This is a genomic window from Promicromonospora sp. NPDC090134, from assembly GCF_044746965.1.
Lineage (GTDB): Bacteria > Actinomycetota > Actinomycetes > Actinomycetales > Cellulomonadaceae > Promicromonospora.
In genome coordinates, this window is the sequence record NZ_JBIVCZ010000009.1 from 1 (window position 1) to 56,821 (window position 56,821).

The 56,821-nt window shown below is 73.2% G+C and carries 52 protein-coding genes (1 of these 52 cut by a window edge); 25 read left to right on the top strand and 27 right to left on the bottom strand.

From position 1 onward, the window contains the following. Positions 1-64: 64 nt before the first annotated feature. Positions 65-1,021: a hypothetical protein gene (locus ACIPN7_RS21965; protein WP_400547247.1), complete on the bottom strand. Its 957-nt coding sequence runs from the start codon at positions 1,019-1,021 to the stop codon at positions 65-67. Between the two features lie 513 nt (positions 1,022-1,534). Between ACIPN7_RS21965 and ACIPN7_RS21970 the strand changes: the two genes are divergently transcribed. Then, a complete protein-coding gene (locus tag ACIPN7_RS21970) occupies positions 1,535-2,443 on the top strand; it encodes a DMT family transporter (RefSeq protein ID WP_400547250.1) in 909 nt (302 codons plus the stop codon). Positions 2,444-2,452: 9 nt separating this feature from the next. Here ACIPN7_RS21970 and ACIPN7_RS21975 read toward each other — a convergent pair whose 3' ends face one another. Next, positions 2,453-3,379: a hypothetical protein gene (locus ACIPN7_RS21975; protein ID WP_400547253.1), complete on the bottom strand. Its 927-nt coding sequence runs from the start codon at positions 3,377-3,379 to the stop codon at positions 2,453-2,455. Positions 3,380-3,629: 250 nt separating this feature from the next. On the opposite strand from ACIPN7_RS21975, the gene ACIPN7_RS21980 reads away from it, so the two are divergent. Both ACIPN7_RS21980 and ACIPN7_RS21985 read left to right on the top strand, forming a co-directional pair. Further along, positions 3,630-4,508, top strand: a complete 879-nt coding sequence (locus ACIPN7_RS21980; protein WP_400547256.1) for a class I SAM-dependent methyltransferase — start codon at positions 3,630-3,632, stop codon at positions 4,506-4,508. After that, on the top strand, positions 4,505-5,077 hold the full coding sequence (locus ACIPN7_RS21985) for a DinB family protein (protein WP_400547259.1): 573 nt from the start codon (positions 4,505-4,507) through the stop codon (positions 5,075-5,077). Before ACIPN7_RS21980 ends, ACIPN7_RS21985 begins: the two co-directional genes overlap by 4 nt. 95 nt (positions 5,078-5,172) lie before the next feature. Here the strand turns inward: ACIPN7_RS21985 and ACIPN7_RS21990 are convergent, their stop codons facing one another. After that, complete coding sequence (locus ACIPN7_RS21990; protein ID WP_400547262.1) at positions 5,173-5,631, bottom strand: hypothetical protein; 459 nt, start codon at positions 5,629-5,631, stop codon at positions 5,173-5,175. Positions 5,632-5,709: 78 nt separating this feature from the next. Beyond that, a complete protein-coding gene (locus ACIPN7_RS21995) occupies positions 5,710-6,630 on the bottom strand; it encodes a LysR family transcriptional regulator (protein WP_400547265.1) in 921 nt (306 codons plus the stop codon). A gap of 95 nt (positions 6,631-6,725) precedes the next feature. Here ACIPN7_RS21995 and ACIPN7_RS22000 point away from each other — a divergent pair, with 95 nt between their 5' ends. The 3 genes from ACIPN7_RS22000 to ACIPN7_RS22010 are packed head-to-tail and all read left to right on the top strand — an operon-like array spanning position 6,726 to position 9,796. Beyond that, complete coding sequence (locus ACIPN7_RS22000; protein WP_400547268.1) at positions 6,726-7,748, top strand: threonine/serine dehydratase; 1,023 nt, start codon at positions 6,726-6,728, stop codon at positions 7,746-7,748. Positions 7,749-7,758: 10 nt separating this feature from the next. Further along, positions 7,759-8,379 carry an L-threonylcarbamoyladenylate synthase gene (locus ACIPN7_RS22005; protein WP_400547271.1) on the top strand — a complete coding sequence of 207 codons (621 nt, stop codon included), beginning with the start codon at positions 7,759-7,761 and terminating at the stop codon, positions 8,377-8,379. A 10-nt stretch (positions 8,380-8,389) separates the two neighbouring features. Beyond that, positions 8,390-9,796, top strand: coding sequence for a UTP--glucose-1-phosphate uridylyltransferase (locus tag ACIPN7_RS22010; protein WP_400547274.1), 1,407 nt, complete (start codon positions 8,390-8,392; stop codon positions 9,794-9,796). Positions 9,797-9,949: 153 nt separating this feature from the next. On the opposite strand, the gene ACIPN7_RS22015 is transcribed toward ACIPN7_RS22010, so the two are convergent. The 6 genes from ACIPN7_RS22015 to ACIPN7_RS22040 form a co-directional block, all read right to left on the bottom strand. After that, positions 9,950-12,553: an alpha-N-acetylglucosaminidase TIM-barrel domain-containing protein gene (locus ACIPN7_RS22015; RefSeq protein ID WP_400547277.1), complete on the bottom strand. Its 2,604-nt coding sequence runs from the start codon at positions 12,551-12,553 to the stop codon at positions 9,950-9,952. Next, positions 12,550-14,016 (bottom strand): Gfo/Idh/MocA family protein, encoded by a 1,467-nt coding sequence (locus ACIPN7_RS22020; RefSeq protein WP_400547279.1) that lies wholly within the window; start codon positions 14,014-14,016, stop codon positions 12,550-12,552. The genes ACIPN7_RS22015 and ACIPN7_RS22020 overlap by 4 nt, the downstream gene beginning before the upstream one ends. A gap of 52 nt (positions 14,017-14,068) precedes the next feature. Further along, a complete protein-coding gene (locus ACIPN7_RS22025; RefSeq protein WP_400547282.1) occupies positions 14,069-14,917 on the bottom strand; it encodes a carbohydrate ABC transporter permease in 849 nt (282 codons plus the stop codon). Next, entirely contained in the window at positions 14,914-15,936 is a 1,023-nt protein-coding gene (locus ACIPN7_RS22030) for a carbohydrate ABC transporter permease (RefSeq protein WP_400547284.1), read from the bottom strand. The genes ACIPN7_RS22025 and ACIPN7_RS22030 overlap by 4 nt, the downstream gene beginning before the upstream one ends. Next, entirely contained in the window at positions 15,933-17,375 is a 1,443-nt protein-coding gene (locus ACIPN7_RS22035) for an ABC transporter substrate-binding protein (RefSeq protein ID WP_400547287.1), read from the bottom strand. The genes ACIPN7_RS22030 and ACIPN7_RS22035 overlap by 4 nt, the downstream gene beginning before the upstream one ends. Before the next feature lie 124 nt (positions 17,376-17,499). Further along, positions 17,500-18,177, bottom strand: coding sequence for an IMPACT family protein (locus ACIPN7_RS22040; RefSeq protein WP_400547290.1), 678 nt, complete (start codon positions 18,175-18,177; stop codon positions 17,500-17,502). Between the two features lie 112 nt (positions 18,178-18,289). Between ACIPN7_RS22040 and ACIPN7_RS22045 the strand changes: the two genes are divergently transcribed. After that, positions 18,290-18,895, top strand: coding sequence for a tyrosine-type recombinase/integrase (locus ACIPN7_RS22045; protein ID WP_400547293.1), 606 nt, complete (start codon positions 18,290-18,292; stop codon positions 18,893-18,895). A 31-nt stretch (positions 18,896-18,926) separates the two neighbouring features. On the opposite strand, the gene ACIPN7_RS22050 is transcribed toward ACIPN7_RS22045, so the two are convergent. Next, positions 18,927-19,559, bottom strand: coding sequence for a GNAT family N-acetyltransferase (locus ACIPN7_RS22050; protein ID WP_400547297.1), 633 nt, complete (start codon positions 19,557-19,559; stop codon positions 18,927-18,929). Between the two features lie 131 nt (positions 19,560-19,690). Here ACIPN7_RS22050 and ectA point away from each other — a divergent pair, with 131 nt between their 5' ends. The 3 genes from ectA (at position 19,691) to ACIPN7_RS22065 (ending at position 22,131) form a co-directional block, all read left to right on the top strand. Continuing rightward, entirely contained in the window at positions 19,691-20,209 is a 519-nt protein-coding gene (gene ectA / locus ACIPN7_RS22055) for a diaminobutyrate acetyltransferase (protein ID WP_285104833.1), read from the top strand. A 111-nt stretch (positions 20,210-20,320) separates the two neighbouring features. After that, positions 20,321-21,733 carry a diaminobutyrate--2-oxoglutarate transaminase gene (gene ectB / locus ACIPN7_RS22060; RefSeq protein ID WP_400547300.1) on the top strand — a complete coding sequence of 471 codons (1,413 nt, stop codon included), beginning with the start codon at positions 20,321-20,323 and terminating at the stop codon, positions 21,731-21,733. Continuing rightward, positions 21,730-22,131, top strand: a complete 402-nt coding sequence (locus tag ACIPN7_RS22065) for an ectoine synthase (protein WP_400547303.1) — start codon at positions 21,730-21,732, stop codon at positions 22,129-22,131. The genes ectB and ACIPN7_RS22065 overlap by 4 nt, the downstream gene beginning before the upstream one ends. 122 nt (positions 22,132-22,253) lie before the next feature. On the opposite strand, the gene ACIPN7_RS22070 is transcribed toward ACIPN7_RS22065, so the two are convergent. Genes ACIPN7_RS22070 through ACIPN7_RS22100 form a run of 7 tightly spaced genes read right to left on the bottom strand, consistent with a single transcriptional unit; the run spans position 22,254 to position 28,451 of the window. Continuing rightward, on the bottom strand, positions 22,254-22,766 hold the full coding sequence (locus ACIPN7_RS22070) for a Dps family protein (RefSeq protein WP_400547306.1): 513 nt from the start codon (positions 22,764-22,766) through the stop codon (positions 22,254-22,256). Positions 22,767-22,817: 51 nt separating this feature from the next. Next, positions 22,818-23,429, bottom strand: coding sequence for a hypothetical protein (locus ACIPN7_RS22075; protein ID WP_400547309.1), 612 nt, complete (start codon positions 23,427-23,429; stop codon positions 22,818-22,820). Beyond that, positions 23,426-24,841, bottom strand: coding sequence for a DUF58 domain-containing protein (locus ACIPN7_RS22080; protein ID WP_400547312.1), 1,416 nt, complete (start codon positions 24,839-24,841; stop codon positions 23,426-23,428). The genes ACIPN7_RS22075 and ACIPN7_RS22080 overlap by 4 nt, the downstream gene beginning before the upstream one ends. Beyond that, on the bottom strand, positions 24,838-25,860 hold the full coding sequence (locus tag ACIPN7_RS22085; RefSeq protein ID WP_400547315.1) for an AAA family ATPase: 1,023 nt from the start codon (positions 25,858-25,860) through the stop codon (positions 24,838-24,840). Before ACIPN7_RS22085 ends, ACIPN7_RS22080 begins: the two co-directional genes overlap by 4 nt. Beyond that, a complete protein-coding gene (locus tag ACIPN7_RS22090; protein WP_400547317.1) occupies positions 25,853-26,431 on the bottom strand; it encodes a hypothetical protein in 579 nt (192 codons plus the stop codon). The genes ACIPN7_RS22085 and ACIPN7_RS22090 overlap by 8 nt, the downstream gene beginning before the upstream one ends. Further along, the gene (locus ACIPN7_RS22095; RefSeq protein WP_400547320.1) at positions 26,428-27,225 is read right to left on the bottom strand and encodes a DUF4129 domain-containing protein; all 798 of its coding nucleotides are present in this window, start codon (positions 27,223-27,225) and stop codon (positions 26,428-26,430) included. The genes ACIPN7_RS22090 and ACIPN7_RS22095 overlap by 4 nt, the downstream gene beginning before the upstream one ends. Positions 27,226-27,257: 32 nt before the next feature. Next, positions 27,258-28,451, bottom strand: coding sequence for a DUF3866 family protein (locus ACIPN7_RS22100; RefSeq protein ID WP_400547323.1), 1,194 nt, complete (start codon positions 28,449-28,451; stop codon positions 27,258-27,260). 34 nt (positions 28,452-28,485) lie between these two features. On the opposite strand from ACIPN7_RS22100, the gene ACIPN7_RS22105 reads away from it, so the two are divergent. From ACIPN7_RS22105 to lnt, 8 genes are all read left to right on the top strand, one after another. Continuing rightward, positions 28,486-29,748, top strand: coding sequence for a WYL domain-containing protein (locus ACIPN7_RS22105; protein WP_400547326.1), 1,263 nt, complete (start codon positions 28,486-28,488; stop codon positions 29,746-29,748). Beyond that, entirely contained in the window at positions 29,741-30,784 is a 1,044-nt protein-coding gene (locus ACIPN7_RS22110) for a helix-turn-helix transcriptional regulator (protein ID WP_400547329.1), read from the top strand. Before ACIPN7_RS22105 ends, ACIPN7_RS22110 begins: the two co-directional genes overlap by 8 nt. An 11-nt stretch (positions 30,785-30,795) precedes the next feature. After that, entirely contained in the window at positions 30,796-31,128 is a 333-nt protein-coding gene (locus ACIPN7_RS22115; RefSeq protein WP_400547332.1) for a hypothetical protein, read from the top strand. A gap of 140 nt (positions 31,129-31,268) precedes the next feature. Then, the gene (tatA, locus tag ACIPN7_RS22120; protein WP_400547334.1) at positions 31,269-31,574 is read left to right on the top strand and encodes a Sec-independent protein translocase subunit TatA; all 306 of its coding nucleotides are present in this window, start codon (positions 31,269-31,271) and stop codon (positions 31,572-31,574) included. 36 nt (positions 31,575-31,610) lie between these two features. Continuing rightward, complete coding sequence (gene tatC, locus ACIPN7_RS22125) at positions 31,611-32,351, top strand: twin-arginine translocase subunit TatC (RefSeq protein WP_400548054.1); 741 nt, start codon at positions 31,611-31,613, stop codon at positions 32,349-32,351. Positions 32,352-32,443: 92 nt separating this feature from the next. Next, positions 32,444-35,377: a DEAD/DEAH box helicase gene (locus ACIPN7_RS22130; RefSeq protein ID WP_400547337.1), complete on the top strand. Its 2,934-nt coding sequence runs from the start codon at positions 32,444-32,446 to the stop codon at positions 35,375-35,377. An 83-nt stretch (positions 35,378-35,460) separates the two neighbouring features. Further along, a complete protein-coding gene (locus ACIPN7_RS22135) occupies positions 35,461-37,254 on the top strand; it encodes an amidohydrolase (RefSeq protein WP_400547340.1) in 1,794 nt (597 codons plus the stop codon). A 30-nt stretch (positions 37,255-37,284) separates the two neighbouring features. Beyond that, the gene (gene lnt / locus ACIPN7_RS22140) at positions 37,285-38,982 is read left to right on the top strand and encodes an apolipoprotein N-acyltransferase (RefSeq protein WP_400547343.1); all 1,698 of its coding nucleotides are present in this window, start codon (positions 37,285-37,287) and stop codon (positions 38,980-38,982) included. Positions 38,983-39,113: 131 nt separating this feature from the next. Here the strand turns inward: lnt and ACIPN7_RS22145 are convergent, their stop codons facing one another. After that, entirely contained in the window at positions 39,114-39,458 is a 345-nt protein-coding gene (locus tag ACIPN7_RS22145; protein WP_026365682.1) for an RNA polymerase-binding protein RbpA, read from the bottom strand. Positions 39,459-39,786: 328 nt separating this feature from the next. Here ACIPN7_RS22145 and ACIPN7_RS22150 point away from each other — a divergent pair, with 328 nt between their 5' ends. From ACIPN7_RS22150 to ACIPN7_RS22175, 6 genes are all read left to right on the top strand, one after another. Beyond that, positions 39,787-40,950, top strand: coding sequence for an LLM class flavin-dependent oxidoreductase (locus ACIPN7_RS22150; RefSeq protein ID WP_400548057.1), 1,164 nt, complete (start codon positions 39,787-39,789; stop codon positions 40,948-40,950). Between the two features lies 1 nt (position 40,951). Further along, complete coding sequence (locus tag ACIPN7_RS22155) at positions 40,952-41,617, top strand: FMN reductase (RefSeq protein ID WP_400547346.1); 666 nt, start codon at positions 40,952-40,954, stop codon at positions 41,615-41,617. Between the two features lie 191 nt (positions 41,618-41,808). Beyond that, positions 41,809-42,645 (top strand): hypothetical protein, encoded by an 837-nt coding sequence (locus ACIPN7_RS22160; protein WP_400547349.1) that lies wholly within the window; start codon positions 41,809-41,811, stop codon positions 42,643-42,645. A gap of 345 nt (positions 42,646-42,990) precedes the next feature. Further along, positions 42,991-43,575, top strand: a complete 585-nt coding sequence (locus ACIPN7_RS22165) for a hypothetical protein (RefSeq protein WP_400547352.1) — start codon at positions 42,991-42,993, stop codon at positions 43,573-43,575. A 101-nt stretch (positions 43,576-43,676) separates the two neighbouring features. Then, positions 43,677-44,591 (top strand): ChbG/HpnK family deacetylase, encoded by a 915-nt coding sequence (locus ACIPN7_RS22170; RefSeq protein ID WP_400547355.1) that lies wholly within the window; start codon positions 43,677-43,679, stop codon positions 44,589-44,591. Between the two features lie 14 nt (positions 44,592-44,605). Beyond that, entirely contained in the window at positions 44,606-46,015 is a 1,410-nt protein-coding gene (locus ACIPN7_RS22175) for an MFS transporter (RefSeq protein ID WP_400547358.1), read from the top strand. On the opposite strand, the gene ACIPN7_RS22180 is transcribed toward ACIPN7_RS22175, so the two are convergent. From ACIPN7_RS22180 to ACIPN7_RS22205, 6 genes are all read right to left on the bottom strand, one after another. Continuing rightward, a complete protein-coding gene (locus tag ACIPN7_RS22180; protein ID WP_400547361.1) occupies positions 46,005-47,411 on the bottom strand; it encodes a CehA/McbA family metallohydrolase in 1,407 nt (468 codons plus the stop codon). The two genes, ACIPN7_RS22175 and ACIPN7_RS22180, sit on opposite strands and share 11 nt — an antisense overlap. 76 nt (positions 47,412-47,487) lie before the next feature. After that, positions 47,488-49,428, bottom strand: a complete 1,941-nt coding sequence (locus ACIPN7_RS22185; RefSeq protein ID WP_400547364.1) for an alpha/beta fold hydrolase — start codon at positions 49,426-49,428, stop codon at positions 47,488-47,490. Positions 49,429-49,569: 141 nt separating this feature from the next. Next, positions 49,570-51,186, bottom strand: a complete 1,617-nt coding sequence (locus tag ACIPN7_RS22190; protein WP_400547367.1) for a DUF222 domain-containing protein — start codon at positions 51,184-51,186, stop codon at positions 49,570-49,572. Positions 51,187-51,395: 209 nt separating this feature from the next. Next, positions 51,396-51,821, bottom strand: a complete 426-nt coding sequence (locus tag ACIPN7_RS22195) for a VOC family protein (protein WP_400547370.1) — start codon at positions 51,819-51,821, stop codon at positions 51,396-51,398. Positions 51,822-51,928: 107 nt separating this feature from the next. Then, entirely contained in the window at positions 51,929-52,879 is a 951-nt protein-coding gene (locus tag ACIPN7_RS22200) for a DNA-binding protein (protein ID WP_400547373.1), read from the bottom strand. Positions 52,880-53,199: 320 nt separating this feature from the next. Next, complete coding sequence (locus ACIPN7_RS22205) at positions 53,200-54,429, bottom strand: erythromycin esterase family protein (protein WP_400547376.1); 1,230 nt, start codon at positions 54,427-54,429, stop codon at positions 53,200-53,202. Between the two features lie 91 nt (positions 54,430-54,520). Between ACIPN7_RS22205 and ACIPN7_RS22210 the strand changes: the two genes are divergently transcribed. Beyond that, positions 54,521-55,285 (top strand): TioE family transcriptional regulator, encoded by a 765-nt coding sequence (locus ACIPN7_RS22210; RefSeq protein ID WP_400547379.1) that lies wholly within the window; start codon positions 54,521-54,523, stop codon positions 55,283-55,285. Here the strand turns inward: ACIPN7_RS22210 and ACIPN7_RS22215 are convergent. Both ACIPN7_RS22215 and ACIPN7_RS22220 read right to left on the bottom strand, forming a co-directional pair. Then, a complete protein-coding gene (locus ACIPN7_RS22215; protein WP_400547382.1) occupies positions 55,251-56,450 on the bottom strand; it encodes an RNA polymerase sigma factor in 1,200 nt (399 codons plus the stop codon). The two genes, ACIPN7_RS22210 and ACIPN7_RS22215, sit on opposite strands and share 35 nt — an antisense overlap. 76 nt (positions 56,451-56,526) lie before the next feature. Continuing rightward, positions 56,527-56,821: the 3' portion of a YciI family protein gene (locus ACIPN7_RS22220; RefSeq protein ID WP_400547385.1), read on the bottom strand. 122 nt of this gene lie beyond the right edge of the window; 295 of the gene's 417 nt are visible here — the last part of the coding sequence; its start codon lies off the right edge, out of view; it ends in the stop codon at positions 56,527-56,529.

Genomic DNA, 56,821 nt, shown 5'->3' on the forward strand with positions numbered 1-56,821 from the left:
TCCTCGGAGTAGTTCTTCCTGGCCATAGTTCCTGATCATCTCGCTTCCCCAGCAGATGCTGGAATCAGCGTGTCCAAGAACCAGGGTCAGGCCCCTCGCGCAGCCACCGGCGGGTGCGGTCGGGGGCCTGGGGCAGGTAGAGGGTGATGGCCTGGTCGCGTTCCTCGGTCGTCAGGGGGTTGCCGCTGTGGAGCAGGATGTCGGCCTTGGTGGTGTCGATCTTGGCGTGGTGCAGGGCGTTCATGACTTGGGGGTGTTCGGCCAGGCTGGTGCCGCGGGCCATGAGTTTGTTCGCGTCGGTCTGGGGGATGTGTAGGCGGGCGCTGATCTCGGCGGCTGCCGTGTTGTGTTCGGTGGTCCAGCCGCGGCGTCGGGCGATCTCGCCGGTGGCGCGGGACTGCATGGCGGTGGCCCAGGAGATGAGGTCCTGCCAACGTGCCGCGACGTCGATCAGGTCGGCGTCATCGGTATCCGCTACCTCGACCCGGCTGAGTAACGCGACGAGGGCCGGGCCTACGGGCAGGTCGTCCATGGAGACGGCACCTGTTGGTAGCTCCACCGACTCCGTCGCGTCGGGCAGGTCCGGCATGTCGAGGGCATCGGCGGCGAGCCGGTCGGCTCGCGCGCTGCTGACACCAGGGCCGTACGAGCTTGTGGGGGTAGTCGTAGAAGTGCTCGCGGACGAGGCAGCCGAGACAGCGCTGGTGCGAGCGGTGTCGTCGGCCGGTGTGCGCCCAGCGGTGCCGTGGCCGGTCCAGGTAACGATGACCTCGGGCATGGTCCCCTTGTCGTCGAGGGGCAGCGGTGCCCAGCCCAGGGAGATCGACGTCGCGCCCAGCGACGGACCCGCGCCGGATTCAGCGTGACCGGACCCAGCCCCGCCAGAGTCAGCCCAACCAGAACCAGCCCAACCAGAACCAGCCCAAGGTGAGGCGGATGGAAGTGCCTGGTCGAGCGCGCACTGCAGGGACCGTTCGACGACGGTGAGAGGGTTCTGGCCCCTGCCCTGGATCTCGTCCACGTTCCCCTCCTCCGACCAACTTCATCCAACACAGCATCTCAAACATCACTGATGCATCGAATGTATGTTCGACGCGAACCTTGCGCATCTCCAGATCAGAATCTGTGGAAAACGTGTCGGGCCGAGCCGGTCCCGCACGGCGCACGCCACCCACTCATGGGCGAAGGTTGCCGAGAACACCGGCGAACCTACCTCCACCTACTGACACTGTTCCCGCCCGCCACCTCACGCAGCGACCCACATTCCGAGCGCGAGACACCACCTCGCCCGCCGGAGCGCCGCTGCTAGCATCCCGTCCGTGACTCCGAACCGTTCCGTCCTGCCGCCCCCGGTCGTCTGACCGGAGCGGCACCACGACCGGCCCCCGCGGGCCGGGGATGAGGCGTGCTCCGAGACGTTTCCCATCCCTCCGGACGCCTGACGGAACCCCGGGATCTCCTCGCGCGAGCTCCCGTCAGCCCTCCGGGCCCCTCGGAACACACCGGGACCTGCCGGTCCCGGTCAGGAGCACACATGTCATCATCTCGAACCGGGCTGCTTCTCGTCAGCCTCGCTGGTGTCCTCTGGGGCACCGGCGGCCTCGGCCTGGAGATCCTGCGCGACCACTCGTCGATGTCGGTCCTCACGGTCAGCGCGTACCGCATGCTCATCGCCGCCCTCGCCCTGGTCGCGGCGTCGTTCGTGCTGCGCCGGGGACCACGGCTCGCGGCCCTGGTGCGCGCGCACCCGGCGCGCGCCGTCCTCGTGGGCCTGGGGACGGGCGCCTACCAGGCGCTCTACTTCGGGTCCGTGGCGACCGCGGGCGTCACCGTCGCCACGGTCGTCAGCCTGGGCCTCGCGCCGGTCCTCCTCGCCGCGGTGGACCTTCTCCAGGCCCGACGGCGAACGGCGGTCCGCCCCTGCTCCACACTGCGCCTCGGGCTGGTCATCTCCGCCGCGCTGTCCGGCCTCGTGCTGGTCAGCGCGGCGTCCGGGGCCGACGCCGTCGGGACCCGCCCGGTGCTCGGTCTGCTGCTGGCCGTCGCCTCGGGCTCGGTCTACGCCGCGACGACGGCGCTCGGCGGCACCCTGCTGGCAGCACCGGACGTCGACCCGCTCGCGGTGACCACGGTGGCGACGACGGCGGGCGCCGTCGGTCTCGTCCCGGTGGCACTGGCCGGGGGCGGGCCGTTCGTCACGAGCGACCCGGTCGCGCTCGGCACCCTGGTCTATCTCGGCGTGTTCACGATGGCCCTCGCGTACGGGCTGTTCTACGCCGGGCTGCGCACCACCCGGAGCGGCGCGGCCGTGGTCGCGACCCTGCTGGAACCCGTGACCGCGGCGGTCGCGGCCGCGGTCGTGCTGGGCGAGCGGCTCGGCCCGGCCGGGATCGTCGGCTCGGTGCTCATCCTGGCCGCGGTGGCCGGGCTGGACGAGGCATAGCCGGCGCGCTCAGGCGTACGACCAGCGTCCGTCCTGACGCGGCTTGCGCTGCGCCGGGGCGGACGCGTCGTACTCGACGGCGGTCATCTGGCCGGTGTTGTACTGGTCCGCGATGTACTGGCTGAACTGGCCCGAGTCGAGCGTGTGCGCGTTGTCCTCGTAGTCGTACTCGTTGTAGCTGCCCTGGCTGCCGTAGCCGCCCGGCGCGGCGGGGGCGGCGGCCGGTGCCGCCACCCCCGCCGTGTGCGTCCCCGTGGGTGCGGCGTACGTGGCCTGCGCGGTGGGCGCGCCCGGGTACGAGCCCGAACCGTACGCCTGCTGGCCGGACCCGTAGTCCAGCTCGGAACCCGCCGCGTACTGCGGCTGGTACCCCGTCCCGTAGCCGGGCTGGCCGCCGGTGTGCGCCCCGGCGTCGGCGGCCGGCTGGTACGACGGGTAGGCGCCCGTGTTCACCTGCTGCGCGGCGGGCTGCCAGAGGTCGGCCGGGGGGTTCGGCGAGTCGAACGACGGCGTCGGCCCGGCAAGGCTGTGGGCCGCCTGGTTTTGGGCCGCCTGGTTTTGGGCCGCCTGGTTCTGGGCGAACTGGTTCTGCGCTGCGAACAGCGCCGACGCCCCGGCGTCCGGCTGCACGCCGTTCAGCTCGCCGTGGATCCGGCCGGCGAGGTTGGCGGCGATGGCGAACCGCAGCGGGGCGAGGGAGTTCACCGACATCGTGCCCGTCACCGCGGGCGGGGGGAGGAACGCGAAGACCTCGTCGTCGCCGAGCCGCATTCCCTGGTTGAGCGCCGTGTTGAGCGTCTCCTCGAGGAGGTACTCGGCGCGCCCGTCCTCGCCCTCCAGGTCCGCGAACATGTCGTCCATCGAGCTCCAGCGGCGTTCCAGCGTGCCCTCGACGGTGTCGAGGAACCACCACCCGTCGTGCGACTCGAGAAACATGTCGCCAAAACAGGAGGCGAAGCGTGGCGTCTTGCCACCCGTCCCTATCCACGACCAGGACGACAGCGCGAACTCGTAGGCGTCAGGTGCGAATTCTCGGATCAGGTGCACCTTGCGAATGTTGCCACGGTCACACTCCGAGCAAAAGGGGCGTACTGGATATGTAACGATTCGGCTCGGACGAATCACCCAGTATTTTCCTCCCGGAAACACTTGGTGCTCGTCCGCCGGTGATCGCTAGCGTCGGGCCATGGAGCGAACCGACAGCAGCACCAGGGAGAACGCCCAGGAGAACGCCAGGCGGGGCACCGGCAGCGATCAGCTCGCGCTCGACGCGCGGGTCCAGGAGTACTACGCGGGCCTGACCGGCTGGGACGAGCACGCCCGGCTCACTGCCCGCTCGGCGCAGGGCCCGCTGGAGCACCGCAGGACGCAGGAGCTGGTGCGGCAGCGCCTGGCACCGGGCGCGCGGGTGCTCGACGTCGGGGGCGCAACCGGCGTGCATGCCGCACCGCTCGCGGCGGACGGTTACGACGTGCTGCTCGTGGACCCCGTCGCCGAACAGGTCGCGCGGGCCGCCGAGCACGGCACCTTCGCCGCGCGCGTCGGGGACGCCCGGGACCTCGCCGCGCCGGGCCTGGCCCTGGCGGACGACGCGTTCGACGCCGTGCTGCTGCTGGGCCCGCTCTACCACCTCGCGTCGCGCGCCGACCGGCTGCGGGCGCTGCGGGAGGCCGTGCGCGTGACGCGAGGTGGCGGCACGGTGGTCGCCGCGGGGATCACGCGGCTCGCGGCGCTGGTCGGCGGCGGGTACGAGGGCTTCCGGCCGCCCACCTGGCAGGCGATCCTGGAGCACGGCGAGGCGCCGTCGGACATCGCGTTTCCCGCGGCGCACTTCCACGACGCCGCGGAGCTCGCGGGGGAGGCAGCCGAGGCGGGGCTGTCCGCCGTGGTCGTGCAGGGGGTCGAGGGACCGGCCGGCGGGGCGCTGGAACGGGTGCCGCTCGCCGACCCGGAGGCGCCCGCGCTGATCGACGCCGCGCTCACGCTCGCCCGCGCCCTGTCGACCACGCCCGGGGTCGCGGACATGAGCCAGCACGTCCTCGCGATCGGTACGGTCGCACCATGAGCACCGAGACCAGCCCGGGGATCAGCCCGGACACGAACGAGATCCCCAGGGCCGACCCGCCCCCGGCCGCCGACGAGGCCACAATGCTGCGCTCGTTCGTCGACTTCTACCGCGCCACGATCCGGCGCCAGTGCGCGGGCCTGACGGCGGAGCAGCTCCGCACGCCGCACCCGCCGTCGACCATGACGCTCGCCGGGCTGCTCAAGCATCTCGCCTACGTCGAGGACTGCTGGTTCTCCGTGCGGCTCCTGGGGAACGATCCCGCTCCGCCGTGGGACACGGTCGACTGGTCCGCCGACCGCGACTGGGACTGGAACAGCGCCCTGACGGACTCCCCAGAGAGCCTGACCGCCCTGTTCGACGCCGCCGTCGCCGCCTCCGAGCGGATCCTGGACGAGGTGGTCGGCCAGGGTCTGGACCAGGAGGTCGCGCGCCCGGCCGGACACGCCGGGCACGGCGGTCGCGTCACGCTGCGCTGGATCCTGGTGCACATGGTCGAGGAGTACAGCCGGCACGCGGGGCACGCGGACCTGCTGCGCGAGGCCCTGGACGGCGCGACCGACCTGTAGGACGGGCCGCCGGGGTTACACGGACACGGGGTACACGGTGCCGGGGTACACGGTGCCGGGGTACACGGTGCCGGGGTACGCGGAGCCGGCGAGCCTCAGAACAAGAACCACGCGTAGTCGGCGGCCTCGAGCACGATCCAGAAGCGCAGGAACCGCCCGACCAGGCCCGTGCTCAGGAACAGCCACATCCGCACGCGCAGCACGCCCGCGACCACGGACATGACCATGAACGGCGGGAGCCCGGCGAACGCCGAGGCGAAGAGCACCACGCCGAGGTACACGGGGCGGCCGTCGGTACGGTCGCGCCAGCGCGTCATCGCGGCCGCGATCTTGGGCGAGTCCAGCTTGCTGCGCAGCCACGGCAGGCGCGTGGTTCCGGCGCCGGCCCAGTACCAGAGCAGCTTGCCGGTGATCTGGCCGACGGCGGCGACGGCGGCCAGCACGACGCTCGGGTACGTCTGGTCGGCGGCGGCGACCGCGAGGTAGGCCTCCAGGGCCAGGAACGCCGCGACGGCGGCACCCGCCGAGTAGAAGAAGGTGGACAGCAGGAGCATCGGGCCGGGTCTGTCCTCAGCAGGAGGGTCGCGAGCCGGACGGCCGCGAGACGGAGGAGCTCGGCCGAGTGGCCGAGGTCACATCGTGACGGTAGCGCCTACGGCCACGAGCTGCCGAATCAGGGCCTCCGCGGGCGGCGCGGGCGGGCCGACGGTGAGCGCCATGACGCGGCGCAGCGCCCCGGGCAGGGGAGCGGTGGCGATCCCCGGGTGCCGGTGGGCCAGCAGGGTCAGCCCCGGCAGCAGGCTCACGCCCGCCCCGGCGGCGACCAGGGCCTGCACGGCCACGTAGTCGTCGGTCTCGAACGCGATGCGGGGCGCGAAGCCGACGGCGGCGCAGCGGGCGACCATGTCGGCGCGGCAGCGCTCGCAGCCGGCGATCCAGTCGGCGTCGTCCAGTGCCCGCAGGTCAGGGGTGACGCCGGGCTCGGGCGCGGCGTCGAGGTCCGCGGCCGTGACGAGGTTGACCGGCTCCTCCAGGATGATCGTCGACTCGAACCGCGACAGGTCGTCCATGGACCGGGCGTGCCGCACGTCGACGTGCTCGAACACCAGCGCGACGTCCACCGCCCCGGACTGCAGCGCGGCGACGGCGTCCGGCGGCTCGTGCTCGACCAGGCCCACGGACAGGCCGGGGTGCTCCTGCACGAGCCGGGCGACGGCGTCGGGCACGAGGGTGGCCAGCGCGGAGGGGAAGGCGGCCAGGCGTGCGCGGCCCGCGCGCAGCCCGGCCAGGGCGTCGAGCTCGCGGCGCGCGCCCTCGACGCGGCCCAGGATCTCCTCGGCGCGGTTGGCGAGCAGGCGCCCGGCCTCGGTGAGGCGGACGCCGCGGCCGTGCCGCTGCAGCAGGGGGATGCCGGCGTCCGCCTCCAGGCGGGACAGGTGGTGGCTCACCGACGGCTGGGCGTAGTGCAGCTCCTTCGCCGCGGCCGTGACGGAGCCCGTACGGGCCACCGCCGCGAGCACCCGCAGCCGGGTGAGGTCGAGCTCTGCGGTCATGTGACCAGGCTAGCGCAGAAAGATAGGTGCCATCGATCGAAAGTCGAAGTAACAAGTATTGGACCTATGGGTCATGGGAGGGTCACGCTGGATCCATGATGGTCGCGCCCGCCCCAGACGCCACCCGAGTCGACGTCTCGATCGCCGACGTGCTGGCCGCGCAGTCGCGCCTCGACGGCACCGTGGTCCGCACCCCCGTGGGCCAGTACCCCGACGTCGACCGGGCGGCCGGCACCACCGTCGTCGTCAAGCACGAGAACCAGCAGCGCACCGGAGCCTTCAAGGCCCGCGGCGCCGGCAACCTGCTCCTCTCCCTGTCCGACGCCGAACGGGACCGCGGCGTCGTCGCCTACTCCACGGGCAACCACGCGCAGGGCGTCGCCTACGCCGCCCGGCTGACCGGCACCGCCTGCACCATCGTCATGCCCGACGACCCCAACCCCGTCAAGCTCCGGGCCGTGCTCGACCAGGGCGCCGACGTGCTCCTGCACGGCGCCACGTTCGACGACGCCCGCGCGCAGGCCACGGCGCTCGCGGCCGCCTCGGGGGCCCGGCTGGTGGGCGCCGCGAACGAGCCCGCGATCATCGCCGGCGTGGGCAGCCTCTACCTCGAGCTGTTCCAGCAGGCGCCCGGCCTCGACGTGCTCGTGGTCCCCGTCGGCGGCGGGTCCGGCGCCGCCGCGGCGGGCCTGGTCGCCTCCGCCGTCGCGCCCGGCACCGAGGTGATCGGCGTGCAGTCCTCCGCGTCGCCCGCCGCGCACGACTCCTGGCACGCCGGGACGCTCCTGGAGCGCGCCAACACCACGTGCGCCGAGGGCCTCGCCGTCGGCTGCGGGTTCGAGGTCACCCAGGCCCTCATGCGCCGGCACCTGGCCGACTTCGTGCTCGTCACCGACGAGCAGATCAGCGGCGCCCAGCAGCTCTACCTCACCGGAGCCCACACGGTCGCCGAGGGCGCCGGGGCTGCGGCGCTCGCCGCCGTCCTGGCCGACCCGGAGCGGTTCGCGGGCCGCCGCGTCGGCGTCGTCTGCACAGGTGGGAATGCGAGCGGCGACGAGCTGCGGCGCGCCCTGGGTCGCGCCGACGCACCCGGTGCCGACGCCCCCGCTGCCGACTAGGCTCGGCCGCATGGCCCGCTACTTCGACGTCCACCCCGTCGACCCTCAGCCGCGCGCGGTCGCGCAGGTGGTCGCGATGCTGCGCGACGACGCCCTGATCGCCTACCCGACCGACTCCTCCTACGCGCTGGGCTGTCGCATGGAGTACCACGACGGCGCGGACCGCATCCGCGGCATCCGGCGGCTCGACGACAAGCACCACTTCACGCTGGTGTGCTCGGACTTCGCCCAGCTCGGCCAGCTCGTCAGGCTGGACAACTCCGCGTTCCGCGCCATCAAGGCCGCCACGCCCGGGCCCTACACGTTCATCCTGCCCGCCACCGCGGAGGTGCCGCGCCGGCTCGCGCACCCCAAGAAGAAGACCGTGGGCGTGCGCATCCCCGACTCCGCCGTCACCCAGGCGCTGCTCCGCGAGCTCGGCGAGCCCCTGCTGTCCTCCACCCTGATCCTGCCGGACCACGCCGAGCCCCTGACCGACGGCTGGACCATCAAGGAGGAGCTCGACCACGTGCTCGACGCGGTGGTCGACGGCGGCGACGCCGGGACCGAGCCCACCACTGTCGTCGACTGGTCCGACGGTTATCCACAGGTCGTCCGAGAAGGTGCCGGCGACCCCGCCCGTTTCGAATAGCCTGGGGGTCATGACCGACCCCACCGGGCTCGAGCAGGCCCGCACCAAGATGACCCAGGCAGGCGTGGCACCCGCCGCGATCGACACGTTCACGCGCTTCTACCACCTGCTGGAGTCCGGCGAGACCGGCCTGATCCGTGAGAACGACATCGACCCCCTGGTCGACATCCCGAACCGAGCCGAGCTCACCATCAGCGACGACGACGCGGCCGCCGCCCTGGCGCAGACCGCGATGCTCAAGCTCAACGGCGGGCTCGGCACGTCCATGGGCATGGACCAGGCCAAGTCGCTGCTGCCCGTCCGCGAGGCGCCCGACGGCGCCGGCGAGCTGCTCACCTTCCTCGACATCATCGTCGGCCAGGTCCGCGCCGCCCGGGAGGCGACCGGGGCCCGCCTCCCGCTGCTGTTCATGAACTCCTTCCGTACCCGCGACGACTCGCTCGCTGCCCTGGAGCGGTACGCCGACATCGCGGTGGACGGTCTGCCCGTCGACTTCCTGCAGAACCGCGAGCCCAAGCTCCTGGCCTCGGACCTCACCCCCGTCACCTGGGAGAAGGACCCCGACCTCGAGTGGTGCCCGCCCGGGCACGGCGACCTCTACCCGGCGCTGCACGCCTCGGGCGTCGTCACCGCCCTCCTGGACGCCGGCTTCCGGTACATGTGCGTCTCCAACTCCGACAACCTCGGCGCCACCCCCGACGCCACGATCGCCGGCTGGTTCGCCGCCTCCGGCGCCCCCTACGCCGCCGAGCTCTGCCGCAAGACCGCCGCCGACGTCAAGGGCGGCCAGCTCGTGGTCCGCAAGGCCGACGGCCGCATCGTCCAGCGCGAGACTGCGCAGACCCACCCCGACGACGTCGCCGCGTCCCTCGACGCCACCCGCCACCCGTTCTTCCACACCAACAACCTCTGGTTCGACCTCCAGGCGCTGGCGGCGGAGCTGGAGCGCACGGGCGGCGTGCTCGAGCTGCCGCTGATCCGCAACGACAAGACGGTCGACCCGTCCGACTCGTCGTCGCCCGAGGTCGTGCAGATCGAGTCCGCGATGGGCGCGGCCGTCGCCGTCTTCGAGGGCGCGACCGCCATCGAGGTGGAGCGGTCCCGGTTCCTGCCGGTCAAGACCACGAACGACCTGCTGGTGCTGCGTTCGGACGTCTACGCCCTCACGGCCGACTACCGGCTCGAGGCCCAGGCGCCCGCGCCGCTGGTGGACCTCGACAAGGCCCACTACAAGCTGATCGACGGATTCACGCAGCGGTTCGCCGCGGGCGCGCCGTCGCTGCGTGCCGCCGACTCCCTCACCGTCCGCGGCGACTGGACCTTCGGTTCGGGCGTGCGGGCCGAGGGCAAGGCCGAGCTGTCAGGCGAGGGCGGCACGGTGCCGGACGGCGCGACGATCGGCGCGGAGGGCTTCTGACGCGCGGCTGAGGCAGGCCCCGCGGCAGCGGGCCCCGCTGCCGCGGCGCGGGCGTGTGATCGGTAGTGCGTCAGGTGATCGGCATTCCGAGGTGCCGATCACCTGACGTTCTGCCGACCGTTCGGCGGGACGGCCGGGCTGGACGGCCGGGGCTCAGCCGGACGTGGCCGTGCGCCAGGTCTCCTCGATGGCGACGATGCGCTGGCGCAGCACCGTCGGGTCGGCGTCCTCCGGCACCGGGCCGTCGGCGGCGGCGGCGGCGGCCAGCCAGTCGGCCCAGGCCTGCCAGCGCGGCAGGTAGAGGTCGCGGACCAGGCCCTGCCAGTGCCGGCCGGAGTAGTCGTGCAGGCCGTTGTGCTGGCCGCCCCAGACGCTGACCAGGCTGCGCGCCTCGCGCTCCATGGTGTCGCGCTCGGCGGGGGTGTCGCCCCAGGCGCGGGCGGCGTCGATCCACGTGCTCACCCGGGACTCGGGACGGGCGGCGGCCAGGGCGTCCAGGGCCAGCAGGTCGGCGCGCAGGCGTCCCATGTGGTCGCGGACGCCGTCGGGGTCGCCGGCGCGGGCCGCCGCGAGGATGCCGCGGACGTGCACCCGCGTGCCCTGCGCCAGGACGTGCCCGGTGAGCTCCGCGATGTCGGCGGCCAGGACGTCGCGGGGCACGGCGGTCCGGGCTGCGTCGGTCCGGTCCTGGCCCATGCCGGAAGGGCTGCCGTCCGAGCCGCTGCCCGAAGGGTTGCCGCTCGAAGGGTTGCCGCTCGAAGCCCCGCCGGACAGCGACTGGTGGACCGCGGTCAGTTCCTGGACCGCCTCGGCCAGCCGGGGGAGGGCCGCTGCGGTCGCGGGGTCGTTCTCGGCGTCCACGTTGGACGACGGCGTGGGCGGCTGCGGGCCGGTGATCGCCTCGCCGGCGCTGCGCTGGGCGGGGAACGGGAGGCCCGCGCTCCAGGGTCGGGCGATGACGGGCGTCGGGACGGATCGGGTGCGTCCGGCACCGTAGAGCGTCGAATAAATAGTGTGCCAAGCGCGTAGCGCCATTTCGGCAGGTCCCGGCACCGGGTCAGGGACCTGCCGGGAGGAACTGGTCGGCCCAGACGGCTCGGAGACACCTGACGGCTCAGAGACACCTGACTGCCCGGAGGCACCTGACGACTCGGCCAGCCCGTACCGGGTCGGCACGAAGCTCTCCAGCCAGGCGTCGAGCTCCGCGGGGGAGCGCGGGGCGTCGTCCCAGGCGAGGTCCGTCGCGAGCTCGTAGAAGACCTCGTTGTTCTCGATCGCCTCGGGGGCGAGGCCGACGCCCCGGAGGTGCGGGACGCCGTCGGGCAGGGCGCGCAGGTCCCGGACGAGCCCGGCGAGGTCGCCGAACAGTGCGGGCCGGCCGCCGAAGTTGTGCAGCGCGCACCAGACCCAGGGCCGGCCGGCGAGCGGGCCGCCGTCGGCGAGCAGGGCCGCGTGCAGCGGCACGTGCTCGCCCCAGAGGTCGAGGACGAGCGTCCGGTCGGCGGGCACGTCGCGCAGGTACGCGGCCACGCGGTCCCGCGTCCAGAACGCGCCCTTGTAGTGGAACGGCCAGCCCTGGAGCACCCAGACGGGGTCGGGCTCCGCGGCGGCCCGGGCCGCCCCCGCGAGGGCGCGGTACATCCCGCGGCCGGCGGCGCGCAGGTACCCGACGTCGCCCGACGGTGGGACCGACTCGATGTACGGGTCCACCGCGTAGAAGCCCGTTCCCGGGCCGAGCAGCTCGCGCTGCACCGCCGCGAACGTCGCGTGCAGCACCTGGAAGCGCGAGGACTCGGGGTGCAGCAGGGGGATGTGCCAGCCCTGCCACTCGATCTCGTCGACGGGCCGCCCCTGCCCCTGTGCCAGACCTTGCCCCGGACCCTGTGCCAGGCCCTGCCCCGGACCCTGTGCCAGGCCCTGCCCCGGACCCTGCCCCGGCTCCTGCCCGGCGAGGGCCGGTGGCACGTGCCCGCCGAACCCGGGCAGCACCGGCGTCATGCCCAGCTCGCGCATCCGAGCCAGGATGCGCCGGGCGAGGTCCACGCGGCGCTCCGCCCAGCGAGCGGGCAGCGGCCCGCCGAACGAGTGCATCCCGCCCATGAACGTCCACGGGAAGTGCGCCCCGCCGCCGATCCACTCGGCGGCGTCGGCGTCCGGCAGGCCGGCCCGGCGGAAGGTCTCGGCGAGCACCGCCTCGTGCGCCACCAGCATGAGCGGGTGCGTGACGCCGTGCAGCGCCATCCAGTCGATCTCCCGCTCCCAGCGGTCCCAGCCCCAGAAGGGGGTCGAGTACCCGAAGGTCACCACGTTCAGGTAGTACCGCACGGCGTGCGGGGACGAGACCACGGTGCGCGGGGCGTCGGGGAGCGGCCTTCCGCCTGTCGCTGCGCCCGCCGTGGGTCCCGTGCCGGCTGCGGATCCCGTGCCGGCTGCGGATCCCGTGCCGGCTGCAGATCCCGCGCCCACCCGAGGCCGGGACCACGTCAGGCGCGTGCCCAGGTGCGTGCGCGCGTACCGGCCCAGCGCGACCGACGCCGCCACGGGGTCGGTCGCCCGGATCGTCAGGCGGCCACCCTCGGCCCGGTAGTCGGCCGCGCTCGCCGGCGGGTTGTCGGACGGGTCGATGTCCGCCGGCCCCTCAGCCGATGACGCCCCCGGACCCCGCACGGACAGCAGTTCCACCGTGACGCGAGCGGGCTCGAGCCCCGCGCGTCCGGCGACGCCGTGGACGGCGCCGGCCCACGACGGGCCCGTCATACCGGCCCTGCCGGACCCGCTGAGGCTGCCGATCCGGCCGACTCCGCCGATCCTGCCGACCCCGCCGATGCTGCCGACCCCTCCGGCCCCAGCGCCGTCCTCGCCCAAACTGGGAAGTCCACCACACCGGCCCCCGTGCGCGACTCCTCGGCCGCGAACGCCATGAGGTGGCTGTCCAGCGCGGTGGCGAACGACAGCTCGCCCGTGCCCACGGTGCCGTCCGCGACGGCCCGGCAGAACGCGTCCATCAGGCCGTCGTCGCCGCCCGCGTGCCCGCGGTGGTCCGCGGCCACGGTGTCGGCGCGGGCGGCCAGAGTCCAGGTCCGGTGCCCGAGGGGTCCGGCGACGCCGGAGGACACCACCTCGACACCCGTCCCCGGAACCAGCAGCGCCTCGGGCAGCCCGCCCGACGGCGAGAACAGGTCGACCCGGATCTCGCCCGACCCCATGTGCCCGTGGAGCTGCCCGCGCGTGCCGGTGATCGCGAGGTGCCGGGTGTTCTCTGCGGTGAACGCGCTGGCCGTGAGCGTGGCGGTCAGCCCGGAGGCGAACCGCAGGAGCGTCTGCTGGTGGTCGGCCACGTCGTTGTCGCAGCGGTAGACGCAGCGCCCGTACGGGCCGCGCCGCAGGGCCGCGAGCCGGCCGGCGGGGGAGAGGTCGTCGCCCAGCATCGCGACGGGGTGGCCCGCGTGGTCGCGCAGGGCGTCCACGTAGTAGCGCGGCGCATGGAACGGGCAGGACGTCGCCGCGGGGCAGCCGTCCGTACAGCGTTCGGGCGCGCCGGCGGGCGCGTTCTCCGGCCGGAAGTGCAGCAGCGAGCCCTCGCTGGAGACCGCCTGGGGTGCGGCGCCCGCGAGCCAGCGGATCAGGTCGAGGTCGTGGCACGTCTTGGCCAGCACCATCGGGCTCGACTCCGCGGAGCTGCGCCAGTTCCCCCGCACGAACGAGTGCGCGAAGTGCCAGAACCCGATGTTCTCGCGCACCTCGATCGTCGCGAGGTCGCCCAGCGTGCCGGACGCCACGACGGCGCGGACGGCGCGCCAGAAGGGTGCGAACCGCAACACGTGCCCGACGGCGACCCGGGCACCCGTCCTGCGCACCACCTGGGCCAGGTCGGTCAGTCCGGTCAGCGTGGGGGCGGCGGGCTTCTCCAGCAGCATCGGCAGGCCGGCGTGTGCCACCGCGATGGCAGCGGGGACATGGAGGGCGTCCGGCAGGGCGATCAGCACGGCGTCGGGGCGCAGGTGGCCGACGTCGGCGACGAGGTCGCGCCAGTCGCGGTAGCGGGCCGCCATCGTGCCCGCCAGGGCGTCCAGCCGGGCGGGCGCCGGGTCGGCGACGCCCACGATCCGGGCGCGGTCCGGGTGCGCCCGCACCCAGCGGCCGTAGGCGTCGGCGCCCCGGCCGCCCGCGCCCAGCACGGCCAGGCGCAGGGGGACGCCCTGACGCGGCGGGACGGTCATCGCTCTGCCCTCATCGCTCTGCCCTCATCGCTCTGCCCTCATCGGGATCTCCTCATCGTTCTGCCCCCTGGACCAGCCCCGACACGATGTACCGCTGGGCGAGGAAGAACACGATCACCACGGGCACCGTCACCGCGATGGACCCGGCCAGCAGCACCGTCACCGGCACCTGGAAGTCGCCGAGCTGCGCGATACCCAGCGGTGCCGTCCAGAGGTCGCGGTGCTGCACCAGGAACAGCAGGGCGTAGAAGTACTCGTTCCAGGCGATCATGAACACGTAGATGGCGGTGGCCACCACGCCCGGGACGGCGATCGGCAGCACCACCCGGACCAGGAGCTGACCGAGCGAGCACCCGTCCATGATCGCGGCCTCCTCGACGCTGGCGGGCAGCGCCAGGAAGAAGTTGCGCATCATGTACAGGGCCACGGGCACCGTGGCCGCCACGTAGACGATCAGCAGGCCCACCAGGGAGCTGGTCAGGCCCAGCCGGGACAGGATCACGAACTTCGGCACCGCGAGCACGATCCCCGGGAACAGGTAGACCGCGAGGATGATGCCGTTGGTGACGGCCCGGCCCCGGTACCGCAGGCGGGCGGCGGCGTAGGCGCCGAGCACACAGACGACGACGCTCAGCACGACGGTCCCCAGGGCGACGCCCAGGGAGTTGAGCACGAACCGGCCCAGCCCGAACCCGCCGTCGGCCTCGTCCCGCATGGCCGTGGCGAACGCGGACAGGTCCAGGGTGGTCGGCAGGCCCAGCGGGTCGCGGGTGACCTCCCCGTACGGGCGCAGGGAGAGCACGACGCCGTACGCGACCGGGCCCAGCGACCACAGCAAGGCGATCGCGACGACGACGGCCCGGCCGGCGCGTGCCGCGGGGGTGGGGCGGACGCCGTTCATGACTCCTCCGTGCGCCGGGACAGCACCACGTACCCCACCAGCAGCACGCCCAGGATCAGGCTCATGAGCAGCCCGAACGCGGCGGCGCTGCCGATGTCCGCCTTGGTCACGAGCTCGGTGTAGACCTGGATGGCCATCACCTGGGTGCTCCCGGCGCCCTCGGTCAGCAGGTAGACGTCGTCGAAGCTCTGGAACGACCAGATGAACCGCAGCAGCAGGAGCAGCAGCGCCACGGCGCGCAGCTGCGGCAGCAGGATGAAGCGCAGGTTCTGGCGGCGGTTCGCGCCGTCGAGCGCCGCGGCCTCCTCGATCTCGCCGGGCACCGACTGCAGCCGGGCGGTGAGGAACAGGAAGGCGAGCGGCGCCGACTTCCAGATGTCGAACAGCACCACGACCAGCAGCGCGACCGGCACGGGGACGCCCCAGACGTCGGCCGAGGTGGTGCTGAGGAAGCCCACCGGCGTGTCCCAGCCGAGGTAGGCCCGCCCGAACGCGTTCACGACGCCGTACTGCGGGTTCAGCATCGTCCTCCAGATGGTCGCGGCGGCCACGACGGGCAGCACGTACGGGACCAGCAGCAGCGCGCGGACCAGCCCGCGGCCGGCGAACGGCCGGTGCAGCGCCAGGGCCAGCACGAGGCCCACGGCCAGCGACCCGGCCGCCGTCAGGCCCGCGTACAGGACCGTGGTCCACAGGGCGCCCCAGAACGCCTGCGACGCCGCCGCCCGGCGGAAGTTGTCCAGCGACCACTCGACCGGCTCCGTGCCGAGGAACGGGATGTCGACCAGCCGGATCTCCGAGAAGCCGAACACCACCACCAGCGCGAACGGCAGGAGCACGACCAGGGCGACGACCGCCAGGGACGGCGAGACGAGCAGCCAGCCGGAGCGGTTCTCGCGCCGGGCGCGGCCCGTCGCGGCACCGGTCGGCGCGCCATGGGACCGACCGGCACCGGACCGACCAGCACCGGACGGGCGGGCGATCCTGGCGCGGGCCGACGGCGAGCGACCGGGCGTCACTGGTCCTGCTGCAGCGCCGTCACGTCGGCGGCCATCTGCCGGGTCACGTCGGCGGGGTCGGTGCCGCGGTACAGCGGGTCGAGCTGCTGCGCCAGGGTGCCCTGCGTGGCCACGAGGCCGGCGAGCGTCGCGTCCGGCGTGCCCTGGCCCCAGCGCGCGACGGCGGACATGCCCTCGCCCATGGCGGTGACCAGGTCGTCGCCGTACACCTCGGCGACCGACGACTCGACCTTCGGCCCGAAGCCCAGGCCGCCCCAGGCGTCCAGGTACTCGGTCGGGTTCTCGGGTGTCCCGGTCCGCAGGGGGAGGCGGCCCTCCGTCGCGACGGCGAGCGTGTCGGCGTAGCCCTCGCCCAGCACGAACTCGACATACTGCCGGGCCTCGTCGGCGTTCGCGTGCGCCGGGACCGCGTAGGCGAGGGTGGCGCCGAACTGGGCGGGCGCGGCGTCGTCCGCGGCGGAGCTGTCGGCGGACGCCGCCGAGGCGGCCGGCGGGTCCAGCACCGTGATGAAGCCGGAGTTCTTCGCGAGGAACTCCGGGTCGTCGGCGCACTGCTCGCACGACGGCGGCACCGCCTCGTCGAGGTTCGCCAGCTCGTCCAGGATGTGGGTCGAGAACAGCAGCATGGCGGCGTCGCCCGCCAGGTACGCGGCGCGTGCCGACTCGACGTCGTAGTCGCCCGCGACCGACGAGTCGCGCAGCTCCTTGAAGAGCCCGGCGGCCTCGGTGCACTCGGGCGAGTCGATGGTCACCTCGCCGTCGGACACGAGGCGGCAGCCCGCCGACTGGAAGATCGACTCGATCCCCTCCGTGCCCGACGCCGTGCCGGACTGCGTACCCAGCGCGATGCCCGTGACGTCCAGCTCCTTCTTGACGGCCGTGGCGGCCTGCGCGAGCTCGGCGACCGTGGTCGGCACCTCGACGCCCGCCTCCCGAAGCAGGTCGGTGCGGTAGGCGATGAGGTGCACCCAGCCGTCGCTGGGGACGGCGGCGATCGTGCTCTCGGCCGTGCCCTCGTCAGAGCCGGCGTCCTGCACGGTGACCGCGCCGAGCGCGTTCTCGTTGAACGTGGCGGGGTCCAGGGCGTCGAGGGCCTCCTGGACGACGTCGGTGTCCAGGAGGCCCTGCGACTGCCACGAGGTGACCTGCGAGGCGCCCGCGAGGATCACGTCGGGCACCTCGCCCGAGGCGGCGCCGGTGACGAGGGCCTGGTCCTGGTCGGCCGCGGCGAGCGGGACGACGTCGACCTCGATGCCGGTCTCCTGCGTGAACCTCGCGGCGACCGCCTCCTGGGCGGCGACCCGTTCGGGCGTGGACTGCGGTGTCCAGAAGGTGATGGACCCCGACTGCTCCTCGGCAGGCGCGCCGCACGCGGCGAGCAGGGCGGCGGTGGCGGTCAGTGCGACGACGGCGACGGACGGGCGGATGCGACGGTGCATGGTCGTTCCCTCCACGGTGCGGGCCTTGCGTGTGGGACCTTGCGTGTGCAGGCCTTGCTGGGGCGAGCCTTGCTTGCGGGCACGTGCTGGGTGCCCCAGAGACTTCACCCCGTCGTGGGACCAGTCAAGGACGACGCGCCGGGGACGCTGGGACGGGCACGTCCACGACGCGGGCGTCGCCGACGACGGGGACCAGGGTGCCCGCCGACGCGGCGGCGACGTCCGCGACCAGGGCCTCGACCTGGTGCTTCGGCACGAGCAGGCGCAGCCGGGCGACGGCGTCGTAGGCCGGCGGCTCCATGACCGAACCGTGCGCGGACGCCCAGTCGCGCAGCATGTTGTCGATCCGGCCGGCGTCGGCGTGGGGGACCGGGACCTCGGTCTCCAGGAGCAGCTCGCGGCGCAGCAGTGCGCCGGTGGTGGCGGCCTCGTCCAGGGCTGCGGCGACCGCGCCGGAGTAGGCGCGCACGAGCCCGCCCGCCCCCAGCTTCACGCCGCCGAAGTACCGCGTGACGACGGCGACCACGTCCGTGCGGCCGCGGTGCCGCAGGACCTCCAGCATCGGGACGCCGGCCGTGCCGCTGGGTTCCCCGTCGTCGGAGGAGCGGGCCTGGTCGGCGCGGGTGCCGAGCACCATGGCGACGCAGTGGTGCCGCGCGTCCCAGAGCTCCTTGCGGAGGCGCGCGATGACGGCGTCGGCCTCCGCGACGCTGCGGGCGGGCGCGAGGTGGGCCAGGAACCGGGACTTCTTGATGACCAGCTCGTGGTCGACGGGGCGGGCGATCGTGCCGGGGAGGTCCACCGTCAGAGGGTACGCACCGCGTCGTCGTCGTACGGCGACTGCCTGGCGATTCCGCTCGCGATTCCTCGCGAGCCCCCTTGATTAATAGTGTGCCAAGCGTATATTCAGACCCATGACCAGTGACGACGTCGTCCCACCACCAGCCCCGGCCGGGGAGCCCGGCCGCTACCCGCGGCCGCCGGTGACTCTCGAGGAGGCCGAGTGGGTGTGGCGCGAGCTGTCCACGGAGGCGATGCGGCCCGGGGCCAAGCCGGAGGCGGCGCGCCTGGCGGTGATCACGGGGCTGGTGCGGGCGACGGGCTCCCGGTACGGGGACCTGCTGCGCGTACGGGTCGAGGACATCGACCTGGGGCCGGCGCGCGCCAAGGCGACCGAAGGCAGCGTGCTGGTGCGGCACGGCAAGCACCGCACGCCACGCCGGCACCTGCTGCCGGCCGACCTCGTGGTGCTGCTCAAGCACTGGATGGTGGTGCGCGAGGAGCTCGCGGCCGAGCTGGAGGGCTCGGTCCCGCGGGCGCTGCTGCTCACGGTGCACCACACGCACGACAACGGGACCACCGTCGCGTCCGGCCTGCCGATCACGCGGCAGGGACTGGTGCTGTCGTGGCGCCGATTCGTGCACCGGACCAACGCCCGCTACGGCGCGCTGCGCCCGCCGCTCCCGACCCGCTTCGAGCAGGTCCGCCGAGCCTGGACGGACGCCTCCCAAGAAGGCTGAGCCGAACGAGGAGGTGCCGAACGAGGGGGGGTCAGGAGGTGGTGATGCCTACCAGCGGCGCGGTCGGGGTCGAGGAGGGGAGCGCCTGGAAGCCGTAGCGGTCGTAGAACTTCGCGGCCGCCGTGTTCTCCGACGCGTAACCCAGGTGCACGCCCGGCACGCCCCGCTCCGCGAGCGCCGCCCGGAGGGTGTCGATGAGCTGGGAGCCCAGGCCGCGGCGCTGCAGCACGGGCAGGAGGTCGATGTGCAGGTGGGCGGGGTGCGTCTCCAGCTCGCCGTGGCGCAGGCCGCGGACCATGCGCTCGGGGTCCGCGCCGTCGCGCAGGAGCTGGGCCTCGGTGTAGCCGGGGTTGTGTCCGGTGGCCGGGCCGGGTGCGGGGTGGCGTTCGACGAAGGCCGGCGTCCACTCGCGTGCCCACCACTGTGCGAAGGCGCGGGTGTCGGCGGCGGCGACGATGTATCCGGTGGCGCGGCCCTCGTGCTCGACGACCCAGGCGAGGTCGGGGGAGTGGTCCACGTAGGGCAGCGCGTAGACGTCGGGCATGATCAGGTCGGACGAGTAGAGGCCGCGTGCGTCGGTGCCGGCCGCGGCGGTGCGGACGCAGATGTCGGCGACGTCGGCGCGGTCGGCGACGTGGTACTGACGGATGAATGGCTCGCTCACCGCGACAGACTAGCGCGCCGGGGCGCGCTGCCGGCGTTACCCCGAGTTTGCCCCGGGAACATGCCAGTCACGGGATCGTCACGGGTTCGCAATGTGCAATTATCACCCAAGTTCGTTACGGTCGATTTGTCATGCAGAACCTCGAAGAGGAACTCAAGCACATCCATCCGACCGAGACCACGGTGGCGCTGAGGGAGCCCACCGTCGATGACGGAGCAGCGATGTGGCGCCTGGCGCGCGACAGCAAGACGCTGGACCTCAACTCGTCCTACGCGTACCTCCTCTGGGCACGTGACTTCGCCCGGACCTCGGTCGTCGTGACCGTCGACGGCGAACCCGCCGGGTTCGTCACGGGGTACGTCCGGCCCGACGAGCCGACCACGCTGATGGTCTGGCAGGTGGCCGTGGACCACGCCTACCGCGGACAGCGGCTGGCGTCCCGGATGCTCGCGCACCTCGCGGGGCAGCATCCCGGGTGCACCCACGTCGAGACCACCATCACCTCGGACAACACGGCGTCGATCGCGCTGTTCATGTCCTTCGCGTCGGCCCAGGGTGCGCCCGTCGACGTGCGGACCGTCTTCCCCACGGAGGCGTTCCCGGACGGCCATGACGCGGAGCTCGTGTTCCGCATCGGGCCACTCTCCTGACCTGGTCCCGGTCAGACACCCCGGCACGACCCAGCAACACCCCACACGATCAACCCCACACGATCAACCCCAGCCGAGTCCGGCCAGCAGGGCCGGACCGCAGAAGGAGCCATGCGCCCGAACACCGCCATGCCCACCGGTCCGTCGATCAGCAGCACCAGCAGCGTCACTAGTGCCAGCAGTGCCAGTAGTTCCGGCAGCACGAGCATCTTCGACGAGCTCGAGTCCCAGGTGCGCAGCTACTGCCGGAGCTGGCCCGCGACCTTCACCACGGCGTCCGGCAGCACGATCCAGGCCGAGGACGGCCGAAGTTATCTCGACTTCTTCGCCGGGGCGGGCGCCCTCAACTACGGGCACAACCACCCGGTGCTGCTGGACGCGCTGATCGACTACCTGCGCAGCGGCGGGATCGTGCACGCGCTCGACATGCACACGGTGCCCAAACGGGCGTTCCTGACGACGTTCCGGGACCGGATCCTGGCGCCCCGCGACCTGAACTACAAGGTGATGTTCCCCGGCCCGACCGGGACCAACTCGGTGGAGAGCGCCCTCAAGCTGGCCCGCAAGGTGACCGGCCGGCAGCACATCCTGTCGTTCACCAACGCGTTCCACGGCATGACGCTGGGCGCACTCTCGGTGACCGGCAACTCGATGAAGCGCAACGGCGCGGGCCTGCCGCTCACCAACAGCTCGAAGATCCCGTACGACGACTACTTCTCGGGCGCCACGGACGACTTCCTGTGGCTCGAACGGGTACTGAGCGACAGCGGTTCCGGCGTCGACAAGCCCGCGGCGATCATCGTGGAGTCCGTGCAGGGCGAGGGCGGGCTCAGCGCCGCGCGGCCCGAGTGGCTGCGCGCGCTGTCCGAGCTGTGCCGCGCCCACGGGATCCTGCTGATCCTGGACGACGTGCAGGCCGGCTGCGGCCGCACGGGCGAGTTCTTCAGCTTCGAGGAGTCGGGCATCGTGCCCGACATCGTGTGCCTGTCGAAGTCGATCTCCGGCTTCGGGCTGTCCATGGCGCTCACGCTGATCCGCCCCGAGCTGGACCAGTGGGAGCCCGGCGAGCACAACGGCACGTTCCGCGGCCAGAACACCTCGTTCGTCACGGCCACCGCAGCGCTGAACCAGTTCTGGGCGAACGACACCTTCGCCGAGGGCGTCCGGGCGCGCGCCGTCGAGCTGCGCGACGGCCTGACCCAGATCGCGAACGGGTACGACGGCGCCGTCGTCAAGGGCCGGGGGTTCCTGACCGGCATCAAGTTCACCGACCCGTCGGCGGCGTCCAAGATCGCCGCGGCATCCTACGGCCGGGGCCTGCTGGTGGAGACGTCCGGGCCCGAGGACGAGGTGCTCAAGACGATGCCCGCGCTGACCATCGGCTCGGACGAGCTGCGGTCCGGGGTGGACATCATCGCGGCAGCGACGGCCGAGGTGCTGGGCGCGCCGGCCGTTCACGACAGCGCTGTCGGCGTCGCCGGCCACGAGAACGGAACCGACCCCCGAGGAGAGGAAGACAAGTGATCGTCACGCGACTGGCCGACCTGGAGGGCACCGACCGCGACGTCCGGTCCGAGACCTGGCGGAGCCGCCGCCTGGTGCTCGCCCAGGAGGGCGTGGGCTTCTCGTTCCACGAGACCACCATGTACGCCGGCACGGAGACCGAGATGTGGTACGCCAACCACATCGAGGCCGTGTACTGCGTGGGCGGCACCGGCGAGCTGGAGAACCGGGAGACCGGCGAGCGCCATCAGATCTCGGACGGGACGATGTATCTGCTGGACGGCAACGAGAAGCACACGATGCGGCCGACGACGGACCTGCGGCTGATCTGCACGTTCAACCCGCCCGTCACGGGGCGGGAGGTGCATGACGCCGACGGTGTGTACCCGCTGGTGACGCAGGAGGAGCTCCAGTCCTGACGCTCTGCTGACACGCGCGGTGCTCACGTGCACGGTGCTGACACGCACGGTGCTCACGTGTCAGACGCCCAGGTCACTCCGGTGACCTGGGCGTCTGAGACGTCGGCGCGGAAGTGCTTCCGTCAGGACTCCGTCAGCGCACCCGACGTCGACTCGAGGTGGGCGCGGACGAACCAGTGGAACTGCTCGAGGTCGTGCAGGTGCCCGATGAGCAGGTCGTTGGTGACGTCGTCGAGCTTGGCCGTGGCGTCCGCGGCGTTGCGGTGCGCGGTGATGACGCCGGCGTACACGTCGTCGAGGGCCGCGAGGTGCTGGATGGCGGGCGCTCGGCCCAGGGCGTAGTCGTCCCAGGTGCGGGAGGCGACGAGCGCGCCGGGGGTGCCCACGGGTACGACGCCGAGGGTGGCGATGCGTTCGGCGATCTGGTCGACCATGACGCGGACGGCGTCGACCTGCGGGTCGAGCATCTCGTGGACGCCGATGAAGTGCGGACCCACCACGTTCCAGTGCACGTGCTTGAGGGTCAGGTGCAGGTCGTTCAGCGCGTGCAGCCGCTGCTGGAGGATCTCGGCGACCTCGGCCCCCTGCTCGGGGGTGAGGGACGGGACGGTGTAGCGGGGCAGCTTCGGGGACATCGGTGGTCCTCCTGTTCCGGCCGGCGGTGGGACGCGTCCATCGTCACGCGGTCAGCGGTGAGTCGCCAGCGCGAGGAACGCGATCCCGGCCACGCCGAGGGCGGCGAGGAGGACGGCGCCCGGCAGGGTGGCCCCGGAGACGAGCATCGCGAGCGCCGCGAGGAGGGTGGTGCCGCCCAGGACGGCGAGGTCGCGTCGCCAGCCGGTGAGCAGGGCGGCGATCTCGGCGCGGCCACGGAGCGGGACGTGTGCGGCCCACCAGGTGAGGCGGGCGACGAGGTAGCCCTGGAGCGCGACGAGGAGGGACCACGGGTCGAACGCCCGGCCGGCGTCGCCGCCGGGGGACAGGCCCCAGAAGAGGAGGGCGGCCAGGACGAGCGCGCCGGCCGCGGTCGCGGGGGTGGGGCGTGTCGTCAGGAGGATCGTGAAGAGGGCGGCCAGGGTCCAGACGATCGCGGGTGACAGGTCGGGGGTGCGGGAGGCTGCGGTGAGGAACAGCGCGGGGACGAGCAGGAGCAGGGCGAGGCGCAGGGTCCAGCCGCGCAGGGTGGGGCCGGTCTCGATGGTGATCTCGGGCAGGGGACGCGCGGTGGGGTCGCTGGTCAGGCGCAGGCGGGTGAGCTGCAGGAGGTGGGACCAGTCGGCGGCTCGGGTGGGGTTCATGGGGTGCCCGTCCGTCCGGGGACGTGTCGTTCGGCGGCGCGGGCGAGCGTCTCGAACCTGATGGTGGCCTGGTCTCGTTCGGAGCCGGCCCAGCGGACGACGGGTACGCCCTCCCCGGTGAGGGCGGCGAGCCGGTCCTCGCGTTCGAGGCGGGCGATGCGCCAGGCGATGCGGAGGTGGTTCTCGGTGACGGGGTGGACGTCGGGCAGGGTGTCGATGACGACGACGGGGTGGCCCTTGGTACGCCAGGTGCGCACGAGGTGCAGGGGTTCGTCGTCGAGCACGGTGGTGAAGAGGTAGACGATCGCGTCGGCGGGGACCTGGGGCGGGCGGACCCGGTGGACGGAGGCGCGGTCCTTGGGGTGGGCGAGGGCGAGGCCGTGCACGACGCGGCGCAGGTGCCGGCGGCCGGCGGCGGGCGGCAGGGGCCGGCGGCGGCGGGCGAGGTCCTCGAGGCCGACGCGGTCGCCGCCCTCGACGAGGGCGCGCGCGATGGAGGCGGCGGCGTGCCGGGCGAGGTCGAGGGAGGTGGGTTCGTCGACGCGGAGGGTGCCGTAGCCGCGCCAGGTGTGCAGGTCGGGGCCGACATCGTCGCGGGAGTCGACGACGAGCACGGCGGTGGCCTCAGCGGTGGCGTAGGTGCGGCGTACGTAGAGGGTGTCGAGGTCCGGGGAGCGGCGGGCGGTGGTGCGCCAGTCGATGCGGCGCAGGCGGTCGCCCGGGGTGAAGGGGTGGATGTCGCGCAGCTCGGCGCCGTCGCCGAGGCGGCGTGAGGAGTGGGGGCCGGTGAGGCCGCGCAGGCGCTGCGGGAGGGGCAACCTGCCGAGAGGCGCGGCGGCGGGCAGGACGAGGCGGCGGGTGCTGCCGACCTGGACGGGTTCCTGCTCCCAGGTGGCGCGGAGCGAGCCGCGCAGGTCGATGGCGAAGGTGTCCTGCGGCCCGGTGCGGACGGACGACAGGCGCAGCGGGACGTCGCGGGCGGGTGCCGGGTGCGACGGCGGGGTCGGGTGCGGGGTCGGGTGCGGCGCCGTGCGCAGGGTCACCTCGGTGGTGCGGTGCCCGGCGGCGCCGATGCGTAGGTGGACGACGTCGGCGGCGCCGGGGTCGACGCGGAGCGTGGCGGTGAGCTCACCGGCGGCGGCCGAGCCCTCGGGCTCCTGGAGGGTGCCGCGCGGCTCTGCGTCCTCAGCCGTGGCCTCAGCCGTGTCCCCGGCGAGGCCCGGGCGTCCCGACCGGGCCCAGGCAGCGGCGAGCAGGCCGGGCACGCCGATCAGGGCGAGGTCGGCTCGCCCGCCGAGCACGCCCAGGGCGAGCAGGACGACGCCGGCCACGACGGCGGCGGTGTACGCGGACGTGAGCTGCCAGCCCCGGGAGGAAGGCCCCTCGGGGCCGGTGACGCCGCCGACCGTCATCGCGACCGGACCGTGGTGGGGGTCGGCACGGCCCGCAGGAGGTCGGAGACGACGGTCTCGGGGCGGGTCGCGGAGGCCCAGGCGGTCGGGGTGAGCGTGATGCGGTGCGCGAGCACGGGCACCGCGACCCGCTTGACGTCCTCGGGCAGCACGTAGTCGCGCCCGTCCAGGACGGCGACCGCGCGGGCCAGGAGCACGAGGTTCTGCGACCCGCGGGGTGAGGCGCCGACCTCCAGGGCGGTGTGCCCGCGGGTCGAGGCGGCCAGGTCGACGCAGTAGCGCACCACGTCGGTGTCCACGGCGACCGCCTCGGTGCCGGCCTGCATGGCGAGCACCGTCGCGGGCTCGACGACCTGCCGCACCGGTGCGGCCTCCTGCCGGCGGGCGAGCCGGCGGGTCAGGACCTCGGCCTCCTGGTCGGCGTCGGGGTAGCCCACGGCGAGCCGCACCATGAACCGGTCGAGCTGCGCCTCGGGCAGCGGGTAGGTGCCCTCGTACTCGACCGGGTTGGAGGTCGCCAGCACGTGGAACGGGCGGGGCAGCGGGCGGCTGGTGCCCTCGATGGAGACCTGGCGCTCCGCCATCGCCTCCAGCAGCGCGGACTGGGTCTTCGGGGCCGTGCGGTTGATCTCGTCGGCGAGGAACAGGCCGGTGAACACCGGGCCGGGCCGGAACTCGAACGTGCGGGTGGCCGGGTCGAACACGGACGAGCCCGTGATGTCGGCCGGCAGGAGGTCCGGGGTGCACTGCAGGCGGGCGAAGTCGAGGCCCAGCGCGGCGGCCAGCGACCGGGCCGCGAGGGTCTTGCCGAGCCCGGGCACGTCCTCGAACAGCACGTGCCCGCCCGCGAGGATGGTCGCCAGCGCGATCTGGAGCGCGTCCCGCATGCCGACGACGGCCGTGCCGACCTCGGCGAGGACCCGTTCCCCGAGCGCGGCGACGTCGGCGACGGGCAGGGGGCTCGCGGTGCCGGGACCGGCGGCCGGACCCGTGTCGGGGGCTTCGTTCAGGTCAGGCACGGTTCTCCTCGTGGGTGGGCACGGTGGGGGCGGGCACAGTGGGGGTAGGCGCGATGGGGGTAGGCGCGATGGGGGTGGCGGCCGAGCGTCCTGCGGGAGCCGCCCCCAGGCGTTCGATCGCGTCGAGCCAGGACTGCAGGGTCCGGGCGGTCGGCGCCTGGCGGGACGAGAGCTGCCGCACCACCTGTGCGCCAAGCAGCCGCTCGACGTCGGGCACCGCTGCGGGGTCGGCGGGATCGACGCCGTGGGCGCGGACCCGGTCGGCAGCGAGCGCCCGGACGCGGCGGACGACGCGTTCGGTGACGCGTCCGTCACGGGTGAAGGTGGACCAGCTCAGGTCGGAGACGTCGTGCCGTCCGCCGGCGCGGGCCTCGGTGACGACGTGGGGCCACTCGGGGTCGGCGGCCTTGTCCTCGGTCCTGGACCACAGGGCGGCCAGGGCGAGGGTGACGGCCACGGCCGCGGCGGCGTGCCAGGGGTCGATGACCTGCCAGAAGGCGAGCCCGGCGGCGACGACGGCGGCGGTGACCGTGATCGCGGTGAGGCGCTGCCAGTTCCAGTTCCGGTTCATCGGGGTCCGGGCTCCTCTCCGGGGCCGGGCTCTTCGACGTCGGGCTTTCCGGCGTAGGGCTGTCCGACGTCGGACCGCTCGATGTCGGACCGCTCGATGTCGAGCGTGCGGGCGATGTCCGCGAGCGCCGTGCGGGCCTGGGCGACGGTGGTGGTGTCGATGGGGCGGTCGGTGAAGCGGGCGCGCTGGTAGAGGGTGCGCAGTCGGGTGACGGCGTCGGGTGGGGCGGGGGTGGCGGCCAGGACGGTGCTGGTGAACTCGGTGGGGGTCTGGGCGGGGTCGCGGCGGGTGCCGGCGCGGGCTGCTGCTTCTTCGAGGGCTACCCAGGCGGCGACGACGGCGTCGCGGGGGCGGGCGTGTCCTTCGAGGTGTCGCAGGGCGCGGGTGACGGCGTCCTGCAGCTCGGGGAGGTCGATGTCTTCGCCGAGGGTGGCGGTGGTGGTGCCGGCGGCGAGGTTGTCGGGGTCGGTGTCGATGGGTTCTCGGCGGATGGCGAGGAGCCGGCGGGCGGCGAGCGTGAGCAGGGCGGCGACCAGGAGTGCGACGAGGGTCACGATGGTCGCGATGATCCAGCGGGCGTCGACGGGGTCGGGTTGTTGGGCTGGTGGTGCTTCGGGGGTGCCGGAGGGTGCGGGCTGGGACTGCGGGGCCTGGGAGATCTCGACGGTGGGCAGGCGGGGTGTGCCGAGGGTCCAGGGGGTGGCGGTGGCGGCGCCGAGCACGACGACGGTGACGAGCACGCAGATCAGGGCGAGGCGAGATCGGGGCGCTGTGCGTGGTGTCGGCTGTGGCATCCGGTGCTGCTTCCCGTGCTGGTTCCTGAGGGTCATCCGGTGGTGAGCCGGTGGGCGTGGACGCCGGCGACGGCGGCCGCGACGAAGGAGGCGGGGTCGGCGTCGAGGCCGCGGCCCATGGTGCGCAGTCCGGCGGGGGAGGTGCGCAGGGTGTCGAGGAGGGTGGTGTCGGCGGGGACGTCGACGAGGGTGTGCGGTGTGGTGTCGGCGAGGGTGCGGGCCTGGTCGTGGACGCGGCCGGTCAGGGGGGCGCCCCAGGCGGGCAGGTTCTCGACGTCGGCGGTGGGGACGGGGACGGGGACGTCGGCGGGGGCGAGGGCGACGCGCCCGTAGGCGGTCAGGGAGTGGTGGGAGACGCCGAGGTGGCGGTCGCGCGGGTCGGCTCCGGAGACGCGCAGGGAGGCGACGGGGCGGCCACCGAGGGTGGCGGTGGCGTTGACGGCCTCGCCGGCGGCGACGCCGGAGTAGCCCCAGCGTGTGCCGGTGCCGAGGTTGCCGGGTCCCTGGGTGACGACGGCGACGTCGCACCCGGCGACGTGCCGGGCGGCCAGGAGGCCGGTGTGCACGGTGACGGCCTCGAGGTCGCCGCCGTAGGCCTGGCCGACGGTGACGCAGGTGGTCAGCCAGTCGGTCTCCCGCAGGGCGGCGACGGTGCGGGAGAACGCGGCGGGCAGGGCGCCGCCGTCGGTCATGACGTAGGCGACCCTGAGGTCGCCGGGTGCGCGTCCGGCCGCGGCGGCCGCGTGACGCAGCCCGGCGACGACGGCGGGCAGGGCGGAGTGCAGGTCGGCGACGACGACGGGCATGCCGTCGAGACTGTCGGCATCGGCCAGGGTGGTGTGGTGGGGCGACTCCTGCTCGTCGACGCCGAGCACCATGGTCTGCAGGGGCGTGTACCGGGCCTTGACGAGGTGGCCGGGCCCGACGGCGGGGTCGGGCGGCAGGGCGGTGCCGGGCGCGGCGGGGCCGACGACGAGGGCGTACCCGCCGGTGCCGAGGCCGCGGGCCAGCGCGGACACGTTCAGCAGCAGCGCGTCGCCGGGCGCCGGCTCGCCGACGAGGTCGGTGTACGCCAGGGCGCGGACCGTCAGCTGTCCGGACGCACCCTCGGAAACGCCATCGACTGCCCTACCGGGCAGGGGCCGGTCGAGCGTCACCTGGAGCTCGAGGGCTCCTCGCCACGACTTGCCTGTGGAAATCACGGTCCCGATCCGCCACGTCATCACACGGTGGAGGTTACCGCCCGATACCGTTGTCCTGATGTCCAGCGACCTGCCCCCCACCTCATCTCCCACGGTGCCACCCGGTGCGTCATCCGGCGCGCCGTCGGCCCCTTTGTCGAACCAGCCGTCGAACCAGCCGGCCAACCAGCCGTCGAACCAGCCCGCCAACCAGCCCGCCGGCACGGCGCTCAATCCGGCCGAACGGCTCCTGAATCTCGTCATCGCGCTCGTGAACACGAACGCGGCGATGACCAAGCAGCAGGTGCGCACCGCCGTGGCCGGCTACTCGGACGCGCCCAGCGACGAGGCGTTCGAGCGGATGTTCGAGCGGGACAAGGACATGCTGCGGGCCCTGGGCATCCCCGTGGTGACGGTCGGGACCGGCGGGCACACCGACGAGCTCGGGTACCGGATCGACCAGGACGCCTACGCGCTGCCGTCGATCGACCTGACGCCGGCCGAGCTCGGCGTGCTGTCCCTGGCAGCCCAGTTCTGGCAGGACAAGACACTGCAGACCGACATCACGCGCGCCATGGTCAAGCTGCGCGCCGCCGGGGCGGGGGACCCGTCGGCCGACGCCCTGGCCGGGCTCGCGCCGTCCGTGCGCGCCGTCGGCGACGCCTACGGGCCGCTCATGGAGGCGATCGAGGCCCGCCGCGTGGTGACGTTCAGCTACCGCGCCGCGTACAACGGGGCCGTGCTGACCCGGCACGTCGAGCCGTGGCGCATCGCCGCGCGCGACGGCGGCTGGTACCTCATGTGCTTCGACCGCGACCGGCAGGCGCCCCGCGTGTTCCGCATGTCGCGCATCGAGTCGCGCGTGCGCGTCATCGGCCCCGCGAACGCCTACGAGGTGCCCGACTTCGACACCGATGCGATGCTGGGCGGCGGGCCGCACGGCGAGATGCGGCAGGCCGTCGTCGCCGTCCGCCCGGAGCGCGCGAGCGCGCTGCGCGCCCGCGCCAAGGCCGTGCCGGACGGCGAACGCTCCGCCTACGACGCGCGCCTGGCCCGGACACCCGCAACGGTGGATGGCGGCGGTGAACCCGCCGGGTGGGACATCCTGCAGGTGCCCTACCGGTCCCTGACCGGCATGGCGTCCGAGGCCGCCGGGTACGGCGCCGCGCTCGTCGTCCTGGAACCCGAGTCCGTGCGGGAGGAGACCGTGCGCCGGCTCACCGCCGCCGCGGCGGTCGCTTCGTCCCCCGGCGCTTCGTCCACCGGCGGTTCGTCCCCGAGCGGTTCGTCCCCCGGCAGCAGTACCTTCCACGGTGTCCGGGCGGAGGTGTCCCGTGGCTGAGCGCGCCGACGACAGGCTCCTGCGCCTGCTGGGCATCGTCGCCTACCTCGACGGCGCCGGGCCCGTGTCCGTGGCCGACCTCGCCGGCCGGTTCGGCACCACCCCCGCCCAGATCCAGAAGGACGTCGACGCCCTGTGGGTCTCCGGCACCCCCGGGTACTGGCCCGACGACCTCATCGACTTCGACGCCGCGTCCATCGACCGCGGCGTCGTGCACCTGACCGAGGCGCGCGGCATGACCCGGCCCCTGCGCCTCGGCACCCGGGAGGCCGTCGCCCTGGTCGCGGCCCTGCGGGCCATGAAGGCGACCGGCGCCGTCCAGGCCGACCCCGCGCGGTCCGCCGTCGTCGAGTCTGCGCTGCGCAAGCTCACCGACGCCACCGGCGAGGCCGCGAGCGCCGTCGACGTGCGGCTCGCGCCGGGCGGTGACAAGCAGGTCGTGGCGGCGATCTCGTCGGCGCTGGCGAACCGGCACCGGCTGCGGATCCGGTACGTGACGTCGTCGGACGTGGTCAGCGAGCGGGACGTGGACCCGGTGCGGCTGCACACGCAGGACGAGTTCGCCTACCTCGCGGCCTGGTGCTATCGGGCGCAGGCGCCGCGCACGTTCCGGGTGGACCGCATCCTGGAGGCCACGGAGACGGACGTGCCGGTGCAGGCGCATCCCGGGCAGGAGCCGGAGATAGATTTCGGCGCGCTGTTCGCGGGTGGTTCCTCGCCGCTGGCGACGATCCGGTTCGCGCCGCGGGCCCGGTGGTTCGCGGAGGAGGTGCCGGTCGAGTCGGTGCGCAACCTGCCGGACGGTGACTTCGAGGTCACGCTGCGGGTCACGAACCCGGGGTGGCTGCGCAGCACGCTGATCCGGCTCGCGCCGCTGGTGCGCTCGGTCTCCCCGCAGGCCCTGGCCGCGGATGTCGCGGGTGCGGCCACGGCCGCGCTGGCCCTGTACGGGGACGGTGCTGGTGTGGGTGACGGCGTGGATGACGGCGTGGATGACGGCGCGCGCGACGCAGCCACATCGGCCGATCAGCACTAGGCTGGGCGACCATGTGGTTCTGGGTATGGACCCTCTTGATCGTGGGCACCCTCGTCGGAGCGTTCTTTCTGGCCCGTTCGCTGTGGCGTGCGGCCAAGGGGCTCCTGGAGGAGCTGGGCCGGGCCTCGCAGCGTTTCGGCGAGTCGGCCGACCGGCTGCAGGAGGCGTCCGACCGGGCGCGTGAGGCGGCGAGCACGCAGCACGCCGGGCCGAGCCTGTTCGACGACGTGACGATCCACTACCAGCGCGTCCACGCGCAGCGGGTGGCGCGCGCGGGACGCAGGGACGCCCGGCGGACACGGAACGTCGCGACCTGGCAGAAGTGGAAGCACTTCAACGAGTAGAACCGTCGGTACGGGCGTGCCGCGCCTGGGACGGCGATCGCCATTTCACGTCCATCACCCGGCTACCGTTGTGCCCCCTCGGTTCGCGTAGGATCGGGCATATCCGCACCACAATCAGCACCGCACCGTAAGGAGTCACCATGGGCGCCATGCAGCCGTGGCACTGGATCGTCCTGCTCGTCGTCGTCCTGCTGCTCTTCGGGTCCACCCGCCTGCCGGGTCTGGCCAAGAGCGTGGGCCAGTCGATGAAGATCTTCAAGAAGGAGATCAAGGACATGCGCGACGACAGGTCGGACGCCGACGGCAACGCTGCCGACAACGCGCCGGGCGCCGCGACCACCAACACGAGCACCAACACGAGCACCAACGGACCGGGTACCGGTTCAGGCACGGGGTCGACCCCCGGCCTGATCGACCACAAGGACCGCGACATCCCCAAGGCCTGATCGGTGGCACGTACGAGACGGGCGTCCGACGGTCGGATGCCGCTGCTCGAGCACCTGCTCGAGCTCCGCAAGAGGTTTGTCCTGATCGCCGTCGGCCTGGTGGTGGGTGCCATCGTCGGGTGGTTGGTCTACGACCCGCTGCTGGTCCTGCTCCAGCGTCCGCTCGTCGTGGCGGAGGAGATGCGGGGCAACGAGATGACCCTGAACTTCGCCGGGCCGATGGCGGCGCTGGACCTGAAGATCAAGTCGTCGTTGTTCCTGGCCGTGTTCCTGACCTGCCCGTGGTGGCTGTACCAGGTGTGGGCGTTCATCACGCCGGGTCTGAACCGTAACGAGAAGAAGTACGCGTACGGGTTCGTCGGCGCGGCGTTCCCGCTGTTCCTCGGCGGGGCGTACATGGCATGGCTCGTGTTCCCGCACGCGATCCAGATCCTGTCGGGGTTCCTGCCCGACGACGCGACCGCGTTCACCAACGCCCAGGAGTACCTGTCGCTGGTGATGCGGCTCCTGATCGCGTTCGGGCTCGCGTTCCTGTCGCCGGTGCTGCTGGTCGGGCTGAACTTCGCCGGCCTGCTGTCCGGCAAGGCGCTGCTGGGCGGCTGGCGGTGGGCCATCCTCGTGGCGTTCACGTTCGCGGCGATCATCACGCCGACGCCTGACGCGCTGACGATGGTCCTGGTGGCGCTGCCGATCTGCGTGCTCTACTTCGCCGCCGTCGGCGTGTCGATCCTGCACGACCGGCGCGTCGAGAAGCGGTTCGCCGACGCCGAGGTCTGAGCAGTCCGACGAGCGGTCCGACAGCCTGCGGTCCCCGTGTCGCACGCCGGTGTCATACCGGTGTGTCACACAGGGACCGTAGGCTGTGCACCATGAACGACCTGAGCCCCGCCGAGCGCTACTCGGCCTTCCGGTCCCAGAGCCGTTCGGCGGCCGAGCACCCGGAGCTGACCCTCTTCCGGGACGTCATCGGGTTCGAGCTCGACGACTTCCAGGTCGCCGCCTGCGAGGCCCTCGAACAGGGCCGGGGCGTGCTCGTCGCGGCGCCCACCGGGGCCGGGAAGACCGTCGTGGGCGAGTTCGCCGTGCACCTGGCGCTGGCCTCCGGACGCAAGGCGTTCTACACGACGCCGATCAAGGCCCTGTCCAACCAGAAGTACGCCGACCTGGTGCGCCGGCACGGCCCCGAGAACGTGGGCCTGCTGACCGGCGACTCCACGATCAACGGCGAGGCGCCCGTGGTGGTCATGACCACCGAGGTGCTGCGCAACATGCTCTACGCCGGGTCCTCGACCCTGGACGGGCTGGCGTACGTCGTCATGGACGAGGTGCACTACCTGGCCGACCGCTTCCGCGGCCCCGTCTGGGAAGAGGTCATCATCCACCTCTCCGACGACGTGCAGCTCGTCTCCCTGAGCGCCACCGTGTCCAACGCCGAGGAGTTCGGCGACTGGCTGGAGATGGTGCGCGGCGACACCGCCGTCGTCGTCTCCGAGCGGCGGCCCGTGCCCCTGTGGCAGCACGTGCTCATGTCCTCGCCCGAGCCGCGCGGCAAGCCGCGCCTCCTGGACCTGTACGCCGGGCACGTCGACCCGACCGACCCCGGCACCAGCCCGCCCATCAACCCCGACCTGTCCGCCGCGTTCCGGTCCGGGCGCGGCGGCAACCGCCCCGGCGACCATGCTGGTGGACCAGGCGGGCGCGGACGCGGGCGCGGACGGGGCGACCGCGGGTACCGCGGCGGCAACGGGCGGCGCGCCGACGACCGCCCCGGCGGCGCCGTCGGACCCGGGCGGCGCACCCCGCCGCGGTTCATCGTCATCGACGCCCTGAACGCCGACGCCCTGCTGCCCGCGATCTACTTCGTGTTCTCCCGCGCGGGCTGCGAGGCCGCCGTCGACCAGTGCCTCAAGGCCGGGCTGCGGCTGACCACCCCGCAAGAGGAGGCCACGATCCGCTCGGTCGTGGAGGAGCGCACTGCCGCCATCCCGCCCGAGGACCTCGACGTGCTCGGGTACTGGGCCTGGTCCCAGGCCCTGGCGCGCGGCATCGCCGCCCACCACGCCGGCATGCTGCCCGTGTTCAAGGAGACCGTCGAGGACCTGTTCGAGCGCGGCCTGGTCAAGGTCGTGTTCGCCACCGAGACCCTCGCGCTCGGCATCAACATGCCCGCGCGGTCCGTCGTGCTGGACAAGCTCGTCAAGTGGGACGGCTCCAGCCACGTCCCCGTCACGCCCGGCGAGTTCACGCAGCTCACCGGCCGCGCCGGGCGCCGCGGCATCGACGTCGAGGGCCACGCCGTCGTCGTCGACCACCCGGCCCTGGACCCCGTGGCCCTCGCCGGCCTCGCGTCCAAGCGCCTGTACCCGCTCAAGTCGAGCTTCCGGCCCACCTACAACATGGCCGTCAACCTCGTCGCCCAGGTAGGTCGCGACCGCGCCCGCGAGGTCCTGGAGACCTCGTTCGCGCAGTTCCAGGCTGACCGCGGCGTCGTCGGCCTGGCCAAGCAGGCCCAGGCGCACGCGGAGGCCCTGGACGGGTACGCCAAGGCCATGTCCTGCACCGAAGGCGACTTCGGCGAGTACATGGACCTGCGGCGCGCCATCAAGGACCGCGAGCGCGAGCTGTCCCGGGCGGCCTCGGGCGCGCGGCGGGCGGAGATCGTCGCGTCCCTGGAGAACCTGCGGCGCGGCGACGTCGTCGAGGTGCCGTCCGGGCGGCGGCGCGGGTACGTGCTCGTGCTCGACCCGGGGGAGCCGGGCGGGTTCGACGGGCCGCGGCCCACGGTCCTGACCCAGGAGCGGCAGGTCAAGAAGCTGACCCTGGCCGACGCGCCCGACGGCCTGGAGACCGTCACCACGGTGAAGATCCCCAAGGCGTTCAACCCGCGCAAGCCCGACGCGCGCCGCGACCTGGTCTCGACCATGCGCAACGCGCTGGGCGTGCTGGCGGACGACGTGCCGTCGGCGCACTCCACGACCTCGCCGTCGCGCAGCGCGGCGAGCCGGGCCGCGCGCGGCGGCCGGCCCGTGGTCGGCCGCCGGTCGGACGCCGCGACCGACGCCGAGCTCGCCCGGCTGCGCAAGGCGCTGAAGGCCCACCCGTGCCACGCCTGCCCCGAGCGGGACGACCACGCCCGCTGGGCCGAGCGCTGGAACAAGCTCAAGCGGGAGCACGACCAGCTCGTGCGCCGCGTCGAGGGCCGTACCGGGTCGATCGCCCGCACCTTCGACCGCACGCTCGACGTGCTGCTCACCCTCGGGTACCTGCAGCGCACCTCCGAGCAGCGGATCCGTGTGACCGACGACGGCCGGTGGCTGCGGCGCCTGTACGCGGAGAACGACCTGCTGCTGGCCGAGTGCCTGCGCCGCGGGGTGTGGGACGGTCTCGACGCCGCGGGCCTGGCCGCCGTCGTGTCCACGGTCGTCTACCAGGGGCGACGCGACGACGCCCCCGACCCGTACATCCCGGGCGGGCCGACCGGCCGGCTCGCGGGCGTCCTGGACGACACCCAGCGGGTGTGGTCCGAGGTGGACGACCTGGAGGAGGCGCACGGCATCGACGCGACCGGGCCGCTCGACCTCGGCCTGGTCGGCGCGATGTACCGCTGGGCGTCGGGCAAGGGCCTGGACAGCGTGCTGCGGGGATCCGACCTGGCCGCGGGCGACTTCGTGCGGTGGTGCAAGCAGGTCGTGGACGTGCTGGACCAGCTCGGCGGCGCGGCGCCGTCGGACAAGCTGCGCGCCACGGCACGCAAGGCGCAGGACGCCGTCCTGCGCGGGGTGGTGGCCTACTCCAGCCTGTGAAACCGGCCCCGAGCGGGTGACTGTGCGGGTCCACGCCCTGCTGACCAGGGCGTGGACCCGCCGCATCGCATACAGTTCCCACCGTGAGCCAGCCTGTCCGATCCATCCTTTACCGCAACGGCGTCGTCCACTCCGGGGCAGACCCGTTCGCCGAGGCGATCCTCGTGGACGACGGCGTGGTGGCGTGGCTCGGCGCCGACGACACCGCCGCCGGGCTGGCGGCCCGCGCCGACCGCGTGATCGACCTCGACGGCGCGCTGGTGACCCCCGGGTTCGTCGACGCGCACGCCCACGTGCTGGAGACCGGCCTGTCAGCCGACTCCGTGGACCTCACGCCCGCCGGCGGCGTGCACTCCCTGGCCGACGCGCTGGCCGCCCTGCACCAGGGCGCCCGCAAGCTGGCGGCGGCCGACCCCTCCGGCGAGCAGGTGCTGCTCGCGTTCGGCTGGGACGAGCAGGCCTGGCCCGAACGACGCGCCTTCACGCGCCAGGAGCTGGACGCCGCGTGCGCCGGCCGCCCCGTGTACGCGGCGCGCGTCGACGTGCACTCGGCGGTCATCTCGTCCGCGCTGGCCGCCCGTGCGGGCATCGAGCGCGACCCGGCCTGGACCGGTATGGGCCTGGCCGGCTCCGGCTGGTCCGACGCGCCCGCCGACACCGGCCTGGTCACCGCCGACCTGCACCACACCGTGCGCGACGTCGCGCACGCCCTGTCACCCGAGCGCCGCACCCGCCTGTACCGCGAGACCCTGGCGGCCTGGGCCGCCCGCGGCGTCGTGTCCGTGCACGAGATGAGCGGCGAGCACCTCGACACCCGCGCCGGCCTGGCCGAGCTGTACGCCCTGTCGGCCGACTCCGTCACCGCCGACGCCCTGGCCGGCCCGGACGCGCTCGCCCTGCCGCACCTGGCCGCCTACCGCGGCGAGCTGTGCGCCACCGCCGACGACGCCCGCGCGCTCCTGGCGGAGCTGCCGTTCCTGACCGGGATCGGCGGCGACCTCAACGTCGACGGGTCGATCGGGTCGCGCACCGCCGCCATGCGCAGCCCGTACTCCGACCTGCCCACCGACCCGTCGTCGGGCTCGTTCGCCGGCGCCCTGACCAACCCCGACGGCTCCCCGTGGACCGGCAACCTGTACCTGACCGCCGACCAGATCGCGAACCACCTGAGCGCCGTGCAGAGCGCCCGCGGGACCACCGGCGTGCAGGCCGCGTTCCACGTCATCGGCGACCGCGCCATGGACGAGATGGTGCTCGGGCTGCAGATCGCCGCGCAGACCAGCGGCGAGAGCGCCCTGCGCGCCGGGCACCACCGCATCGAGCACGCCCTGTTCGTGGACGCCGTCACGCTCGCCGCCCTCCTGGTGCACGGGATCGGCCTGTCGGTGCAGCCCGCGTTCGAGTCCGCTTTCGGCGGCGCCAAGGGCGTCTACGCCTCCCGGCTGGGCACCACACGCGCCGGGTCGATCATGCCGTTCGCCGACCTCGCGCAGGCGGGCGTGCCGCTCGCGTTCGGCTCCGACACCCCCGTCACCCCGGTCGACCCCTGGCAGGGCGTGCGCGCCGCGACCAGCCACGAGGACCCCGATCAGCGCATCTCCGCGGGCGCGGCGTTCCGCGCCCACACCCGCGGCGGCTGGCGCCTGGCCGGGCTCGACCACACCGGCGCCGGACAGCTCCGCGTCGGTGCGCCCGCCCACCTCGCCGTGTGGCGGGCCGAGCACCTCGGCGTGCAGGCCGCCCCCGGGCGGCTCAGCTCCTGGAGCGAGGAGGCCCGCGCGGGAACACCGCTCCTGCCCGACCTCTCGCCGGACGCCGTGCAGCCCGAGTGCCTGCACACCCTGCGCGACGGCGTGGTCCTGCACGACACGCTCTGACGGTCCCCTGCGCGCCGGTAGGCTGCGATCGTGCGCTTGCGTGAGCCGTCCCGGCTGCTGTCCTTGTTCCTCGCGGTGGCCGGTGGCCTCGTCCTCTGGTCCGCGTTTCCCGACGCCGGCGTGTGGCCCGCCGCGTTCGTCGCCGTCGCCGTCCTGTACTGGGCCCTCGGGCGCGACAACGCCTGGTGGAACCTCCTGATCGGGTTCCTGTTCGGCGTCTCGTTCTTCCTGCCGCACCTGTGGTGGGCCCACGAGTCCACCGAGACCGCGCCGTGGATCGCGCTGTCCGCGCTGGAGGCGCTGTTCATCGGCGGCTTCGGAGTGCTGTGGACCTGGGTGCGCCGGGCGCGGTTCCTGCGCCGGCGCGGCTGGCGGCTGGCCGCCGCGTTCGCCGTGCTGTTCGTCGCCGTCGAGCAGTGGCGCGCCGAGATCCCCTTCGGCGGGTTCCCCTGGGGCCGCCTCGCCTGGACCATGGCCGGCACCCCGACCGGCCGCGCCGCCTGGCTGGGCGGCACCGTCGCAGTCTCCCTCCTGGTCGCCTTCGCGGGCGCGCTGCTCGCGCTGGCCGTCGCGGGCCTGGTCCGGGCCGTCCGCACGGCTCGCGCGGCCCGGGTGTCGCCGGCGGAGCAGCCTGCCCGCGTGGCAGGGAACCGCACCGTGACCGTCCGCTCCTCGGTGGGCCGCTCCGTCGGAGCCCTCGCCCTGGGTGTCGCGGTCGCCGTCGTGCCGCTGGTGCTGCCGCTGCCCACGTCCGCGAACGCCGGTCCCGTCGAGACGCCGGAGGGTCAGCAGGTGTACGACGCCGGGAGCGACCTGGCGGAGGACGGGCAGCTGTGGGCGGGCGCCGTGCAGGGCAACGTGGGGGAGCCGGGCCTGGGGGCGTTCGCCAACCGTGCCGAGGTGCTGAACAACCACCTGGAGGGCACGTACGTGCTGGCGGAGGACTTCGCCGGCGAGCTGGACGTGGTGCTGTGGCCGGAGAACGGCAGCGACCTGGACCCGCAGACCGCGCCGGACGTGGCGCGCGGGCTGGACGCGGCGTCGACGGCCGTGGGTGCGCCGATCCTGGTGGGGGCGCAGGAGTTCCCGGAGACGGGCGGCCGGTACAACGTGTCGCTGCTGTGGCAGGCGGGTCAGGGTGTGATCGGCCGGTACGCGAAGCAGCACCCGGCGCCGTTCGGTGAGTACATCCCGCTGCGGTCGATCCTGCGGCTCTTCTCGGACCAGGTGGACCGGGTGACCACGGACATGATCCCGGGGGTCAACCCGCCCTACGTGGACGTGCCGAGCCGGCTGGGTCAGGACGCGTACCGGCTGGGCACCATCATCTGCTTCGAGGTGGCGTACGACGAGATCATCCGGGACGCGGTGCAGGAGGGCGCGCAGGTTCTGGTGATCCCGACGAACAACGCGTCGTTCGGGTTCACGGCGGAGTCGACGCAGCAGCTCGCGATGTCGCGGCTGCAGGCGATCACGACGGGGCGGGCCGCGGTGCAGATCTCCACGGTGGGCGTCTCGGGCGTCATCACGCCGGACGGGACCGTGGTGCGCGACACGGAGCTGTTCACGGCCGACCAGTTCGTGGTGGACCTGCCGCTGCGGTCCTCGATCACGCCGGCGGTGGCGGCCGGGTACTGGCCGGGCTGGATCGTCGGCGGCCTCGCGTTCGCGCTGGTCGTGGCCGGCGTCGTGGGCGGGATCGGCGCGCGGCGTCGGGCAAGGGGCTAGGGCGCGCCCGCTACGGGACCCCACGCCCGAAAGACCCTCGCGTACGAAAGAGAGACCGCCGGCCCGAACCGTGAGGTTCGGGCCGGCGGTCTCTCTTGTTTCCTGCTTGCTCGCTAGCTCGCGCTGCTTGCTCAGGCCGAGCGGCGGAGCTTGCCGGCGCGCAGCAGCTCGAGGCGCTCGTCGAGCAGGTCCTCGAGCTCCTTCACCGTGCGGCGCTCGAGCAGCATGTCCCAGTGGGTGCGCTGCGGCTTGGTCGCCTTCGGCTCGGGCTTCTCGGCGTCGCGCAGGAGCGCCTCCTCGCCGCAGCGGCACTCCCAGATCGGGGGTACGTCCGCGTCGGTGGCGAAGGGCAGGATGATGGTGTGGCCGTTGGGGCAGTCGTAGTAGGCCTGGAACCGAGGGGCGAAGTCCACGCCCTCGTCGGACTCCATGCTCTTACTACCGATGCTCATACCGCGCAGGGACCGGTCAGGCACGATGTCCTCCAGAGGGTTGTCGGGATAGGTGGCGGAAAAAGGTCCGTATAGCCAACGCAGGGACCCTCTGTGATGTTCCAGCCCATGTTTCAGCGGTCTGACGACCAGCCGTGCCAAACCAGGCTACCGATCGGACGTGCGCCCGCAAGCGCACTCCGGGCAAACTGGGTGTGGATGTGCGCGATCTCACGTACGCCGAGGCAGGTGACCGTGTTCGCGGCGGGAACAATCAGCACGGGTCGCCGGTTGACACCCATGTTCATGCAGATGCATGAACAGCGCGAGCGGCGACCCGCTCAGGAGCACCACGATCGAGGAGCGCAGCATCATGCAGTTCGGGATCTTCAGTGTCAGTGACGTGACGACGGACCCGACGACGGGGCATACCCCGGACGACACCGAGCGGGTGCGGGCGATGCTGACCATCGCGAAGCACGCGGACGAGGCGGGCCTGGACGTCTTCGCCACCGGTGAGCACCACAACCCGCCGTTCGTGGCCTCGAGCCCGACGACGATGCTCGGCTACCTCGCGGGCGTGACCAAGGACATCACCCTGTCCACGGCCACCACCCTGATCACCACCAACGACCCGGTCCGCATCGCCGAGGAGTACGCGATGCTCCAGGTCATCAGCAACGGTCGCATGGACCTCATGATGGGCCGCGGCAACACCGGTCCCGTCTACCCGTGGTTCGGGCAGGACATCCGCCAGGGCATCCCGCTGGCCATCGAGAACTACGCGCTCGTGCGGCGCCTGTGGACCGAGGACGTCGTGGACTGGGAGGGCAAGTTCCGCACCCCGCTGCAGGGCTTCACCGCCACCCCGCGCCCGCTGGACGGCGTGCCGCCGTTCGTGTGGCACGGCTCGATCCGCAGCCCCGAGATCGCCGAGCAGGCCGCGTACTACGGTGACGGGTTCCTGCACAACAACATCTTCTGGCCCATGAGCCACACCAAGCAGATGGTGGCGTTCTACCGCCAAAGGTTCGAGCACTACGGCCACGGCCGCGCGGACCAGGCGATCGTGGGCCTGGGCGGGCAGGTCTTCATGCGCAAGAACAGCCAGGACGCGATCACCGAGTTCCGGCCGTACTTCGACAACGCGCCCGTCTACGGGCACGGCCCCACCATGGAGGACTTCACGCGCGACACCCCGCTGACCGTCGGCTCCCCGCAGGAGGTCGTCGACCGGTACGGCTCGTTCATCGACGAGGTCGGCTACTACCAGCGCCAGATGTTCCTGATGGACCACGCCGGCCTGCCCCTGAAGACCGTCCTGGAACAGATCGACATCCTCGCCGCCGACGTCGTGCCGCAGCTGCGCAAGATCGCCGACGCCAAGCTCCCCAACGACGTGCCGGCCAACCCGCCCACCCACGCGCAGCGCGTCGCCGCGGCCCGCGCCAAGGGCCAGACCGGCGCCACGCACGTGGGTGACGGCGGCGACGAGTACACCGGCACGCTGGCCGAGGAAACCGAGGAGGCACTCTGACATGACAGGCATCGTCCCCACAGAGGACCGGACCCGCCGCACGATCGCGGTCGTGCACGCCGGGCTCGGCCAGCCCTCCTCCACGCGCCTGCTGGCCGACCGCCTCGCCGACGCCACGGTGCGCGAGCTGGAGGCCCTGGGCCACGAGGTGACCGTGCAGGTCGTCGAGCTGCGCGACCACGGTCACGCGATCATCGACGCGATGCTCACCGGGTTCCCCACCGGTGACCTGGCCCGGGACATCGAGACCATCACCGCGGCCGACGGCGTCATCGCCGTCACCCCGCTGTTCACCACCACCTACTCCGGGCTGTTCAAGTCGTTCGTCGACATCCTCGACAAGGACGCCCTGACGGGCATGCCCGTCCTGCTCGGCGCGACCGGCGGCACACCCCGCCACTCGCTCGCCCTGGAGTACTCGATGCGCCCCCTGTTCACCTACCTACGGGCCGACGTCGTCACCACGTCGGTCTTCGCGGCCACGGACGACTGGGCCCAGGCCGGCGACCACACCCGGCACGACGACGGCGCCAGCTCCCTCCCGGAGCGCATCGAACGTGCGGGCCGGTCGCTGGCCGCGATCGTCTCCGCACGCGGGGAGCACGCCAAGCCGGACGACCCGTTCTCCACGACGCCCAGCTTCCTGGACATGCTGGGCGGGGACTGACGGCGGGGCCCACGGGTGATCCGCCGGTGGGGTCGGCCTGCGTGTTCGCGGGCCGACCTGGGCTGATCAGGGCCTGCGTGCCAGGGCCTGCGTGCCAGGGCCGGGGCTTGCACGCCCAGGGTCTGGCAGGGAACATATGGGACAGCCACCGCAACGGGTCGTGGGCAGGTCGATGGTGAGGGAGCGCGGTCATGGCGGACGACACACAGGACCAGGTCTCGGACGACTCGAACGGCACTGACGCGCCTCAGGCGGCTGTCCCGGAGGCGGCTGCTCCCGAGGCCGTCGCAGCCGACGTCGTAACGGCCGAAGTCGTAGCAGCCGAAGTCGATGCACCGGACGACGCGTCCACGGCGGACGCCGCGGCGATCACCGACCCGACATCGACCCACGCGACATCGACGGACACGACATCGACGGAACCGACCGGCCCGCAGGCCGACACCGGACGGGTCGCGCGGATCGTCGCGGCGCTGCGGAAGGCGCACGCCGAGCAGGCAGCCCGTTCCGTCGAGCGGGCGGCTGAGCAGAGCGTCGGGCAGACCGTTGAGCTGACTGTCGAGCTGACCGCCGAGCAGACCGCCGAACCGGCGGACTCCGGCACCGAGACCATCGAACCGGAACTCCCGGCGCCCCGCCGCGCGACCAGCGGGGTGCGGTCCACCGCGCCGCGCACGCCGACCCTGCGCTGGAACCCCGGCGCCCGCTACCGCGCGTCGCAGCTCGCGAACCAGCCGGTTCCAGTGCCGCCGGCCCCCCTGCCGTCTGCACCCCTGCCGCCCGTGCCACCGCCGCCGGGACCGGTACCTCCCGTGCCCCCGCCGCCGGCGTTGGCCGGACGGCTGTTCCGCGGCCCGGCCCGGCGGACCGCCGTCTTCGAACGGGAGATCTGGTACCCCTCGGCGCGGTCCTCGCGCGTGCCGAGCGACGTGGGCGAGGCACTCGCTGCCGCGGTCGAGCGGTACCGCAAGGGCTCGATCTCGACGTCGGGCCTCGTGCGGGCGATCGGCAGCGCCCACGCCGCCTGACGACGGACTGACACCCGACACTTCAGCACCCGACACTTAGCCACCCGATACTTCAGCACCCGACAACCGGCCGTTCCTTCGTCTGTTGCCCGCCTGTTGCCCGCCCGTTGTCCGGCCGATTCCGCGGTTCTTCGCCGAGTTTCCAGATAGCGGCAAAAAAAGAGACCCGACCGCATGGGTTCGCCCTGGTGGGGCCTTGTCCGGGGTTCTTGCCACAGTGGAGCATTCGTTGCACTGCAGACGAGTGCATCAAGCAGCCGCACCACGCGTCGCGACCTGTCGCTCTCTCTCAGTAGGTGCCGACCAGGCATCCGATGACAAGTCGACGAGGGGCGGGAGCGGCTGATGCCTACGCGCATGCGGGCCAGGTTCGGTCTCCTCGCCCTGAGCGGGGTCGTCGTGAGCGGCGTCGTCGCCGGCCTGCTCAGCGGCTGCGGTCCGGACGCGAGCGTCGCCAACTTCACGGTGCCGGAGGAGTACGGGTCGGTCGAGCAGCTCGTTGCGGACGCCGACGTCGTCGTGCTGGCGCAGGCCGGCCGCTCCGGGGTCGACGTCGTGGACCGGGTGCCGTACACCCGCACCGAGCTGGACCTGCGCAAGGTGCTGCTCGGCGCGCTCGGCCACGACGCCGTCCTGGCCGTGACCCAGGTCGGCTCGGCCGCGTCACCCCCGGGGGGCGAGCTGCCGTCCATCCTGCGCAGCGGTCGCGAGTACGTGGTGGTGCTGCACCGCAACGACGCGGGTGAGTTCGAGGTGGTGGGGCCCGGCGTCTGGCGGGCGGACAGCCTGGGCACCAGCCTGACGCTGCACACGGGCAAGCCGTCCTGCGTGGCATCCGACATCCCGCACGTGACCACGCCCTGGGAGCTCGAGGTGGCGCTCGGCAAGGCGCGGGCGGCGCTCGGCACGAGCGACGTGGGAGAGACGTGAGCAGCCCGAACCGAGAACGTTCCAGGTCAGACGCCTGGGACAGGGGCTGACTCGGGGCTGACTCGGGGCTGACTCCTGGTCCGCTGGGCCAGACTGGGCGTATGACGCGCAGCCTCGTCCTCACCGCCGACGACGCCGGGACCGATCCCGACGCAGACCGTGAGATCGCCGCCCTCCTGGCCGGTTCGCCGCTGACGGCGGTGGGGGTGATCACCACGGATCCGGACGACGGGGCTCGACCGGACGACGCGGGCAGACCGGCAGGCCTGAGCCAGAGCGAGAACCAGCGTCCGAACGAGAGCCAGGCCCCGAGCGAGAGCCGGCGCCCGAACGAAAGTCAGCGCCCGAACGAAAGTCAGGGGGCGGTGCGCGCCGTCGGGCTCATCGCCCGGTCCGCGCCCGACGTCGCGCCCGGGGTGCACGTGGTGCTCCCGACGCCGGGTCCGGCGGGTGGCTTCAACGACGTCGTCGACCGCATCACGACCCAGGTCGACGCGCTGACGCGGGCCACCGCCGCCGTCGGTGCGCCGCCGCCCCGGCGGCTCGACTCGCACCAGGGCAGCCTGTACGGCCTGCTGGGCCGCTCCTACCTCGGCGAGGCGATCGGGTTCTGCGCGGGGCGCGGGCTGGCGTTCCGCCTGCCCCGCAGCCTGGACCTGTACGGCGACGGCGACCCGGTGCTGGCCACGGCCGACGTCCGGGCGCGGCACGCGAGCGCCGTGGTCGCCGCCGACGCGGCGGAGGTGCGCCTGCCCGAGGTGATCGCCACCCATCGCGGCGGTGACGCGGAGGCCGGGGACTACGGGTCGTTGCGGGACCACTACCTGCGGCTGCTGGGGCGGCTGCCCGAGGGGACGAGCGAGATCTTCCTGCACCCGGCGCCCGACACCGCGCGGCTGCGCGAGGCGTCGGCGACGTGGTGGCGCAAGCGGACGTGGGAGCTGCGACTGCTCGGCGACCCCGTTTTCATCCGGGAGATCGAGCGGGAGGGCATCGACCTGGTCAGCGGGTGGTGAGTAGGCTCACCCGCGTGGAGGCCGAGGACGCCGTGGAAGCGCCGCAGGCAGGAGCCCCGTCGCGGTCCGCCGGGCGGGACCCGGGCGCGGGCGGGACGTCGCCGCTGCGCTACGGCGCCGGCATGTTCGGCACGTCGCTGCCGATCAACCTGGTCAAGGGTTCGATGCTCTACGTGTACGTGGAGCTGCTCGGCCTGGACGCCGTCGTCTACGCGACCGTGTACGCGATCTACGGGGTGCTGGACGCGCTGGACAACCCCGTGTTCGGCTACCTGTCGGACCGGACGCGCTCGCGCTGGGGGCGGCGTCGGCCGTACCTGGTGGTGGGCGCGCTGGTGCTGACGGCCACGACGATCGCGCTGTTCTCGGTGCCGGGGGCCGTGGCGGAGTCGGCGGTGGGGCTGGCGGTGTGGTTCGCCGTCTTCGCGATCACCACCGAGATGGCCGACTCCCTGATCAACGCCAGCTACGGTGCGCTGCTGCCGGAGCTGTTCACCGACGAGCGGCGTCGCGCCACGGCGAACGCGGTGCGGCAGGGTGCCCAGCTCATCGCCCTGGTGATCGCGTTGGCGCTGACGCCGGTGCTGGCACGAAACGTGCTGGGCACGGAGGGCTCCGCCGTCGGGTACGCGCGGCTCGCGGTGATCTTCGCCGTGGTCGCGGCCGCGGTGATCCTGTGGACCGCGTTCGGCGTGCGGGAGGACCCGGCGCTCGACGCCGAGCCCAAGCCCCGGTTCTTCCGGTCGGTGGGACAGATCCTGTCGACGTCGCACTTCTGGACGGTCGGCCTGGTCAACGCCTGCTACGGCGCGGCGATGGCGCTGGTGCTGGGCGGGCTGCAGCTGTACGTGGAGCACACGCTGGGCGGCTCCGCGCTGGACGCCAGCATCCTGCAGCTCGTCGTCATCGCCGTGTCGATCGGGATGCTGAGCGTGTGGGCCGCCGTCGTCCGCCGCAGGGGTGCGGCCTGGACGTGGCGGCTCGCGCTGCCGGTCGCCGCTGTCGGATTCGTGCCGCTGTACTTCGCGACGGACCTGCTCACGGGGATCCTCGCCGGGCTCGCGGTCGCCGTCGGGTACTCGGGCGTGCTGGCGACGAACGACCTGGTGATCGCCCGCGTGCTCGACGCCGACGCCGCCCGCTACGGCACCCACCGCAGCGGTCTGTTCCTGGCGGCGTTCGGCGCGCTGGGCCGGCTCAACGGCCTGATCACGGCGGCGGCGCTGGCGTCGCTCGCGCTGTGGTTCGGCTACCGGTCGGGCGCGGACCCCGGCCCGGACCCGGGACAGGCGTTCCGCGTGTACCTGTCCGTGTACCCGTTCGCGCTCCTCGTCCTCGGCACCGCGGTGTCGCGGTTCATCCGCCTGCCGGCAGCGCCCCAGGAGGCCGGCGGGGTGTCGGGCGACGTGCCCCTCACGCGCTGATCGCGAGCAGGGTCCGGTCGGCCGCCTCCAGGCGGTAGGGACCGTGCTCGGGCGGCGCGGAGAACGTCACGCGGTCGCCCCGCACCCGGCGACGGCGGTCCGTGCCGCCGTCGGGCACACCCTCCACCAGGACGGTGCCGTCCGCGTCGACGGCGACCAGGTCGTCGCCCACGCGCACCAGGACGGGCTCGCCCGGTCCGGGGAACCTGCTGAGGGCGGTCCGCCCCTGCCGGACGGCGTCGAGGATCGCCTCGGGCGTGCGGTCCTCGGCGGCGACCCAGGTCGTGGGCGTGCCGGGCGGGTAACCCTGGTCGGGCGTGTGGAAGTCGCTGCCGCCCAGGAACACGGGGTCAGCGGGCCCGTCGAAGCCCCGCAGGTAGGCCCACGGTCCCGTCGCGGTCAGGTCGAGGAACCACGAGATGTGCCACAGCTCCAGGAACCCGGTGCGTACGGGGAACTGCCAGCCGCAGTCGTCCTGGAGCGGGTGGTTCACGGACAGCAGGCCGCCACGCTCCTCGACGTCGGACAACCACTGTGCCGCCGGACGGCGGAAGTCCACCCAGCCGATGTCGCCGAACGCGTTGGCGTGCCCCGCGTGCGTGGTGACCTCCTGCCCGGGCAGGAGGCAGAGGTCGTACGCGGCGCCGACCCCGGGCAGGTGCGGGTGGTGCGAGACGGTGTTGTGGTCGGTCACGGCGAGAAAGTCCAGCCCCCGGCCGACGGCGGCCGCCGCGAGCTGGGCGATGCTCAACGCCCCGTCCGAGTGCGTGGTGTGCGCGTGCGGGTCGCCCGCGTACCAGGTCAGGCCGTCGGGCGCGGGCAGATCCCGCCCCAGGCGGGTCCGTCCGCGGGCGCCGGCGCTGTGCGGCCGGCTCGACCCGGTCGTTGTTGAACCGGATGCCGTTGAACCGGATGCCGTTGAACCAGGCGCCGCTGAACCAGGCGCCGCTGCAAGGGCTCCGGTGCCCGACGGCGGGGCCGGCGCGGGCGGTTCGTCCTCGACCGGGCCGGCTTCGGCCCCGGTGGCGATCGTGACGGTGACGTCGATCGGTGCGGCCGGCATCCCGTGCAGGCCGAGCACCACCGCCCACCGGCCCGGGACGATCTCGCCCGGCTCGTACCCGGGCGTGGCGCTGCCCTGCCGGTCTCGCCCGGCGGGGCCGGGACCCGCGTTCGGGGTGATCGCGAACCGCGAGCGGGCACCGCCGGACCAGCCGCGCCACCGCTCGGGGTCGTAGCACCCGAGGTCGATGACGGCGGCGTCCCGGTCGTACGCGAGCGTGACCTCCAGGGCGTCGGTGCTGCGCCCCGCCGGTATCTCGAACGGCACCTCGAGGTACCGGTTCTTGATCTGGTCGTCGATCGACAGGCGCAGACGGCGCTCCTCGCGGGTCACGCACCGAGGCTAGCCCCGGTTCCGGGCGGGGCACAGGGCCGGCCTCGGTGCGTCGTGTCTCCCGGTGGCCGAGCCTCTAGCGACCCAGGATCTCCGTGAGGAACTCGATCGCGGCCGGGTAGGCGTCCTTCCGGTTCGCCCGCTTGGCCAGGCCGTGCCCCTCGTCGTGGTAGACCCGCAGCTCGTGCCGGATGCCGCGGTCCGCGAGCGCCGCGGCGATCTGCTCCGCCTCGGAGAGCGGCACGCGCGGGTCGTTGGCGCCGTGGATCACGAAGAGCGGTGCGCGGAGCTGGTCGAGGTAGGTGATCGGTGACGCGGTGACGAGGAAGTCGCGGTCGTGCTCGAGGCTGCCGTACTCGCGTTCGCGGGCGGCGCGGCGGTACTCGGAGGTGTTCTCGAGGAAGGTCACGAGCGACGACATGCCGACGATGTCGACGCCCGCGGCCCACAGGTCGGGTTGCATGGTCGTGCCGGCCAGCACCATGTAGCCGCCGTAGGAGCCGCCCCAGAGGGCGCTGCGGTCGGCGTCGAGGCCGAGCTCGGGCAGCCAGGCGCGGAGCGCGGCAAGGTCGGCCACGGAGTCCAGGCGCTTGTCGACGTCGTCGAGGCTGACCCAGCGCTTGCCGTAGCCGGCCGAGCCGCGGACGTTCGGGACCAGCACGGTGAATCCGGTGCCGGCGAGCGCCTGGATGACGGGGGAGAAGAGGCGGGTCGCCTCTCCTTCGGGTCCGCCGTGCACAAGGACCACGGAGGCGCCCGCGACGGTCGTGCCGGTCGTGCCGGTGGCGGGCCGGTACACGAAGCAGGGGATCTGCTCGCCGTCCGGGGTGGGGACGCGGTGCACCGTGGGCAGCGAGATCGGCAGGCCCTCGGGAATCTGGGCGCGGCCGTCGACCAGGGTGGTGGTGCTGCCGCTGGCGGCGTCGACGAGGTGGATCGATCCGGGGTCGCCGGAGGCGGTCAGGTGTACGGCGAACCGTGAGGAGTCCGGGGCCCAGATGACGCTGGGCACGCCGTCGTCGGGCAGCGTGACGTCGCAGCGGTAGGTGCCGTCGTGCTCGTGGACGGCCAGGGTGGTGATGCCGTCCTGGTGGTGGCCCACGACCATCGCGGAGCCGTCGGGGGACAGGATCACCGCGAGGTCGTGGTCGTCGGCCTCGACCAGGATCTCCCAGACGGTCCCGTCGGCTCCGTCGGGCGCACCGTCGCGGACGGTGTCTTGGGCAGAGTCTTGGGCAGAGTCGCCGACGTGCACCCGCACGATGGCGGCGAACTCCCGCTCGTGGTCCGATGACATGACGAGCGCGTCGTCGCCGGCCGCCCAGGCGACGTGGGTGTGGTGGGCGTGCTCGTCGGCCGCAGTGACAGCGACGGGTCGGGCCGCCCCGGTCCCGCTCCCCGCTGAGCCCACCCTCGCACCCGCACCCGCGCCTGCACCCGCGCTGCCACCCGCGGCGCCACCGGCGATGAGGACCTGCGTGGAGCGCGGCTGGCTGCTCAGCGTCGTGATCGCCACGGAGCGCCGGTCGTGGGAGGCGACGGCGTCGATGAGGTACCCGCCACCGTCGTACAGCGTGGTCTCGGAGCCGGTCGCCAGGTCGTGCACCACGACATCGAAGTCGACTCCGTCGCGCCGGTTGGTCAGGAACACCACGGACTCGGCGGAGACGTCGGCCAGGTCGTGCTTGTACGCGGGGTCGTGGACCAGCGGAGCCAGGTCGGCGAGCGTGGCGGGGACGTCGGTGCGCTCGATGTCCAGGAGGCTGAGCTGCATCTGCTCGTCGCCGCCGTTGTCGTGCTGCACCACCACGCGGCGTGCGCCCGGCACGTAGCGGCCGGAGCAGCGCGAGGGCAGTGCCGTGAGCTGGGTCCGGGTGCCGTCGGGCGCGATCTCGACGAGCTGCATGCTGCCGGACTCGTCGTTCCCCGCGAGGATCCGGCCCTCCGGGTCGACGTCGAAGACGGCCCAGGCCGTGAGGTCGAGCAGGGCACTGATGATCTCTGGCGCCGAGGGCACGGGTAGGGAGGGCACGGGTGCGGAAGCCAAGGGCACGTCTGTCGAAGGCACGTCTGTCGAAGGCACGGAGGGCACAGGTACGGAGGGCACAGGTACGGAAGTCACTGACGCAACCTAGCCCGGGACAGCATGTGGCCGTCCTCAAGCAGCCCGATCCCGGGCCCATGGCAGCCCGATCCTGCGACCGTGGCGGTTGGCGAAGCTCCAGTGCCCCGGCTGGTCCGGTGTCGGACCCGGCTCCCACGCCATGGTGATCCCGGTGGTGTCCACGAGCGTGTGGTGGTGCCAGCACAAGAGGGCGGAGTTCGCGACGGACGTCTCGCCGCCGTCGGCCCAGTGCCGCAACGCATGGTGCACCTCGCACCGGCTGGGTGGCTGATCGCAGCCGGGATAGACGCAGTGCTGGTCACGGGCGATCACTGCCTTGCGCATCTGCCCGGTCACCGTGCGCTGGGCGCGTCCGACGTCGATCGCGGTAGCGTCTGCGCCGAACACGACGCGCGTGACCTCGGCGTCGCACAGAAGCCGGCGCAGGAGGTCGCGGGGAACGACGCTTCCCTTCGCGGACGCCCCCGTGAACGTCGCGGGCTGAGCCGTCAGCGCCGTCAGGTCGCCGGGACGGAGCGCGCCGCCATTCGTCGATCCGACGTTCGTCTGTCCGGCTCCGGTCCGTCCGCCGTGGCTGTTCGTCCGCCCGCTCCGGAGCAGCTCCGTCAGGGAGACGGTGACGTGGACGTGCGGACGCACCGCGGCCCCCGATCCGACGCGGCCGTTGTCCAGGACGTCCCGCGCCAGGTCGGCGAGCGCCTGCGCCCGGCGCTGGGTGGGTGTGCGGTCGTCGCCGGCGGCCGGGGAGCCCATCATCGAGCCGAGCGCCGTCGACAGCAGGTGCCCGTGCTCGTCGGTGAGGAAGCCGTTGACGTGCCAGCCCCCGAACGTCGGCGAGACCTCCAGGTGCTCACGTTCGGTCGCCTCCCGGTAGCCGCGGTCGTCCGCGTCGGGGTCCGCGACCTGGCCGAACCGCTTCAGCACCCGACGAAAGCGCGCCGGGTCGCAAGCACCGGCCAGCCCCGTCAGGTACCCCTCGCCGGTGATGGCCGGGGGAGCCGGACGGGTGTCGCCCACCGTTTCCGGGTCACCGTCCGTGGTGCCCGGCTCGGCAGAAGCCTCGTCATCGACCGCACCGTCGCCGACCGCATCGCCATCGACCGCATCGCCGCACAGGTCAGCAGCAGCGCCACCCTCGGAGCCGTCCAGCTCGATCGGCGCGGCCAGTGCCGCCTTGCGTGCCTCGCTGGTGGGCGCGACGTCCACCAGGGCACGGACGTGGTCGACGCCGATGCCGCCCGCGAGCGCCGCCGCGCGGGCCGTGGGCAGGTGGTCACGCAGCACCCGGCCGGTTCGGGCCTCCCGGTTGGCGGTGGTGGTGCTGACGTTCTCCGTCCTGGCGAGCCAGGCCGAGAACGTCCGCGCACCCGTGGCCTGCCAGGGATGCCGAGCCTCGATCACGGGCAGCCACGTCAGCCGGACCGTGTCCAGGCGGGCACTGAGCGCACGCAGCCGCGGTGCGGCGACGACGAGCCGAGGGACCGCGACGCCACCGGTACCGGCGGACTCGCCGCCGCCGGCGACCGCGTCCGGTCCCGCTGAGGCCACCAGCTCGTCGGCGAGCACGTCCAGCTCGCTCAGGACGGTCTCGAGGGCGCGAGGCCCGCACGCCTGACGGGGCTCGGGTGGAGTCGCTGGTGTGCCGTCCATCTCGTGTCACCCCCGTCCCGATCTGTTGCTGTGCCGACTCTCCAAGGTTATCGAACATACATTCGACCTGCTGGGCCGAGATGAAATCTGTGGATAACCGTTGAACCACGGAGCCGTTGCGCGTGGAGGCGCACCGCATCGAGATGTCGCGCACCGGGACCCCGGCCAGCAGCCGATCTGCCTGCGGTCACGCAGCGGTCACTCCACGCCTACTCCGCCCCGGCGGTCGCTCCGAACTGCTCGACGTAGTGCGGGTTGTACATGACGCCAAGCACGTTGCCGAAGGGGTCTACGACCGCGGCGGTGACGAAGTCGTGGCCGCGCTCGGTGACGGGCTGGTACTCGGTGGCACCCAGGTCGAGCAGTCGGGCCACGGTGCCCCGCAGGTCGTCGACGTGCCAGTACATGAGCGCGCCCCCGGGCTGGTCGGGCAGGCCCGGGGGCGCGTAGGCCCGGCTGACGAGGCCGAGCTCGGCCTCGTGGTCCCCGATCCGGAACTCGGCGTAGGCGGGCGTGCCGTCCGGTCCGGACCGCTGGAAGTAGGGCTCGACGCCGAGCACCTCGGTGTACCAGGCGGAGGCCGCGGCGACGTCGTCGGCCCAGTAGTTGATGGTGGAGAATCCTCGAAGGCTCATGCCGCCATCTCAGCACCGGACACTGACACTCGCCGGAGCCCGCGGGTGTTTTTCGTGCTCAGGGGCGGTTTTCACTCGCCCTTTCGCCCGTGTCTCACCCCGCTGCCTCACCCCGCCTGCGCCACAGGAGCGGACTCGGTCCCGGACGGGTCGACCCGCTGAACGGCCGCGCTCAGCGCCTCCCGCAGCCCCGCGGCGGTGCCCTCGGCCTGGGCCTGGCCGGCGATCGCCACGACGCGCGCCTCCTCGGCGTCCGCTGCCTGCCTGCGCGCGGACTCCAGCGCGTCCCGGGACGCGGAGAGCTCGCCCTCCAGCCGGGCCACGGAGGCCTCGGCGGCGGCGCGCGCGGCATCGGCGGCAGCCCGGTCACGGTTCGCCTGCGCGACGTCGCCCCGTGCGGCCTCGAGCGCGCCGCGCACGTCCGTCAGGGACTCCCGCAGGCCCACGGCAGCACCGTCCGCCTGCGCGCGCGCCGACTCCGCCTCGGACCGCGCTCGCTCGGCGGCCGCGGCCCCCGCCCGGGCCTCGGCGAGCTCGTCGCGCACGGACTCCAGTGCCCGCCGCGCGCCGTCGAGCTCACCCCCCAGCCTGGCTGCCGACGACGCCGCGTCGCCCCGGGCCTCCTCGGCCGCGTCGCGCTCGTCCTGGACCGACCGCGCGTGCTCACGTGCGGTCTCCAACAGGGCACGGAACTGCGCGAGCTCGGCGTCGGCCTCGTCCACGCGCGCCGCCAGGGCGTCCGCCTCACTGACGACGGCGCTCAGCGCCTCCTCCGACGCCGCCACCGTTGCCTCGTGCTCCGCCCGTGCCGCCTCGACCGCCGCACCCCACAGGGCCTCCAGACCGCGCTCCGCCAGCGCGCTCACCGCGGCGGGCAGGTCAGGGAGCGCGCTGCGCGCGTCGTCCTCGGCGGTCTTCGCGTCGCGCCACTCCCGCAGGTACTTCGTGGCCGTGGCATTGGAGCAGCCGGCGCGCTCGCGCACGTTCGTCACGGTCAGCGCCGCGCCCTCGGCCGCCAGTGCGTCCGCCGCCTGGAAGACCCGTTCCTTGTCCCGCACGTCGTTCCCCGCTCACGTCGTCGTCTCGACCGTCCCTGTTTCGACAGTCGTTCTTTCCACCCGCATTGTTTCCACTCGTAGTAGTACGAGTAGTAGCGCAATCCTACTCCTACTTTCGCTCCACACACTGCGCACCCGCTTTCCTGAAGCGGGTGCGCAGTAGATGCAGGATCGGCCAGATAGCAGGGTTCAGCGGGACTTGTCAGGGCACTACTCGGCCTGCGGGGAGCAGATAGTGAGCATCGAATCCGCGGGAGATCGGTCGGAGATCCGCGGCACCTGGGCCGACGATCGGACCGGACCGACACGCGGACGCAGGATCAGTCCTCAGGAACGTCCTGGAGAAACACGATCCCGTCCAGGTCGGCGAGCTGAGCCGGGTCGAGCGGTGCGTAACCGAACCAGGGAGACACCCGCGCCACCGAGCCCCCGAGCAGCGCGGCCAGCCCCGGGGCGTCGACGACGGACCGGTCGGCACCGAGCGCGGACAGGAGCCCCTCGACGCTGTCCGACGGCGCGTCGTCGACGCCGTGGTGCCGGATGGTGCCGACCGCTGAGGCCAGGAACCCGTACCGCTCGCCCAGCCGGGCGCTCACCAGGGCGCCGGCGCCCCACCACTCCAGCCGCGGGTGGTCCCACATGCGCATCGTGCTCATGCCGCGCCGCAGATGGCTGTTGTGGGCATTGACCAGCACGGGGCTGCTTTCCGCGAGGGCGAGCAGGTTGTCGGCCATCATGGCGTCACGGACCGCGAGCAGCCGCGTCATCCGGGCGGGCGACGGGTCGGCCATCCAGAAGTGGTAGCGCAGCAGGCCGGTCGCGGTGCGTCCGTACAGGCGCGCCCGGTCCCACTCCTGCGCCGTGGAGGTGGCGACGAGCTGCGGTGCGTGCGTGTCGAGGAGCGTCGCCAGGTCGTAGGCGAGCAGGCGCAGCTCCCTGGCCTCGGCGGACTGACCCACGGACCGGGCCGGGTCCATCATGGCGGCAGGTTCGGTCCACCGGACGTCCGCGCCGATCATCCGGTCGAGCACGTCCGCGGTGCAGGGCAGCAGCTCCGCCTCGACGCGCGCGGACAGGTACCCGTACAGGGACGTGAGCGCGGCCCGGGGACTCGCGGCCGCCTGGATCTCCAGCGGCCCGTCGAAGCCCGCGAAGCGGAGCCGGCCGGCGTCGGGCCGGCCCGCCTCGTCAGTGCGAACGTTGCCGGCACGCTCGTTCCAGGCGCGCATCCAGCGCACCAGCTCGCGGTTGGCCGGGAAGGCACCCCACTCGTGGCTGAACCCACGCCTCATGACGTCGTCGAGATGGCCCTCACCGGTGGCGACGTAGTCGTCCACGACCCGCCCCGCGAGGCAGTCGGTCTCCAGGGCGATCGTGCGGTAGCCCGCCTGCTCGACGAGCTCCCAGAACAGCTCGTTCCGCAGCCTCAGCAGGGCGCCCGCGCCATGAGTGGGCTCGCCCAGTGCGAGGATCCGCGGCCGGCCCGGGAGCAGGTGCAGGACGGCGGCGGCGTCAAGGGGATGAACGGTGTGCTGGAGGTCTCTCACCATTCCCTCAACGGTATCGTTGACGTCCCGGTGGAGACCTGGGCCCGAACAGCGCCCTGGAAGAGCAGGCAGCGCATGCAGAACAGGCGGGTGGATGGCGACGAACCCTCAAAGGACCGTTCGGCTGCGTCCGGTCGATCTCGCGCGGGAGCACGGTCTGTCCACGCAGGCGGTCCGCAACTACGAGGACGCCGGCATCCTCCCGGCCGCCGTCCGCACGCCGTCCGGATACCGCGCCTACACACCGCGGCACGCGCGCGCCCTGCGCGCGTTCCTCGCCCTGGTCCCGGGGCACGGGCACCGGACGGCGGCAGCGATCATGCGGGCCGTGCACGACGGCGCGGTCGGCGAGGCGTTCCGTCTGATCGACGAGAGCCACGCCCAGCTCCTGGAGGACCGCAGGATGCTCCGCGCCGTCGAGGACGCGCTGCGGGATCTCGACTCCGCGAAGACGAACGCGCACGCGGACCGGGGGCACGGCGCCGCCGCGGTCACCACCAACACCTTCATCGGTCCGCTCGCCGCCGCGCTCCGGATCCGGCCCGCGACCCTGCGCACCTGGGAGCGAGCCGGCCTGGTGCGCCCGCGGCGCGATCCGCAGACCGGGTACCGGGTCTACGACGAGGCCGCGCAACGGGACGCCCGGCTGACCCACCAGCTCCGGCGCGGCGGGTACCTCCTGGAGCAGATCGCCCCGCTGATCGGCCAGGTACGCACGGCCGGCGGGCTGGAACCCCTGGAAGCGACGCTGCACGAGTGGCACGGGCGCCTGACCGACCGGGGGCGGGCCATGCTCGCGGGGGCAGCCGCGCTGGACGCCTACCTCAGTGAGCAGCCCGCAGCCGCGCCGCCTGCTTGATGAGGTGCGTGCGCTCGGCCGAGCTCGCCGCCCGGTCTGCCGCGGCCGTGTAGTGGTCGATCGCGGCGGCGGCGTCGTCGGCGCGCTCGTACAGGTGGGCCGCCACGGCGTCCCACCGGGACAACCCCGGGTCGATCTCGGCCAGGGCCGCCAGGCCCGCCCGCGGGCCGTCGACCTGCCCGACGGCGACGGCCCGGTTCAGGGCGACGACCGGGTTGTCGGTGAGACCGGCCAGCTCGTCGTACCACTCGAGGATCTGCGGCCAGTCGGTCTCCTCCGCGGTGGGGGCGTCGTCGTGCAGGGCGGCGATGGCGGCCTGCACCTGGTACTGCCCGAGCGGATCCTGCCCGGCCGAGCGCTGCCCCCGCCGCCCTCGCGCCAGGGCGTCCTGCAGCACCTCCACTCCCTCGCCGATCATCGCGGTGTCCCACCGGGAGCGGTCCTGCTCGTCGAGCGGCACCAGCTCGCCCGAGCCGGTGTACCGGGCCTCGCGGCGGGCGTGGTGCAGCAGCATGAGGGCCAGCAGGCCGGAGATCTCGGGATCGGCCCCCTCGGGACGTGCCGCCGAGGCGACCGCGAGCTGACGGGTCAGCCGGATCGCCTCGTCCGCCAGCGAGATCTCGCCGGTGAACCCCTCGTTGAAGATCAGGTACAGCACGTGCAGCACCGCACGGACGTCCCCGGGCCGGTCGAACCGCTGGCCGCCGAGGGCGCGCTTGGCGCGCGAGATCCGCTGCGCCATCGTCGCCTCGGGGACCAGGAAGGCCCGCGCGATCTGGGCCGTGGTCAGGCCGCCGACGGCCCGGAGCGTCAGCGCGATCGCCGACGCCGGGCTCAGCGCCGGGTGACAGCAGCGGCTCAGGAGCAGCAGCGTGTCGTCGGACTGCTCGGTGGGCCCGGGCGACGGCTCGTCGTGGACCCGCTCCTCCCGCCGGCGGCGAGCGGCCTCGGACCGCTGGGCGTCGATGAGCTTGCGGCCGGCCACGCGCAGGAGCCAGGCCTTCGGGTCGTCCGGCGGGTCGTCGGGCCAGTGGCGGACGGCCTCGATGAGGGCTTCCTGGACGGCGTCCTCGGCCGTCGCGAAGTCTGCTCCGCGACGGACGAGGACGCCGAGGACCTGCGGCGCCAGCGTCCGCATCTGATCGTTCACCGCGTCGTGGTCCACACCAGGCCTCCCGTCGAGCTGCGTCTCCTCGAGCTGCGTCTCCTCGAGCTGCGTCTCCTCGGACTGCGCCGTCAGATCACTCGCTGATCGTCAGGTCCTCGCCGAGGAACGGCCGCACCTCGAGCCACTCGTAGATGGGCCGACCGCCCTGGCCGGGCGCCGCGGACAGCTCGGCCGCCGCCTCGTAGGCCCGGTCCTGGGACTCGACGTCGATGATCATCCAGCCGGCGATGAGGTCCTTCGTCTCCGCGAACGGTCCGTCGGTGACGGGCGGGCGACCCTCGCCGTCGTACCGGACGAACGTGCCCTCCGGGGACAGCGCGCCCTCGCTGACGAACTCGCCGGACTCGGTGAGCTTGTCGGCGAACCGG

Coding starts and splice junctions, on each gene's coding strand:
- ACIPN7_RS21970 (WP_400547250.1), top strand. CDS start 1,535: ATGTCATCATCTCGAACCGGGCTGCTTCTCGTCAGCCTCGCTGGTGTC.
- ACIPN7_RS21975 (WP_400547253.1), bottom strand. CDS start 3,379: ATGTTTCTCGAGTCGCACGACGGGTGGTGGTTCCTCGACACCGTCGAG.
- ACIPN7_RS21980 (WP_400547256.1), top strand. CDS start 3,630: ATGGAGCGAACCGACAGCAGCACCAGGGAGAACGCCCAGGAGAACGCC.
- ACIPN7_RS21985 (WP_400547259.1), top strand. CDS start 4,505: ATGAGCACCGAGACCAGCCCGGGGATCAGCCCGGACACGAACGAGATC.
- ACIPN7_RS21990 (WP_400547262.1), bottom strand. CDS start 5,631: ATGCTCCTGCTGTCCACCTTCTTCTACTCGGCGGGTGCCGCCGTCGCG.
- ACIPN7_RS21995 (WP_400547265.1), bottom strand. CDS start 6,630: ATGACCGCAGAGCTCGACCTCACCCGGCTGCGGGTGCTCGCGGCGGTG.
- ACIPN7_RS22000 (WP_400547268.1), top strand. CDS start 6,726: ATGATGGTCGCGCCCGCCCCAGACGCCACCCGAGTCGACGTCTCGATC.
- ACIPN7_RS22005 (WP_400547271.1), top strand. CDS start 7,759: ATGGCCCGCTACTTCGACGTCCACCCCGTCGACCCTCAGCCGCGCGCG.
- ACIPN7_RS22010 (WP_400547274.1), top strand. CDS start 8,390: ATGACCGACCCCACCGGGCTCGAGCAGGCCCGCACCAAGATGACCCAG.
- ACIPN7_RS22015 (WP_400547277.1), bottom strand. CDS start 12,553: ATGACGGGCCCGTCGTGGGCCGGCGCCGTCCACGGCGTCGCCGGACGC.
- ACIPN7_RS22020 (WP_400547279.1), bottom strand. CDS start 14,016: ATGACCGTCCCGCCGCGTCAGGGCGTCCCCCTGCGCCTGGCCGTGCTG.
- ACIPN7_RS22025 (WP_400547282.1), bottom strand. CDS start 14,917: ATGAACGGCGTCCGCCCCACCCCCGCGGCACGCGCCGGCCGGGCCGTC.
- ACIPN7_RS22035 (WP_400547287.1), bottom strand. CDS start 17,375: ATGCACCGTCGCATCCGCCCGTCCGTCGCCGTCGTCGCACTGACCGCC.
- ACIPN7_RS22045 (WP_400547293.1), top strand. CDS start 18,290: ATGACCAGTGACGACGTCGTCCCACCACCAGCCCCGGCCGGGGAGCCC.
- ectA (WP_285104833.1), top strand. CDS start 19,691: ATGCAGAACCTCGAAGAGGAACTCAAGCACATCCATCCGACCGAGACC.
- ectB (WP_400547300.1), top strand. CDS start 20,321: ATGCGCCCGAACACCGCCATGCCCACCGGTCCGTCGATCAGCAGCACC.
- ACIPN7_RS22070 (WP_400547306.1), bottom strand. CDS start 22,766: ATGTCCCCGAAGCTGCCCCGCTACACCGTCCCGTCCCTCACCCCCGAG.
- ACIPN7_RS22075 (WP_400547309.1), bottom strand. CDS start 23,429: ATGAACCCCACCCGAGCCGCCGACTGGTCCCACCTCCTGCAGCTCACC.
- ACIPN7_RS22080 (WP_400547312.1), bottom strand. CDS start 24,841: ATGACGGTCGGCGGCGTCACCGGCCCCGAGGGGCCTTCCTCCCGGGGC.
- ACIPN7_RS22090 (WP_400547317.1), bottom strand. CDS start 26,431: ATGAACCGGAACTGGAACTGGCAGCGCCTCACCGCGATCACGGTCACC.
- ACIPN7_RS22095 (WP_400547320.1), bottom strand. CDS start 27,225: ATGCCACAGCCGACACCACGCACAGCGCCCCGATCTCGCCTCGCCCTG.
- ACIPN7_RS22105 (WP_400547326.1), top strand. CDS start 28,486: ATGTCCAGCGACCTGCCCCCCACCTCATCTCCCACGGTGCCACCCGGT.
- ACIPN7_RS22115 (WP_400547332.1), top strand. CDS start 30,796: ATGTGGTTCTGGGTATGGACCCTCTTGATCGTGGGCACCCTCGTCGGA.
- tatA (WP_400547334.1), top strand. CDS start 31,269: ATGGGCGCCATGCAGCCGTGGCACTGGATCGTCCTGCTCGTCGTCGTC.
- tatC (WP_400548054.1), top strand. CDS start 31,611: ATGCCGCTGCTCGAGCACCTGCTCGAGCTCCGCAAGAGGTTTGTCCTG.
- ACIPN7_RS22130 (WP_400547337.1), top strand. CDS start 32,444: ATGAACGACCTGAGCCCCGCCGAGCGCTACTCGGCCTTCCGGTCCCAG.
- ACIPN7_RS22150 (WP_400548057.1), top strand. CDS start 39,787: ATGCAGTTCGGGATCTTCAGTGTCAGTGACGTGACGACGGACCCGACG.
- ACIPN7_RS22155 (WP_400547346.1), top strand. CDS start 40,952: ATGACAGGCATCGTCCCCACAGAGGACCGGACCCGCCGCACGATCGCG.
- ACIPN7_RS22160 (WP_400547349.1), top strand. CDS start 41,809: ATGGCGGACGACACACAGGACCAGGTCTCGGACGACTCGAACGGCACT.
- ACIPN7_RS22165 (WP_400547352.1), top strand. CDS start 42,991: ATGCCTACGCGCATGCGGGCCAGGTTCGGTCTCCTCGCCCTGAGCGGG.
- ACIPN7_RS22170 (WP_400547355.1), top strand. CDS start 43,677: ATGACGCGCAGCCTCGTCCTCACCGCCGACGACGCCGGGACCGATCCC.
- ACIPN7_RS22190 (WP_400547367.1), bottom strand. CDS start 51,186: ATGGACGGCACACCAGCGACTCCACCCGAGCCCCGTCAGGCGTGCGGG.
- ACIPN7_RS22195 (WP_400547370.1), bottom strand. CDS start 51,821: ATGAGCCTTCGAGGATTCTCCACCATCAACTACTGGGCCGACGACGTC.
- ACIPN7_RS22205 (WP_400547376.1), bottom strand. CDS start 54,429: ATGGTGAGAGACCTCCAGCACACCGTTCATCCCCTTGACGCCGCCGCC.
- ACIPN7_RS22210 (WP_400547379.1), top strand. CDS start 54,521: ATGGCGACGAACCCTCAAAGGACCGTTCGGCTGCGTCCGGTCGATCTC.